Annotated in this window: 50 protein-coding genes, 1 tRNA gene and 1 pseudogene; 22 read left to right on the top strand and 30 right to left on the bottom strand. The window is 67.7% G+C overall.

The genetic code is table 11. The features are described from left to right. Nucleotides 1-675: 675 nt before the first annotated feature. Nucleotides 676-750 (bottom strand) — tRNA-Gly (locus tag PSV23_RS02265). Nucleotides 751-870: 120 nt separating this feature from the next. Then, nucleotides 871-1653 carry an SDR family NAD(P)-dependent oxidoreductase gene (locus PSV23_RS02260; protein ID WP_300465890.1) on the bottom strand — a complete coding sequence of 261 codons (783 nt, stop codon included), beginning with the start codon at nt 1651-1653 and terminating at the stop codon, nt 871-873. Nucleotides 1654-1707: 54 nt separating this feature from the next. Between PSV23_RS02260 and PSV23_RS02255 the strand changes: the two genes are divergently transcribed. Further along, nucleotides 1708-2118: a YkvA family protein gene (locus tag PSV23_RS02255; protein ID WP_300465889.1), complete on the top strand. Its 411-nt coding sequence runs from the start codon at nt 1708-1710 to the stop codon at nt 2116-2118. A gap of 40 nt (nt 2119-2158) precedes the next feature. Here the strand turns inward: PSV23_RS02255 and PSV23_RS02250 are convergent, their stop codons facing one another. After that, entirely contained in the window at nt 2159-3160 is a 1002-nt protein-coding gene (locus PSV23_RS02250; protein WP_300465888.1) for an NADPH:quinone oxidoreductase family protein, read from the bottom strand. 105 nt (nt 3161-3265) lie between these two features. On the opposite strand from PSV23_RS02250, the gene PSV23_RS02245 reads away from it, so the two are divergent. Beyond that, a complete protein-coding gene (locus PSV23_RS02245) occupies nt 3266-4135 on the top strand; it encodes an isoaspartyl peptidase/L-asparaginase (RefSeq protein WP_300465887.1) in 870 nt (289 codons plus the stop codon). A gap of 98 nt (nt 4136-4233) precedes the next feature. Next, nucleotides 4234-4758, top strand: a complete 525-nt coding sequence (locus PSV23_RS02240; protein WP_300465886.1) for a hypothetical protein — start codon at nt 4234-4236, stop codon at nt 4756-4758. A 30-nt stretch (nt 4759-4788) separates the two neighbouring features. On the opposite strand, the gene PSV23_RS02235 is transcribed toward PSV23_RS02240, so the two are convergent. Next, entirely contained in the window at nt 4789-5565 is a 777-nt protein-coding gene (locus PSV23_RS02235; protein ID WP_300465885.1) for an MBL fold metallo-hydrolase, read from the bottom strand. Nucleotides 5566-5592: 27 nt separating this feature from the next. Beyond that, on the bottom strand, nt 5593-8298 hold the full coding sequence (gene acnA, locus PSV23_RS02230) for an aconitate hydratase AcnA (RefSeq protein ID WP_300465884.1): 2706 nt from the start codon (nt 8296-8298) through the stop codon (nt 5593-5595). A 342-nt stretch (nt 8299-8640) separates the two neighbouring features. Between acnA and ccmA the strand changes: the two genes are divergently transcribed. Together ccmA and ccmB are read left to right on the top strand one after the other, a co-directional pair. Further along, nucleotides 8641-9240 (top strand): heme ABC exporter ATP-binding protein CcmA, encoded by a 600-nt coding sequence (ccmA, locus tag PSV23_RS02225; RefSeq protein WP_300465883.1) that lies wholly within the window; start codon nt 8641-8643, stop codon nt 9238-9240. Continuing rightward, nucleotides 9237-9902 carry a heme exporter protein CcmB gene (gene ccmB / locus PSV23_RS02220; RefSeq protein ID WP_300465882.1) on the top strand — a complete coding sequence of 222 codons (666 nt, stop codon included), beginning with the start codon at nt 9237-9239 and terminating at the stop codon, nt 9900-9902. Before ccmA ends, ccmB begins: the two co-directional genes overlap by 4 nt. Before the next feature lie 54 nt (nt 9903-9956). On the opposite strand, the gene PSV23_RS02215 is transcribed toward ccmB, so the two are convergent. Beyond that, nucleotides 9957-10181, bottom strand: a complete 225-nt coding sequence (locus tag PSV23_RS02215; RefSeq protein WP_055831639.1) for an alkylphosphonate utilization protein — start codon at nt 10179-10181, stop codon at nt 9957-9959. Nucleotides 10182-10343: 162 nt separating this feature from the next. Here PSV23_RS02215 and ccmC point away from each other — a divergent pair, with 162 nt between their 5' ends. From ccmC to PSV23_RS02190, 5 genes are read left to right on the top strand one after another with little or no spacing between them, the layout of a single operon-like run. Beyond that, nucleotides 10344-11063: a heme ABC transporter permease CcmC gene (gene ccmC, locus PSV23_RS02210; RefSeq protein ID WP_300465881.1), complete on the top strand. Its 720-nt coding sequence runs from the start codon at nt 10344-10346 to the stop codon at nt 11061-11063. A gap of 15 nt (nt 11064-11078) precedes the next feature. Continuing rightward, on the top strand, nt 11079-11279 hold the full coding sequence (gene ccmD / locus PSV23_RS02205; RefSeq protein ID WP_300465880.1) for a heme exporter protein CcmD: 201 nt from the start codon (nt 11079-11081) through the stop codon (nt 11277-11279). Further along, nucleotides 11276-11854: a DsbE family thiol:disulfide interchange protein gene (locus PSV23_RS02200; protein ID WP_300465879.1), complete on the top strand. Its 579-nt coding sequence runs from the start codon at nt 11276-11278 to the stop codon at nt 11852-11854. The genes ccmD and PSV23_RS02200 overlap by 4 nt, the downstream gene beginning before the upstream one ends. 34 nt (nt 11855-11888) lie before the next feature. Further along, on the top strand, nt 11889-12113 hold the full coding sequence (locus PSV23_RS02195; protein ID WP_300465878.1) for a hypothetical protein: 225 nt from the start codon (nt 11889-11891) through the stop codon (nt 12111-12113). Nucleotides 12114-12166: 53 nt separating this feature from the next. After that, a complete protein-coding gene (locus PSV23_RS02190) occupies nt 12167-12955 on the top strand; it encodes a DUF1223 domain-containing protein (protein ID WP_300465877.1) in 789 nt (262 codons plus the stop codon). Between the two features lie 4 nt (nt 12956-12959). On the opposite strand, the gene PSV23_RS02185 is transcribed toward PSV23_RS02190, so the two are convergent. Then, on the bottom strand, nt 12960-14054 hold the full coding sequence (locus PSV23_RS02185; protein ID WP_300465876.1) for a phosphotransferase family protein: 1095 nt from the start codon (nt 14052-14054) through the stop codon (nt 12960-12962). Beyond that, nucleotides 14051-15556 carry a glycerol kinase GlpK gene (gene glpK / locus PSV23_RS02180; RefSeq protein WP_300465875.1) on the bottom strand — a complete coding sequence of 502 codons (1506 nt, stop codon included), beginning with the start codon at nt 15554-15556 and terminating at the stop codon, nt 14051-14053. Before glpK ends, PSV23_RS02185 begins: the two co-directional genes overlap by 4 nt. A gap of 218 nt (nt 15557-15774) precedes the next feature. Between glpK and PSV23_RS02175 the strand changes: the two genes are divergently transcribed. Next, a complete protein-coding gene (locus tag PSV23_RS02175) occupies nt 15775-16755 on the top strand; it encodes a threonine/serine dehydratase (protein ID WP_300465874.1) in 981 nt (326 codons plus the stop codon). 14 nt (nt 16756-16769) lie between these two features. Next, nucleotides 16770-17249 carry a MaoC family dehydratase gene (locus PSV23_RS02170; protein WP_300465873.1) on the top strand — a complete coding sequence of 160 codons (480 nt, stop codon included), beginning with the start codon at nt 16770-16772 and terminating at the stop codon, nt 17247-17249. Here the strand turns inward: PSV23_RS02170 and PSV23_RS02165 are convergent. From PSV23_RS02165 to PSV23_RS02155, 3 genes are read right to left on the bottom strand one after another with little or no spacing between them, the layout of a single operon-like run. Then, the gene (locus PSV23_RS02165) at nt 17246-17425 is read right to left on the bottom strand and encodes a hypothetical protein (protein ID WP_300465871.1); all 180 of its coding nucleotides are present in this window, start codon (nt 17423-17425) and stop codon (nt 17246-17248) included. The two genes, PSV23_RS02170 and PSV23_RS02165, sit on opposite strands and share 4 nt — an antisense overlap. Before the next feature lie 31 nt (nt 17426-17456). Next, nucleotides 17457-18392, bottom strand: coding sequence for a Gfo/Idh/MocA family oxidoreductase (locus PSV23_RS02160; protein WP_300465870.1), 936 nt, complete (start codon nt 18390-18392; stop codon nt 17457-17459). A 9-nt stretch (nt 18393-18401) separates the two neighbouring features. After that, entirely contained in the window at nt 18402-19559 is a 1158-nt protein-coding gene (locus PSV23_RS02155; protein WP_300465869.1) for a DegT/DnrJ/EryC1/StrS aminotransferase family protein, read from the bottom strand. Here PSV23_RS02155 and PSV23_RS02150 point away from each other — a divergent pair. Both PSV23_RS02150 and PSV23_RS02145 read left to right on the top strand, forming a co-directional pair. After that, on the top strand, nt 19459-20235 hold the full coding sequence (locus tag PSV23_RS02150; protein ID WP_366524195.1) for an HAD family hydrolase: 777 nt from the start codon (nt 19459-19461) through the stop codon (nt 20233-20235). The genes PSV23_RS02155 and PSV23_RS02150 overlap by 101 nt on opposite strands. 70 nt (nt 20236-20305) lie before the next feature. Then, a complete protein-coding gene (locus tag PSV23_RS02145; RefSeq protein ID WP_300465867.1) occupies nt 20306-21181 on the top strand; it encodes an alpha/beta hydrolase in 876 nt (291 codons plus the stop codon). A 113-nt stretch (nt 21182-21294) separates the two neighbouring features. On the opposite strand, the gene PSV23_RS02140 is transcribed toward PSV23_RS02145, so the two are convergent. After that, entirely contained in the window at nt 21295-23352 is a 2058-nt protein-coding gene (locus PSV23_RS02140; RefSeq protein WP_300465866.1) for an NAD(+) synthase, read from the bottom strand. A 190-nt stretch (nt 23353-23542) separates the two neighbouring features. On the opposite strand from PSV23_RS02140, the gene ftsY reads away from it, so the two are divergent. From ftsY to PSV23_RS02125, 3 genes are all read left to right on the top strand, one after another. Beyond that, a complete protein-coding gene (gene ftsY, locus PSV23_RS02135; protein WP_300465865.1) occupies nt 23543-24478 on the top strand; it encodes a signal recognition particle-docking protein FtsY in 936 nt (311 codons plus the stop codon). A 1-nt stretch (nt 24479) separates the two neighbouring features. Next, complete coding sequence (locus tag PSV23_RS02130) at nt 24480-25112, top strand: inner membrane-spanning protein YciB (protein ID WP_300465864.1); 633 nt, start codon at nt 24480-24482, stop codon at nt 25110-25112. Nucleotides 25113-25202: 90 nt separating this feature from the next. Next, nucleotides 25203-25817: a MarR family winged helix-turn-helix transcriptional regulator gene (locus tag PSV23_RS02125; RefSeq protein WP_300465862.1), complete on the top strand. Its 615-nt coding sequence runs from the start codon at nt 25203-25205 to the stop codon at nt 25815-25817. 209 nt (nt 25818-26026) lie between these two features. Here PSV23_RS02125 and PSV23_RS02120 read toward each other — a convergent pair whose 3' ends face one another. The 3 genes from PSV23_RS02120 to PSV23_RS02110 all read right to left on the bottom strand — a co-directional run bounded on the left by PSV23_RS02120 (nt 26027) and on the right by PSV23_RS02110 (nt 31626). Beyond that, entirely contained in the window at nt 26027-28240 is a 2214-nt protein-coding gene (locus PSV23_RS02120) for a prolyl oligopeptidase family protein (RefSeq protein WP_300465861.1), read from the bottom strand. A gap of 148 nt (nt 28241-28388) precedes the next feature. Continuing rightward, a complete protein-coding gene (locus PSV23_RS02115) occupies nt 28389-30566 on the bottom strand; it encodes a prolyl oligopeptidase family protein (protein WP_300465860.1) in 2178 nt (725 codons plus the stop codon). 244 nt (nt 30567-30810) lie between these two features. Next, the gene (locus PSV23_RS02110) at nt 30811-31626 is read right to left on the bottom strand and encodes an ion channel (RefSeq protein ID WP_300465859.1); all 816 of its coding nucleotides are present in this window, start codon (nt 31624-31626) and stop codon (nt 30811-30813) included. A 60-nt stretch (nt 31627-31686) separates the two neighbouring features. On the opposite strand from PSV23_RS02110, the gene dapF reads away from it, so the two are divergent. Both dapF and PSV23_RS02100 read left to right on the top strand, forming a co-directional pair. After that, nucleotides 31687-32520 carry a diaminopimelate epimerase gene (dapF, locus tag PSV23_RS02105; RefSeq protein ID WP_300465858.1) on the top strand — a complete coding sequence of 278 codons (834 nt, stop codon included), beginning with the start codon at nt 31687-31689 and terminating at the stop codon, nt 32518-32520. A gap of 295 nt (nt 32521-32815) precedes the next feature. Continuing rightward, nucleotides 32816-35095, top strand: coding sequence for an NADP-dependent malic enzyme (locus tag PSV23_RS02100; protein ID WP_300465857.1), 2280 nt, complete (start codon nt 32816-32818; stop codon nt 35093-35095). Nucleotide 35096: 1 nt separating this feature from the next. Here PSV23_RS02100 and PSV23_RS02095 read toward each other — a convergent pair whose 3' ends face one another. The 3 genes and pseudogenes from PSV23_RS02095 to PSV23_RS02085 all read right to left on the bottom strand — a co-directional run. Then, nucleotides 35097-36455 (bottom strand): MFS transporter, encoded by a 1359-nt coding sequence (locus PSV23_RS02095; RefSeq protein WP_300465856.1) that lies wholly within the window; start codon nt 36453-36455, stop codon nt 35097-35099. A gap of 34 nt (nt 36456-36489) precedes the next feature. Continuing rightward, nucleotides 36490-38031, bottom strand: a complete 1542-nt coding sequence (locus PSV23_RS02090) for a response regulator (RefSeq protein WP_300465855.1) — start codon at nt 38029-38031, stop codon at nt 36490-36492. Between the two features lie 71 nt (nt 38032-38102). Then, nucleotides 38103-38663, bottom strand: a pseudogene (locus PSV23_RS02085) (ATP-binding protein); the annotation flags it as partial. A gap of 118 nt (nt 38664-38781) precedes the next feature. Here PSV23_RS02085 and PSV23_RS02080 point away from each other — a divergent pair. Continuing rightward, a complete protein-coding gene (locus PSV23_RS02080; protein ID WP_300465854.1) occupies nt 38782-39093 on the top strand; it encodes a helix-turn-helix transcriptional regulator in 312 nt (103 codons plus the stop codon). Nucleotides 39094-39128: 35 nt separating this feature from the next. Here the strand turns inward: PSV23_RS02080 and virB11 are convergent, their stop codons facing one another. From virB11 to PSV23_RS02030, 10 genes are all read right to left on the bottom strand, one after another. Next, nucleotides 39129-40127 (bottom strand): P-type DNA transfer ATPase VirB11, encoded by a 999-nt coding sequence (gene virB11 / locus PSV23_RS02075; RefSeq protein ID WP_300465853.1) that lies wholly within the window; start codon nt 40125-40127, stop codon nt 39129-39131. After that, entirely contained in the window at nt 40124-41218 is a 1095-nt protein-coding gene (locus tag PSV23_RS02070) for a TrbI/VirB10 family protein (RefSeq protein ID WP_300465852.1), read from the bottom strand. The genes virB11 and PSV23_RS02070 overlap by 4 nt, the downstream gene beginning before the upstream one ends. Next, nucleotides 41215-41916, bottom strand: coding sequence for a TrbG/VirB9 family P-type conjugative transfer protein (locus tag PSV23_RS02065; RefSeq protein ID WP_300465851.1), 702 nt, complete (start codon nt 41914-41916; stop codon nt 41215-41217). The genes PSV23_RS02070 and PSV23_RS02065 overlap by 4 nt, the downstream gene beginning before the upstream one ends. Next, nucleotides 41903-42679, bottom strand: coding sequence for a virB8 family protein (locus tag PSV23_RS02060; protein ID WP_300465850.1), 777 nt, complete (start codon nt 42677-42679; stop codon nt 41903-41905). The genes PSV23_RS02065 and PSV23_RS02060 overlap by 14 nt, the downstream gene beginning before the upstream one ends. Continuing rightward, entirely contained in the window at nt 42676-43896 is a 1221-nt protein-coding gene (locus PSV23_RS02055) for a type IV secretion system protein (RefSeq protein ID WP_300465849.1), read from the bottom strand. Before PSV23_RS02055 ends, PSV23_RS02060 begins: the two co-directional genes overlap by 4 nt. Further along, nucleotides 43896-46268, bottom strand: coding sequence for a VirB4 family type IV secretion/conjugal transfer ATPase (locus PSV23_RS02050; protein WP_370460978.1), 2373 nt, complete (start codon nt 46266-46268; stop codon nt 43896-43898). The genes PSV23_RS02055 and PSV23_RS02050 overlap by 1 nt, the downstream gene beginning before the upstream one ends. Continuing rightward, complete coding sequence (locus PSV23_RS02045; protein WP_300465847.1) at nt 46247-46531, bottom strand: type IV secretion system protein VirB3; 285 nt, start codon at nt 46529-46531, stop codon at nt 46247-46249. The genes PSV23_RS02050 and PSV23_RS02045 overlap by 22 nt, the downstream gene beginning before the upstream one ends. Before the next feature lie 4 nt (nt 46532-46535). Further along, nucleotides 46536-46859 carry a TrbC/VirB2 family protein gene (locus tag PSV23_RS02040; protein WP_300465846.1) on the bottom strand — a complete coding sequence of 108 codons (324 nt, stop codon included), beginning with the start codon at nt 46857-46859 and terminating at the stop codon, nt 46536-46538. A 954-nt stretch (nt 46860-47813) separates the two neighbouring features. Next, a complete protein-coding gene (locus PSV23_RS02035) occupies nt 47814-52034 on the bottom strand; it encodes an RHS repeat-associated core domain-containing protein (protein ID WP_300465845.1) in 4221 nt (1406 codons plus the stop codon). Next, nucleotides 52031-52345, bottom strand: a complete 315-nt coding sequence (locus PSV23_RS02030) for a hypothetical protein (protein WP_300465844.1) — start codon at nt 52343-52345, stop codon at nt 52031-52033. The genes PSV23_RS02035 and PSV23_RS02030 overlap by 4 nt, the downstream gene beginning before the upstream one ends. A 134-nt stretch (nt 52346-52479) precedes the next feature. Between PSV23_RS02030 and PSV23_RS02025 the strand changes: the two genes are divergently transcribed. Together PSV23_RS02025 and PSV23_RS02020 are read left to right on the top strand one after the other, a co-directional pair. Then, complete coding sequence (locus PSV23_RS02025; protein WP_300465843.1) at nt 52480-54165, top strand: recombinase family protein; 1686 nt, start codon at nt 52480-52482, stop codon at nt 54163-54165. A 50-nt stretch (nt 54166-54215) separates the two neighbouring features. After that, entirely contained in the window at nt 54216-54461 is a 246-nt protein-coding gene (locus PSV23_RS02020; RefSeq protein ID WP_300465842.1) for a hypothetical protein, read from the top strand. A gap of 171 nt (nt 54462-54632) precedes the next feature. Here PSV23_RS02020 and PSV23_RS02015 read toward each other — a convergent pair whose 3' ends face one another. Next, entirely contained in the window at nt 54633-55400 is a 768-nt protein-coding gene (locus tag PSV23_RS02015; protein WP_300465841.1) for a 3'-5' exonuclease, read from the bottom strand. Between the two features lie 62 nt (nt 55401-55462). Beyond that, the gene (locus PSV23_RS02010) at nt 55463-55924 is read right to left on the bottom strand and encodes a hypothetical protein (protein WP_300465840.1); all 462 of its coding nucleotides are present in this window, start codon (nt 55922-55924) and stop codon (nt 55463-55465) included. Nucleotides 55925-56162: the final 238 nt, after the last annotated feature.

Genomic DNA, 56162 nt, shown 5'->3' with positions numbered 1-56162 from the left:
ATGCTGGCGCCTGACGATCCTTCCCTAAAAGATCGGGTCGCCGAACTTTCCAGCATTCGTGACCAGGCCAGAGCCGACGCCGCGCGGGTCAGTGCATCGGTGGACCGCCTGGCGCCGACGATTACCGCCGAGTCTCTCAGTCGATTCGCGACGGCCGCGCGCCGCAAGCTCCGCGACCGCACCAGCGGCTACCGGCGAGACCACCTTCGCGCCCTGACGCAGCGCGTGGAGGTCATCAGCAAGACCGAGGCGCGCATCATCGGCTCGCGAACCCAGCTGTTGCGGGCGCTGGCGTCCAGTGATGATGGGAATTACGCCGCTGTTGGCGGAGTTCGCAGTTTTGAACCGCGATGGCGCGGGCGAAGAGATTCGAACTCTCGACCCCAACCTTGGCAAACTCACGCCGCCCGGGCGGAATTGAAAAAGGCCCGATCTGGCGACCGGGCCTCTTCAATCGACTGGAGCGGGCGAAGAGATTCGAACTCTCGACCCCAACCTTGGCAAACTCACGCCGCCCGGGCGGAATTGAAAAAGGCCCGATCTGGCGACCGGGCCTCTTCAATCGACTGGAGCGGGCGAAGAGATTCGAACTCTCGACCCCAACCTTGGCAAACTCACGCCGCCCGGGCGGAATTGAAAAAGGCCCGATCTGGCGACCGGGCCTCTTCAATCGACTGGAGCGGGCGAAGAGATTCGAACTCTCGACCCCAACCTTGGCAAGGTTGTGCTCTACCACTGAGCTACGCCCGCACTTCAGTCGGAGGCGGGCGTATAGCGGGAAGGCCCGATCCCTCGCAAGCCCCCAACGCACTTTTCCTTGCGCTCAAGCAGCGAGCGACCGCGTCGCGAGCGCTAGCGTCCTTCCTCGCGTCAGCGGGGCGCCAATCTGATGGCGCCGTCGAGCCGGATGCATTCGCCGTTGATATAGACGTTGCGGGCCAGTTCCAGCACCAGCGAGGCATAGTCCGCGGGCGTGCCCAGACGGCTGGGGAAGGGGATGGCGGCGGCGAGGGCGTCCTGGACCTTCTGGTCCATGCCCGCCATCATCGGCGTCCACATGATGCCGGGCAGGATGGTGTTGCAGCGGACGCCTTCCTGGGCCAGGTCGCGCGCGACCGGCAGGGTCATGGCGTAGACGCCGCCCTTGGACGCGGAATAGGCCGCCTGGCCGATCTGGCCGTCCTGGGCCGCCACCGAGGCGGTGTTGACGATCAGGCCCCGCTCGCCGTCCGCCATGGGCTCCAGCGTCACCATCCCGGCCGCCGACTGCGACAGGACGCGGAAGGTGCCGAACAGATTGACCCGCACGGTGCGTTCGAACTGGGCCATGTCGTGGGCGCGGATCTCGCCCGTGTCCTTCTTGCGGCTGACGGTCTTCTGGCCGGTGGCGATGCCGGCGCAGTTGACGGTCAGGCGCTCCTGCCCGTGGGCGGCGCGGGCCTTTTCGAAACCGGCGGCGACCGAGGCGTCGTCGGTCACGTCGACCAGGCAGAAGACGCCGCCGATCTCCTTCGCGATCGCTTCGCCCTTTTCCGCGTTCATGTCGAACAGGGCGACCCTGGCGCCCGTGGCCGCGATGGCCCGCGCCGTGCCTTCGCCCAGGCCCGAGGCCCCGCCCGTCACCACCGCCGCGATCGAACTGTCGAGTTTCATGGCCGCAGCCCCTATGTTGTGTGAACCTTGAGATCGCCGCGGGGTTTAGCCGCCATGTCCGCCAAAGCCAATCACGCCACCGGGCCGATCACGCCCGAGGAGGCCCTCGACCCGTCGCGCGCCCTCGTGCCCTCGATCCAGCGGGTCAACGAAGTGCGGGTGCAGAAGGGCTTCTGGCCCAAGATCCGGCGCACCGCCTCGCGCATTCCGTTCGCGGGGCAGGCCCTGTCGGTCTGGTTCGCCGCCCGCGATCCCGAGACGCCGACGGCGGCCAAGGGGATCATGGTCGGGGCGCTGGCCTATTTCGTCCTGCCGTTCGACGCCATTCCCGACATCTTCGCCGGCATCGGCTTCACCGACGACGCCGCGGTGATCGCGGCGCTGATCGCCACCCTCGGCGCCAATATCAAACGCCGGCACAAGGACCAGGCCCGGTCCGCGCTGGAGCGGCTGCGCGAGGATTGATCCAGTCCGCTCATCCCCGCGAAGGCGGGGATGAGCGGAATCAGTTTTCCACCGTCACCACCACCTTGCCCATCACCGAGCGGTCGCCCAGCGCCTTGATGGCCTCATGGGCGCGCTCCAGCGGGAAGGTCTGGCTGACGCGCGGGCGGATCCTGCCGTCCTCCCAGAAGCGCAGCAGGTCGGCCATGTTGGCGGCGTGGGCGGCGGGGTCGCGCATCACGGCGGCGCCCCAGAACACCCCGATCACCGACACCGACTTCAGCAGGGTCAGGTTCAGCGGCAGCAAGGGAATGCCGGCCGGGAAGCCGACCACCAGATAGCGGCCGTTCCAGTCCATCGAGCGGATGGCGGGCTCGCAATAGTCGCCGCCGACGGCGTCATAGACCACGTCCGGCCCGTCGCGGCCCGAGGCCAGCTTCAGCTCGCCCGACAGCTCCTTCTGGGCCGCCTTGTCCATCTCGCCCGACGGATAGATCAGGCCGTTGTCGGCCCCCGCCTCCAGCGCGAATTGCACCTTGTCGTTGGTCGAGGCGGCGGCGATCACATGCGCGCCCATGGCCTTGCCCAGTTCGACCGCCGCGACGCCCACGCCGCCGGCCGCCCCCAGCACCAGCAGGCTCTCGCCCGCCTTCAGCTGGGCCCGGTCCTTCAGGGCGTAGTACGAGGTGCCATAGGTCATCACCAGGGCGGCGGCTGTGTTGAAATCCATGGCGTCGGGGATCTTCATCACCGAAGCCGCCGGGACCGCCAGCCGCTCGACCATGCCGCCCCAGCCGGGCACGGCGATGACGCGGTCGCCCTTGCGGACGTTGGTGACGCCTTCGCCGAGGGCCTCGACCACGCCCGCCACCTCGCCGCCGGGCGAGAAGGGCCGCGTCGGCTTGAACTGGTAGCGGTCCTCGATGATCAGGGTGTCGGGGAAGTTGACCCCGATGGCCCGCACCTCGATCACGACCTCGCCCTTCATCGGCCGGGGGTCCATGACCTCCTCGACCACCAGGGTTTCGGGACCGCCGGGAGCCTTGGACAGGACAGCGCGCATGGGGAGGTCTCTCGCAAAGGCGTCCCGCCCCGGTGGCGCGCGCGTCGGCTTGAGGCTAATCAGCGCCACGCCCGTTTGAAAGAGGCGATCAGGAGACGACCCTTCATGACGGCCCTCATCCTCCACGGCGGCGCGGGCGCCCGGCGCGAACGCAACTACGACCGCGAGACCGCACATATGCGCGAGGTGGTCGAGGCCATGAAGGCGCGGCTGGACGCGGGCGCATCGGCGCTGGACGTGGCGGTCGAAACCACGGTGCTGCTGGAGGACTCCGGTCTCTACGTCGCCGGTCGCGGCGCCTCGCCCAATCTGGCCGGCGCCTATGAGCTGGACGCCAGCCTGATGGATGGGGCGACCCGCAAGGCCGGCGCCGTCGCCGCCCTGCAGGGCTTCCGCAATCCGGTCGTCGCCGCCCGCGCCGTCATGGACCGCACCCCCCACGTCATGCTGGCCGGCGAGGGCGCGGCCCTGTTCGCCCTCGACCAGGGTCTGGAAATGATCGGCGACGAGGAGGCCTGGTTCACCCGGGCCGGTCAGGGCGAGGACAATCACCCGCCGGGGACGCTCAGCCACGGCACCGTCGGCTGCTGCGTGCTGGACGATCAGGGTCGGCTGGCCGCGGCCACCTCGACAGCCGGCGTGTTCGGCAAGATGCCGGGGCGCGTCGGCGACACCCCCATCCCCGGCGCCGGCAGCTGGGCCGACGGCCGGGTCGCCGTCTCGGGCACGGGACAGGGCGAATATTTCATCCGCGTCGCCGCCTGCGCCCAGGTCAGCTGGCGCGTCGGCGCGGGCCAGACCCTGGCCGAGGCCGGCCGCGCGGTCATCGACGAGATCGGCGCCATGGGCGGCGACGGCGGCCTGATCGCCCTCGACCGCGACGGGAACATCGCCCACCCTTTCAACAGCCAGGGCATGAAACGGGCCTGGCTGACGCCCGGCGGCGACATCGGGGTCGAGGTGTTCGGCCGCTAGACCGGCGCCTTACGGCGATTTAATCTTCCGGAGAACCCGGTTCATCGGGCGTTCACCGCCCGTTACGCTAAAGCTTGCCGCGAAACCGGGAGCCCCCAATGAAGTCCGCCGCCATCCTCGCCACCGTCCTGCTCGCCACCGCGGCCTGCGCTCCCGTCATTGAGGGGGGACCGCCGATCGACCTGCCCCCGGGCCTCCAGGAAACGGCGCAGGTCGGCAGCATCACCCTGTCCACCGACTGGCTGAACGCCGAGGACGATTTCTCCGACACCTTCTCCGACGAGGTCCATGAGGAGCTGAGGCGCTGCATGTGGGGCACGGCGCCGGTCGACGTCCGCATCCACCTCGACCGGATACAGCGCGCCGGCCGGCTGGAAACCCTGCTGAACGGCGACGGCGTCCACACCCTGTCCGGCACGGTGGAGTTCGTCGATCCCTCGCATGGCGACCGCATCGTCGGCCGCTTTCCTGTCTCCGTGGCGACCAGCGCCCAGGGGCGCCTCGGCGGCCTGCTCGGCGACCGCCAGATGATGGTCTCGGAAGAGTTTGGCCGCGCCGTCTGCGACCAGGCGTTCGGCCGCAACCCCCGGGATCGCGGCCCGCACAACGCGACGGCGGGCTGAGGCGAGGAGAGGGCCGGCGGCCGTTCGGCCTCAGGTCCCGTCTTCCCCGGCGGGAAACGCCAGAATCTCCCCGTCCGCCGGTATCCGCAGCCGCCGGCGCTGCGGCTCCCCAACCTCGGCCGCCGCCGCCCGATCAAGATCGGCCCGCGAAACAGTGGCGTGATCAACCGCGTCCAGATGCGTCGCCACAACCGTCGCGGACGGCGACAGCCGCAAGGTTTCGAGGACCATGGCGGCATCCATGACCAGCGGACCTGAGCCCTGCCAGTCCGCGCCGCATGCGTGCACCACGATCCCTTCCGGCCTTTCCGACCGAATGACGTCGCGCACCTCGTCGCACAGGATGCTGTCTCCGACCCAGTAAAGCGAGGGCTCGCCCGGGGCGCGCAGGAGGAAGCCCGACACCTCGCCCATCGCCGCCAGGACGTCGTCCGGTCCGTGCCGGCCGGGCGTCAGGACGATCTCGACCGACCCTACCGCCGCCGACCCGTCCACGACGACGATATCGGCGATGCCGAGGGCCCGCAGACCTGCCACGTCACGGGCGGGCGCGAGCACGGGCGTCCCGGGACGAATCGCCTTCGCCGCGACGGCGTCGAAATGATCAGAGTGCAGATGTGACACCAGGACCGCGTCGATCCCGTCGACAACCGCTTCGACCGGCATCGGCAGGTCGACGAGGGGCGAGCGGACGTCGCCCGAATAGCTTCGCCCCTCGCCCTTCGCCGCGAGCCACGGATCGATCAGCAGGGTGACGCCCGCCATCGACACGCGGATCGTGGCGCTGCGGACGAGCTGTATCTGCAACCCGGGCTCCCTTGCGCGACCTTCTGACTACTCGGCCGTACCGCGCGCCAGGTTGCGCAGCACATAGGGCATGACCCCGCCGGCCTTGAAGTAGTCCATCTCGGTCTGGTTATCGATGCGGCAGCGGACCGGGAAGCGGGCCATCTTGCCGTCCGACGGACGGAACAGCTCGACCCACAGGTCCTGACGCGGACGCAGGCGGCCGACGTTGGCGTCCGACAGGCCGCGGATGGTGACGATCTCCTCGCCGGTCAGGCCCAGACGCAGCCAGCCCTCGGCCTTGAACTGCAGCGGCACGACGCCCATTCCGACCAGGTTCGAGCGGTGGATGCGCTCATAGCTCTCGGCGATCACCGCGCGGACGCCCAGCAGGCGGGTGCCCTTGGCCGCCCAGTCGCGCGACGAGCCGGTGCCGTATTCCTTGCCGGCGAACACGACCAGCGGGCGGCCCTCGGACTGGTAGCGCATGGCGGCGTCATAGATCGACATCGTGTCCTGCGACGGGAAGTGGCGCGTGACGCCGCCCTCGATGTCCGGGGTGATCTTGTTGCGGATGCGGATGTTGGCGAAGGTGCCGCGCATCATGACTTCGTGGTGCCCGCGGCGGGCGCCGTAGCTGTTGAAGTCCAGGGCGTCGACGCCGCGGTTGGTCAGATAGGCGCCGGCCGGCGAGGTCTTCTTGATCGAACCGGCCGGGCTGATGTGGTCGGTGGTGATCGAGTCGCCGAAGATGGCCAGTACGCGCGCCTCGACGATGTCGGCGACCGGCGCCGGCTCCATCGACAGGCCCTCGAAATACGGAGGGTTGGCGACATAGGTCGAGGCCTCGTCCCAGGCGTAGGTCTGGCCGCCCTCGACCTTGATGCCCTGCCAGTGCTTGTCGCCCTTGAAGACGTCGGCGTAGCGTTTGGCGAACATGGCCGGGGTGACGCATTTCTTCTGGATGTCGGCGATCTCCTTCGAGGTCGGCCAGACGTCCTTGAGGAAGACGTCCTTGCCCTTCTTGTCCTTGCCGATCGGATCCTTCGAGATGTCGATCCGCATCGAGCCGGCCAGGGCGTAGGCCACGACCAGCGGCGGCGAGGCCAGATAGTTGGCCTGGACGTCGGGGTTCACCCGGCCTTCAAAATTGCGGTTGCCCGAGAGCACCGAGGTGGCGACGAGGCCGTTCTCGTTGATGGCTTTCGAAATGCTGTCCGACAGCGGGCCCGAGTTGCCGATGCAGGTGGTGCAGCCGTAGCCGACCAGGTTGAAGCCCATGGCGTCCAGATCGGCCTGCAGGCCGGCGGCGGTCAGATAGTCGGTGACCACCTGCGAGCCGGGGGCCAGCGAGGTCTTGACCCACGGCTTGACCTTCAGGCCCAGCTTGTGGGCCTTGCGCGCCACCAGGCCGGCGGCGATCAGGACCGACGGGTTGGAGGTGTTGGTGCAGCTGGTGATGGCGGCGATGACGACGTCGCCGTCGCCGAGGTCGAACTTCTCACCTTCCACGGCGACGCGCGGGGCGTCGACCGGACGGTTGAAGACCTCGCCCAGGGCGGTTTCGAACGACGGGGCGGCGACGGTCAGCTCGACCTTGTCCTGCGGACGCTTGGGACCGGCCAGCGACGGCACGACCGCGCCCATGTCCAGTTCCAGCACGTCGGTGAAGATCGGGTCTTCCGAGGTTTCGTCGATCCACAGCCCCTGCGCCTTGGCGTAGGCTTCGACCAGGGCGACGCGCGCCTTGTCGCGCCCCGTGGCGGTCAGATAGTCGATGGTCGCGCGCGACACCGGGAAGAAGCCGCAGGTGGCGCCGTATTCCGGGGCCATGTTGGCGATGGTGGCCTGGTCCTCGATGGTCAGGCTGGTCACGCCGGGGCCGAAGAATTCGACGAATTTGCCGACCACGCCCTTCTTGCGCAGCATCTGGGTGACGGTCAGGACCAGGTCGGTGGCGGTCGTGCCTTCCGACATGGCGCCGGTCAGGCGGAAGCCGATGACCTCGGGGATCAGCATCGGGATCGGCTGGCCCAGCATGGCCGCCTCGGCCTCGATGCCGCCCACGCCCCAGCCCAGAACGGCCAGGCCGTTGATCATGGTGGTGTGGCTGTCGGTGCCGACGACAGTGTCAGGATAGGCGACGGTCTTCTTGCCCTCTTCCAGCGTCCAGACAGTCTGGGCCAGATTCTCCAGGTTCACCTGGTGGCAGATGCCGGTGCCGGGGGGCACGACGCGGAAATTGTTGAAGGCCGAGGACCCCCAGCGCAGGAATTTGTAGCGCTCGATGTTGCGCTCGTATTCGCGCTCGACGTTCTGGTTGAAGGCGCCGGGCGTGCCGAAATGATCGACCATGACCGAGTGGTCGATGACCAGGTCGACGGGGTTCAGCGGGTTGATCTTGGTCGGATCGGCGCCGAGCGCGCTCATGGCGTCGCGCATGGCGGCCAGGTCGACGACGGCGGGCACGCCGGTGAAGTCCTGCATCAGCACCCGGGCCGGGCGGAAGGCGATCTCGTGCTCGACCGAGCCCTTGTTCTCGGTCCAGGCGGCGATGGCGCGCAGGTCGGCTTCGGTGACGGAAACCCCGTCCTCGTTGCGCAGCAGGTTCTCCAGCAGCACCTTCATGGAGCGGGGCAGACGGGAAATCCCGGCCAGACCGGCTTCCTCGGCGGCCGGAAGGCTGTAATAGGCGTATTTCTTGCGCCCGACGGAAAGGTCCTGACGGGTCTTGAGGCTGTCGTTCGACGGCATGGAGAGGCTTCCTCTGGTCAACGCCGCCCGACAATCCGGTTGCACGAACGCGCGGCTTGCGGCGGGGCGCACAGGTCCCCGACGCGCGCGACGATCGCCTGCTGCGGCGAGCCCGGATATAGCGATGGTTCCCTGCGCCGTCCATGTACCCACGTCGGGAGCATGGGCATTGCGAAACGTTCGCACAAATCCTCTCCCTCCCCCTCCGGAGGAGGGTGGTCGCGCAGCGACCGGGTGGGGGCGGCTAGGCAAGGCGAGCGCCGGCGTCTGTCTCGCCGAGCCCCTCCCACCCCGTTGTCGCTGCGCGCCAACGACCCTCCCCCGGGGGGGGAGGGAGATGTCATGCTGACCGCCGCCGCCCTCACCGTCTCCCGCGGCGAACGGGTACTGTTCCGCGACCTGTCGTTCTCGCTCGCCTCGGGCGAGGCCCTGGCCCTGACCGGGGCCAACGGCGCGGGCAAGACCAGCCTGCTTCGCACCCTGGCCGGCTTCATCCGCCCCGATGCCGGAACCGTCGCCTTCGCCGACATCGAACCCGCCGGGGCCCGGGCGCGCCACATCCACTGGCTGGGCCATCTGGACGGGCTGAAGGGCGCGCGCACGGCGCGGGACGAGTTGAACTTTCAGGCGCAGTGGCTGGGCGCCTCCGCCGACGGCGTCGCCGCCGCCGTCGACGTGCTGGCGCTGGAGCCGCTGCTGGGCCTCGAGGTGCGCAAGCTGTCGGCCGGTCAGCGTCGGCGTCTCGCCTTCGCCCGGCTGGTCGCCGCGCCGCGCCCGATCTGGCTGCTGGACGAGCCCTTCGCCCCGCTGGACGCCCGCTGGCGCGCCGCCCTCGGCCTGTTGATGCAGGCGCACCTCGACAAGGGCGGCGGCATCATCGCCGCCGTACACGATCCCCTGCCCCTGCCGGCGCGCGCCCTCGACATCGGAGCAGGACGATGAGTGCGCTGATCATCCTGTGGCGGCGCGAACTCGCCCTGGCCTGGGCCGGCGGCGGCGGCCCCCTGCTGGCCTGCGGCTTCTTCCTCTGTCTGACGGTGCTGGTCCCGCTGGCGGCGGGCGGGGATCCGGCGGGGCTGAAGCCCGTCGCGGGCGGAATCGCCTGGCTGGCCCTGGCCCTGTCATCGATCCTGTCGCTGGAACGGTTGTTCGAGCGGGACCACGAGGATGGCGCCCTGGACCTGATCACCCTCGGTCCGGTTCCGCTGGAGCTGGTCGTGCTGGCCAAGGCCAAGGCCCAGTGGCTGGCCGTCGGCGCCCCGCTGGCGCTCACCGCCCCGCTCGCCGCCGTGACCCTCGGCCTGCCGCCGGCGCTCGCGCCGCTGGTCGGCCTGTCGGCCCTGATCGGCGCCCTCGGCTTCGCCCTGACGGGAGCGCTCGGCGCGGCCCTCGCCCTCGGCGCCAAACGCGGCGGCCTGCTGATCGCTGTCGTCGTCCTGCCGCTGTTCATTCCGCCGGTGGTGTTCGGCGCGGGCGCGCTGGAGCGGGCGGCGAACGGCCTCGACCCCACACCGGCCCTCGCCTTCCTCGCCGCCTATGTGCTGTTCGCCGGGGTGGTCACGCCCTTCGCGGCGGCGGCGGCGATCCGGAATGCGCAGGGCTGACGCGGACCGCGCTCAGGCAGCGAACCGCCGCGCGGCGGGCGGTAGCGCCCCGGATCAGGCCTTCTTGACGAACTCGGTCCGCAGCACGAGACCGCGCACCTTGTCGACATTGGCCTCGATCTCGTCGGTGTCGCCGGTCAGCCGGATATTCTTGACCAGGGTCCCGCGTTTCAGCGTCACCCCGCCCGAGCCCTTGACCTTCAGATCCTTGATCAGGGTCACGCTATCGCCATCGGCGAGGACGTTGCCGTTGGAATCCTTTGTCACATCATCAGTCATGGCGTGCCTTTCAGACTTGAGTCGCGACGCTCTAGCACAGCCTGGCCTCAAGTCGCGCGCGGCGCGACAGGCCGCGACATGCGCTCAGGTAGCGCGAAGCGCGATAGCCCACTAAGCGGCTCATGTAGCGCGAAGCGCGATAGCCCACTAAAGAACCCCGCGATGTTCCTCGCCAACCCCGACCGCTTCCTGCGCTTCACCCGCCCGCTGACGCCGGTGCTGTGGGCGCTGGCCGCCACCCTGCTGGCCGCCGGGACCTGGTTCGCGTTCGCCGCGCCCGAGGACTACCAGCAGGGCGACACGGCGCGGATCATGTTCGTGCACGTGCCGGCCGCCTCGGTCGGGCTGATGATCTATGCGGCCCTGGGCGTCTCCAGCTTCTTCGCCCTGGTGTTCCGCCATCCGCTGGCCGACGCCGCCGCGCGCGCGGCGGCGCTGCCCGGCGCAGCCTACACCCTGCTGGCCCTGATCACCGGCAGCCTGTGGGGCAGGCCGATGTGGGGCGCCTGGTGGGCGTGGGGCGACGCACGGCTGATGTCGGTGCTGATCCTGTTCCTGTTCTACCTCGGCTATATGGCCCTGCGGGCCTCGATCGACGACGAGGCGAAAGCCGCCCGCGCCGCCGCCGTGCTGGGCCTGGTCGGACTGGTCAATCTGCCGATCGTGAAATTCTCGGTCGACTGGTGGAACACCCTGCACCAGCCCGCCTCGCTGCTGAGGGCCGACGGTCCGGCCATGCCCGCGGTCTTCCTCGCTCCGCTGCTGACCATGATGGCGGCCTTCGGCGTCTTCTTTCTCGCCGTCTGGATCACCTCGATCCGCACCGAGATCGTCCGCCGCCGGGTCCTCACCCTGCGCGCCCGGCGCGCCCATGAAGCCTAGAACGGGAGGCCTGAAATGATCGACCTCGACATGGGCGCCTACGCTGCCTTCGTCTGGCCCGCCTGGGGTCTCAGCGCCGCCGTGCTGGCCGCCCTCGCCGCCCGCGCCCTGACCGCGTCGCGGCGCTGGAACGCGGAACTGAAGCGCCTCGACAGTGAGACGGGCGCCCCCGCGCGCGCTCAAGCAGGGCAAAGCCCGATAGCGCAAACAAAATGAGCCGCTGGCTTTCCGTCATTCCGCTGGTGGTTCTGGCCGCCCTCGCGGTCCTGTTCATCGGCTGGTCGCTGAAGCGTGATCCGGCGATCAAGCCCGACGCCCTGGTCGGCCAGTCGATCCCCGAGACCGTCCTGCCGATCCTGACCGGCGCCACCCCCGGGCCAGGTCATGTCGACATCAGGACGGCCGGAGTCGGCAAGCCGATGCTGGTCAATGTCTTCGCCAGCTGGTGCCTGCCCTGCCGCGCCGAGCATCCGAAGCTGATGACGCTGAAGGCGCGCGGCGTCGCCGTCGTCGGCGTGGCCTGGAAGGACGACCCCGCCGACACCCGCGCCTTCCTCGACGAACTGGGCGATCCCTATTCGATGGTGCTGGTCGACCGCGAGGGCCGCGCCGGACTGGATCTGGGCATTACCGGCGCGCCAGAAACCTTCGCCGTCAACGCCATGGGCCAGGTCGTCGCCAAATCATCCGGCCCCCTTGTCGACGACGCCGAGATCGAGCGGATGGTCGACGCCATCCAGGCCCCGCCTCGCCCGCTGCCGACGGCGACATCCCGTGGCGGGGGCCGTTAACCCATTTCCGACGGTTTTGATTAACCCTGTCGGCATGAGCGCGATTCGTCCCAACCTGCCCTCGACCCTGTTCCCGACGCACCCCGCCGGCCAGACGCCCGTGCGCGCCTCGCGCTCGGACTTCTTCAAGGCCGCCCTGGACGCCGTTCAGGGCCCGCCGGCCGAGCCCGACCTGCGCGCCGCCGCGCCGCAACCGACCGCCGCGGCCTTCGAGGATCGCCCGATCCGTCCGGGCGCCCTGCTGGACATCCGCGTCTAGGCGCGTCCAGGACTGTCCACGATCCGTTCGGCCTTCACGCGAAAATGAGCGGCGTGTTTTCGCCCGCCGTGATTAACCTCGCCGCCATGCGCACGAGGGGCTGGATCATCCCTGCGGCGGCCCTCGCGGCCGCATTGCTGGCGGCGGGGGCGGGAGCCCAGCCGTCGCCCACCCGCGTGGCCAGCCGCGACGCGCCCCCGCCCGAGCCGGTCGTCGTCGAGCTGTTCACCGCCCAGGGCTGCGCCGGCTGCCCCGAGGCCAACGCCCGGATCGAAGCCGTGGCCGACGAGCCCGGCGTCATCGCCCTGACCTGGGCCGTCGACTACTGGGACTATCTGGGCTGGCAGGACACCTTCGCCCGGCCCGAGTTCGCCCAGCGCCAGCGCGCCTACCGCCGGCCGCTGCGCCTGCGCGACGTCTCGACCCCCCAGGTCGTGATCGACGGCCGCCGTCAGGTGGTGGGGGCCGGCGGCGCGGCCCTGCAATCCGCCATCGACGAGGAGGCCGCGCGCCGCATCTTCCCGCCCGAGATCGAGTTCCGGGACACCGGCGACGAGGTCGGCGTCGGCTCCGGTTCGGCCCCCGCCGGCGGGGCCGAGGTGGTGGCGGTGATGTACATGCCCGGTCCGCAGACGGTGGAGATCGCCCGCGGCGACAACCGCGGCCGCAGCGTTCGCCACACCAATGTCGTCCGCTCGGTCCGGACCCTGGGCGACTGGACCGGCCAGCCGCGTCTCTACGCCCTGCCCGCCGCGCGCGATCCCGGTCAGGCGGTCGCCATCCTCGTTCAGGGCAAGGGCGACCGGCGCATCCTCAACGCCGCCGTCCTGCCGCCGGGCTAGAGACTCAGGCCCCCGCCTTTTTCGCGAAGCTCAAGGCTCCCGCGGCCAGCATCGGAACCTGTTCGGCCATGGTGCGGGCGTGGACGCTGGCGGCGGTGCCGTCGCGCACCCGCCCGGCGATGCCCTGACAGATGGCCGCCAGCCGGAACAGATTATAGGCGAACAGCCAGTCCAGATTGCCCGGCGCCGCCCCCGTCAGCCGGGCGTAGCGCTCGACCGTCTGCTCGACGGACGGGATTCCCAGCGCCTCGATATCCGCGCCGGCCAGGCCGTTGCGCGCGCTGGCCGGAATCACCCAGGCGATCAGCAGATAGGAAAAGTCCGCCATCGGATCGCCGAGCGTCGACAGCTCCCAGTCCAGCACCGCCCGCACCTCGGCCGCATCCGGCGCGAGGATCAGGTTGTCGAGACGGAAGTCGCCGTGGACGATCCGCGTCGGCCCTTCCGGCGGCAGGGTGGCGGGCAGGAATTCGATCAGCCGGTCCATGGCCGGGATCGGCTCGATCTCGGACGCCCGGTACTGTTTGGTCCAGCGCCCGACCTGCCGCTCGAAATAGTTGCCGGGCCGGCCGTAGTCGCCCAGGCCGATGGCGGCGGGGTCGTAGGCGTGCAGGGCCGCCAGCGTATCCACCTGGACGTCATAGATCGCCCGCCGCTGCGCCGGCTCCATGCCGGGCAGTTTGAGGTCCCACAGCACCCGCCCCTCGACCTTGTCCATGACATAGAACATCGAGCCGATGACGGCATCGTCCGTACACAGAGCATAGGGCCGCGCGACCGGATATCCCTGCGCGTGCAGGGCCGAGATGACGGTGAATTCGCGGTCCACCGCATGGGCGCTGGCCAGCAGCGTGCCCGGCGGCTTGCGGCGCAGCACATAGGTTCGCCCCGGCGTGGCCAGTTCATAGGTGGGGTTCGACTGCCCGCCCTTGAACTGGCGCATCGTCAGCGGCCCGGCGTAGTCCTCGACATTCGCCGACAACCAGCGCTCCAGCGCCGCCGCGTCGAGCGCGTGGCGGGGATCGACCTCGCGCGTGCCGGAGAAGGTCGCCTGGGCGTCTTCGGAAAGGGTGGGGGCGGCGGTGTCAGGTGTGGTCATGTCTGGTCCGGATTCGCGGCGATGATGGCGGCCCGCACCGCCCCGCGCCAGCCCCTCAGCAGCCGTTCCCGCTCGCCGGCCTCCATGCGGGGCGTCCAGCGGGCCGGCGCCTCGACCGGATGATCCTCCAGATCGCCGATCAGACCGACGCCCAGCGCCGCCAGCTTGGCCGCCCCCAGCGCTGTCATCTCCTGAAACGCCGGCCGCTCGACCACCACCTCGCAGATGTCGGCCACGAACTGCATGGCGAAGGCGTTGGCGGTGACCCCGCCGTCGACCTTCAGCACCTTCAGCCCCGGCGCCCCGTCCTTCGCCAGGGCGTCCAGCAGGTCGCGCGTCTGATAGGCCAGGCTCTCCAGCGCCGCCCGCACCATGTGCGCCGGCCCGCTGTCGCGCGTCAGGCCGGTGATCGTCCCCCGCGCCTCCGGCTCCCACCACGGCGCGCCCAGTCCGGTGAAGCCGGAGACCAGATAGACGCCGCCGTTGTCCTTCAGCGTCTGCGCCAGCGCCTCGGACTGGCGCGAGTCGCTGATGACCTTCAGCCCGTCGCGCAGCCACTGGATCGCCGACCCGGCCGAGAAGATCGATCCCTCCAGCGCATACGCGACGTCGTCGTCGACGGCGTAGCCCAACGTGCCCAGCAACCGGCTGGTCGAAGCCACGGGCGCGGCGCCGACATTGGCGACCAGAAACGCCCCGGTGCCGTAGGTGATCTTGGCGTCCCCGGCCTTGAGCGCGCCGTGGCCGACCAGCGCCGCCTGCTGGTCCCCGGCCGACCCGTGGATGGGCAGGGCCGCGCCGAACAGCGACGGCTCGCAGTCGCCCAGATGATCGGCGCACCCCCGGATCTCCGGCAGCACCGCCATGGGCACATCGAACAGCTCGGCCAGATCGGCGCGCCACTCACGCGTCGCCAGATCCATCAGCGAGGTGCGGCTGGCGTTGGTGGCGTCGGTGACGTGGCTGGTCCCGCCGGTGAGCTTCCAGATCAGCCAGGTCTCGATGGTCCCGACCTTGACCTCGCCCCTCGCCGCCCGGTCCCGCGCGCCCGGAACCGCGTCCAGCAGCCAGGCGAATTTCGAGGCCGAGAAATAGGGATCGAGGATCAGACCCGTCGCCGCCTGCACCATGGGTTCATGCCCCGCGGCGGCCAGCTTGCCCGTGGCCGCCGCCGTGCGCCGGTCCTGCCAGACGATGGCGCGGTGCAGCGGCTCGCCCGTCGCCGCGTCCCACAACACCGAGGTCTCGCGCTGGTTGGTGATGCCGATCGCTGCGAACCGCCCGACCCCGCCCGCCTTGCGGATCACCTCGCGGCAGGTCTGCAGCGTCGCGGTCCAGATCCCGGCGGCGTCATGCTCGACCCAACCGGACTGCGGAAAATGCTGCTCCAGCTCGATCTGGCTGACCGCGACGGGCCGCAGCCCGCCCTCGGGCGCGCATTCGAAGGCGATGGCGCGAGTGGACGTCGTGCCCTGGTCGATGGCGAGGATGAGACTCTTCATCGTCGGACGTTAGCCCGCCGTCACTCGTACAAAAACCCGCTCATCCCGGCGAAAGCCGGGACCCGGTGCTTTGGGCGATGCGGCCGAGCCGACGGCCCACGCGCGCCAATCCCCAAACGCCTGCGTCAAGCTGGACAGGACTGGGTCCCGGCTTTCGCCGGGATGATCGGAGAAAGAGGAGGCTTACGCGGACGAAAGCGATGCGGTTAAGTGGGCGAATGCACACCGCCTCCTTCGCCGGCGTCGAGGACGCCGCCCGCCAGTTGCTCGGCCACGCCGTCCGCACCCCCCTGATCGAAAGCCCCGCGCTGAACGAGCGCGTCGGCGGCCGCGTCCTGCTGAAGGCCGAGACCCTTCAGCGCGCCGGGGCCTTCAAATTCCGCGGCGCCTGGAACCGCATCAGCCGCCTGACTCCCGACGAGCTGAAGCGCGGCGTCGTGGCGTATTCGTCGGGCAACCACGCCCAGGCCGTCGCCTGCGCCGGGCGGATGATGGGGACCCATGCCATCATCATCATGCCCGCCGACAGCCCCCGGGTGAAGGTCGACGGCGTCATCGGCTTCGGCGGCGAGGTTCGGATGTACGACCGCTACACCGAGAGCCGCGAGGCCATCGGCGAGGAGATCGCCCGCACGCGCGGCTCCATCCTGGTCCGCCCGTTCGACGACCCCTTCGTCATCGAGGGCCAGGGCACGATCGGGCTGGAGATCATGGAACAGGCGGACTCTCCGCTGGACCAGCTGGTCTGCGGCGCCTCGGGCGGCGGCATGATCGCCGGCATCAATCTGGCCATGGCGGCCCTGTCGCCCGACACGCCGGTGATCGCGGTCGAGCCGCGCGACTACAACGACATGCAGCTGTCGATCGCGGCGGGCGAACGGCTGACCCACGCCCCGGCGAAGGGCACCATCTGCGACGCCCTGATGACCGACCGACCGGGCGAGCTGACCTTCCCCGTCAATCGCCGCGTCGACCGGGTCGAGACCGTCTCCGACGCCGAGGTGGCCGAGGCCGTCCGCTATGCCTTCCACACGTTGAAACTGGTGGTCGAACCGGGCGGCGCGGTGTCGCTGGCGGCCGTTCTGGCCGGCAAGGTCGAGGCCCGGGACCGGACCACCGCCGTCATCCTGTCGGGCGGCAATGTCGACCCCGCCCTGTTCGCCGCCATCATCGAAGACCGTTTCATCCCGATCGCCTGAGGAGCCTGACGCCCATGAGCCGCACCGAACGCAAGGGTCAGCCGACCCCCGTCGCCGCCCTGCCCGGCCTGATCGGCCAGGAAATCGGCGTCAGCCGCTGGATCCGCGTGGACCAGGCCCGCATCAACGCCTTCGCCGAGATCACCGAGGACCGGCAGTTCATCCACGTCGATCCCGTGGCGGCGGCGAAAACCCCCTTCGGCGGAACCATCGCCCACGGCTTCCTGACCCTCAGCCTGCTGTCGGCCATGACCTATGACGCCGTCCCGCCGCTGGAAGGGGTGGTGATGGGGGTCAACTACGGCTTCGACAAACTGCGCTTCCTCGCCCCGGTGCCGACGGGATCCAACGTCCGCGGACGGTTCAAACTGCTGTCCGCCGAGGACAAGGGCGGCGGCCGCTGGCTGCTCAAGCACGAGGTCACGGTCGAGATCGAGGGAGCGGACAAACCGGCCCTGATCGCGGAATGGCTGGGGATGCAGATGGTCGGCTAGGGCTCGCCCGGCGTGCCGCTCCCCCCGACGACCCGTCCGGAACCCTCGCAGGTCGGACAGGGCTGGTCGCCGATGAGGCCGGTGCCGTTACAGCCCGGGCAGATGGCCTCGCCGCTCCGCGGGGTGTCGGACTCCGCCTCGTCGCCGGCGGCGGGCGTGATGGGAACCTCGGTCATGGACCGGTAACGCATCGGCCGGGTCGAGGGTTCACCCCTCCCCCAGACACCTCAACGCCACTTCCAGGTTCCGCAACCCGTCCTCGCCCGTCACCGCCGGCGGTTCGCCGGTGCGGATCGCGTGGGCGAAGGCCTCCAGCTCCTTCTTCAGCGGCTCGGCGGGCCAACTGTTGACCGCGCGGGTCTGGTAGGAGCCGTCTGGCTGCTGGCCGAAATACTCCGTGACCTGACGGGTGATCAGATCGGCGACGACGAATTTGTTCATCGTCGCGACCTGCAGGGTGCGGACCTTGTAGGGCGTGACCCAGTTGGTGGTGATGTGGGCGATGGTGCCGTTCTCCAGCCGGAACTGCAGCAGGGCCGTATCCTCGCGCTCGGCGCGGGTGCGGGCCAGCTGGGGCTGGACCTCGACGATCTCGGAATCCGTCAGGTGACGGATGATGTCGATGTCATGCACCGCCAGATCGATGACCACCCCCACCTCGCCCATTCGCGGCGGGAAGGGGCCGACGCGGGTGATCTGGATCGAGATGACGTCGTCGCCGTCGATGGCGCGCTTGACCGCCTCGACCGCCGGATTGAAGCGCTCGACCTGGCCGACCATCAGCACCCGGTCATTCGCCTTCGCCGCATCGATCATGCGCCGGGCGTCGGCCACGGTGGCGGCGATCGGCTTTTCGACCAGCACATGGACCCCGGCCTCCAGCAGGGCGACGCCCAGGTCGGCGTGGTGCCGGTTCGGCGTGGCGACCACGGCGGCGTCCAGACCGGCGGCGACGAACGCCTCCGCCGTGGTGAAGGCCGCGGCGTCATACAGGGCGGCGATCCCGTCGGCCGTGGCGGCGTCGGGATCGAAAACGGCGGTCAGGTCGAAGTCGCGGATGTCCGACAGCACGCGGGCGTGGTTGCGCCCCATGACGCCGACGCCGGCGACGCCGACCTTGAGCGGGGGAAGATGTTGGGTCATGCGCGAACCTTAGCGGAAGCTGGCGACCGCCGCGATGATCCTGTCCTGCGTCGCCTCGTCGAGGTCGGCGTGCATCGGCAGGCTGATGACCCGCTGCATCAGCCGTTCGGTCACCGGCAGGCCCTGCGGTCCGCGCGGGTACATGTCATAGGCGGGCTGCAGATGCAGCGGGATCGGATAGTAGACCGCCGTCGGCACCCCCTGTTCCTTGAGATGCGCCGCCAGACCGTCCCGGTCCCCGTGCTCGATGGTGTATTGCGCCCAGTTGGAGACATTCCCCGCCGGGACGTCCGGCACGGCGGCGACATGGGCGCGCAGGCCTGCGTTGTAGCGGGCGGCGATGCGGTTGCGCCATTCGATCTCCTGACCGAACACCTTCAGCTTCTCGATCAGGACGGCGGCCTGAATGGTGTCCAGACGGCTGTTCAGGCCGATGCGCATGTTCAGATATTTGGGGTCGTGATCGAAGGTCTTGCCCTCCAGATCGCGCGCCACAGCCTTGCCGTGCACGCGGAGGGAATCGATCAGCTGGGCCAGGTCGTCGTCATTGGTCAGCACCGCCCCGCCGTCGCCGTAGCAGCCCAGCGGCTTGGCCGGGAAGAAGCTGGTGGTGGTGATGTCGGCCCATTTCAGGGGGTGTTCGCCATCGATGGTGCAGCCGAAGCCCTGGGCCGAATCCGAGATCAGTTTCAGCCCGTGCCGGTCGCAGATCGCCTTGATGGCCGGATAGTCGGCGGGCTGGCCGAACAGGTCGACGGCGATGACCACGCGCGGCTTCAGCCGGCCTTCCTTGATCGTCGCCTCGATGGCCGCCTCGAGATGGCCGGGGTCCATGTTGTAGGTCGTGGCGTCGACGTCGACGAAGACCGGCTCGGCGTCGAACCACGGCACGATCTCGGCGGTGGCCGCGAAGGTGAAGCTGGGCACGAAGACAGCGTCCCCCCGGCCGATCCCCCAGGCCATAAGCGGCAGGGCCAGGGCGTCCGTGCCATTGGCGCAGCCCAGCGCGTGTTTCGCCTGACCGAACGCCGCCAGATCGGCCTCGAACTGCCGCACCTGCGGGCCCATGACCCAGGCGCCGCCGACCACGGCCTCCTGCACGGCGGCCTCGATCTTGCCGTTCAGGCGAAGGCGCTGGGCCTGCAGGTCGATGAAGGGAATGGTCATGTCGGAACAGTCTCCGGTCGCGCGCGGCGCAAGCGGCGTCAGCCCCGGAGGGAGACGCGGTGTGGCGCCTCCTACCAAATCGGACGCAGCCACGCCAAACCGCCGCCCGTCACTTCACGTGACGGGTTGCAACGATAGCGTACGGCGCCGTATGCGCAACGCCATGACGACCGGCGTTCCCGCCGTGTTCCTCGATCGCGACGGCGTGCTGATCGAGGACACCGGCTACCCCCATCTGGAAGAGCATCTGCGCCTGACGCCCGGCGCGGCCGAGGCCGTGCGGCGGCTGAACCAGCTGGGCTATCTGTGCGTCATCGTCACCAACCAGTCGGGCGTGGCGCGCGGCCTGTTCACCGAAGACCAGATGAAGGCGTTCAACGCCCTGATCGTGCGCCGGCTGGCGGCCAGGGGCGCGATCATCGGCGCCGTCTACGCCTGCCCCTTCCATGCCGAGGGCCGGGTCGAGGCCTTCATCCATCCCGACCATCCGGAACGGAAGCCCAACCCCGGCATGATCCTGCGCGCCATCGCCGACCACAATATCGATCCGGCGAAGAGCTTCATGATTGGCGACCAGCCCTCCGACATGGAGGCTGCCCGGCGGGCGGGCGTGCCCGGCTTCCTGTTCGAGGGCGGCGATCTCGATGCGTTCCTTCGGGAGCTGCTCGGACACTAGGGCGCAGCCTTGGCTGTGGGATTTCCCTTCCTGATGAAATAGGCTGGGGTTCGATCCCCCGGAGCCTTGCATGACCCAGACCTTCGCCGACCGCCGCTGGACCAGCGCCGACGGCCTCAGCCTCTACGCCCGCGACTATGCGGCCGGACCGGGCCCGGCGAAGCTGCCGGTCATCGCCATCCACGGCCTGACCCGCAACTCGGCCGATTTCGACGCCATCGCCCCCCTGATCGCCCAGAGCGGGCGCCGGGTCCTGGCCGTCGACATCCGGGGCCGGGGACGGTCCGACCGCGCCCCCGACCCCATGACCTATCAGCCGGCGACCTACGCCCGGGACGTGCTGGCGCTGCTCAACCAGTCGGGCATCGAGCGCGCCGTCTTTCTCGGCACCTCGATGGGCGGCCTGATCACCATGGCCCTGGCCGCCATCCGCTCGAAGGTCATCGCCGGAGCCATCCTGAACGACATCGGCCCCGAGGTGGCGAAGGAGGGGCTGATGCGCATCGCCGCCTATTCCGGCCAGCCCGTCGACACCCCCGGATGGGCCGAGGCCGCGGCCTATGTGAAGACGCACAATGCCATCGCCTTCCCCCACTATACGGACGCTGACTGGGACGCCTTCGCCCGCCGCACCTTCAGGATCGGGACCGAGGGCGCCCCGGTGCTGGACTACGATCCCGACATCGCCGTGCCCATCCGCGCCGCGGGCGCCAAGGCGCTGGTCCCCAACCTGTGGCCGATGTTCAGCCGGCTGACGAAGGGCCGACCCGTCCTGCTGGTGCGAGGCCAGAACTCGGACCTGCTGAGCCCCGCGATCGCGGCGAAGATGCGCAAGCGCGCCCCGAAGATGGACTATGTCGAGGCCCCCGGCATCGGCCACGCCCCCATGCTGGACGAGCCCGAGGTCAAGGCCGCGATCTTCCCGTTCCTGAACGAGCTGCCGTAGTGGCGAGTGGCTAGTGGCTAGTGACTGACGGTTCGCCGCCAGTGAGCAACGGCCGCCCACAGCGAGCCGCCTTAAATCACTAGTCACTAGCCACTAGCCACTAGCCACTCCCCTCAATCCGGAACATTCGCCTCCAGCTCGTCCAGCCAGACCCGGGCCGTGGCGTCCGACGGCGCGCGCCAGTCGCCGCGCGGCGACAGCGAGCCGCCCGTGACCACCTTGGGCCCGTTCGGCAGGGCCGAGCGCTTGAACTGGCTGGTCTGGAAGAAGCGGAACAGGAATTTCCGCAGCCACGCCTTGATCACCGGCAGGTCATAGGCGACCCGCTCGGCCTCCGGCGTGTCCGCCGGCCAGTGGCCGGTCGCCGCATCCTTCCACGCCTGATGCGCCAGCCAGGCCACCTTCGACGGCTTCAGCCCGAAGCGGGTGATGTAGAACAGGAAGAAGTCGTTCAGCGCATAGGGGCCGACGGTCTCTTCCGTGGACTGGATCTTTCCGTCCGCGGCCGCAGGCACCAGTTCGGGCGAGATTTCCGTGTCGAGGATGGCGCGCAGCGTCGGGCTGGCGTCCGCGCCGATCAGTTCCTTCGCCGCCACCCAGCGGATCAGGTGCCGGATCAGGGTCTTCGCCACCCCGCCGTTGACGTTGTAGTGGCTCATGTGGTCGCCGACGCCGTAGGTAGCCCAGCCCAGCGCCAGCTCCGACAGATCGCCGGTGCCCAGCACGAAGGCCTGGTGCCGGTTGGCCAGACGGAACAGATAGTCCGTCCTCAGACCGGCCTGCACATTCTCGAAGGTGATGTCATGCACCGGGTCGCCCATGGCGAACGGATGGCCGATGTCGTTCAGCATCCGGGTCGCCGCCGGACGGATGTCGATCTCGGACCCGGTGATCCCCAGCGCCTTCATCAGCGTCCAGGCGTTGGACTTCGTCCCTTCCGAGGTCGCGAACCCGGGCAGGGTGAAGCCGAGAATGTTCGAGCGCGGCAGCTTCAGCCGGTCGAACGCCCGGCACGCCACCAGCAGGGCCTGGGTCGAATCCAGCCCGCCTGACACGCCGATCACGACGCGCTCGCCATTGGTCGCCTTCATCCGGCGCATCAGGCCCTGGACCTGGATGTTGAAGGCCTCGTAGCAGTCCTGGTCCAGCCGCGCCGGGTCGTCGGGCACGAAGGGGAAGCGGTCCAGCGGACGGATCAGGTCGCCGGCCCCAACCTCGCCCATCCCGTCCTCGCGCGCCTCGAACGGCACGACGGTCGCGGCCTCCCCCTCGATCCGCGCGCAGTCGGAGAAGGTGCCGTTGCGCAACCGGTCCAGGCCGATCCGCTCGACGTCGATGTCGGCGACGGTCAGATGGCTCTCCAGCGCGAACCGCTCGCCCTCCGCCAGTTTCGCGCCCAGTTCGTGGATCGTCGCCTGACCGTCCCACGCCAGATCGGTGGTGCTCTCGCCCCAGCCCGAGGCGGCGAAGACATAGGCGCCTTGCGTCCGCGTCGACTGGCTGGCGCACAGCACCGCCCGCTCGTCCGCCTTGCCGATCACGATATTGGACGCCGACAGGTTCAGCAGGATGCGCGCCCCGGCCAGGGCCGCCCGCGTCGACGGCGGCAGCGGGGCCCAGAAGTCCTCGCAGATCTCGGCGGCGAAGACGAAGCCCGGACGATTGACGGCCTCGAAGATCAGGCCCGGCGCGAAATCGACCACCTCGCCGTTCAGGACCACGGAGTCCTCGGACCGGCTGGCGGCCGGCGCGAACCAGCGCTTCTCATAGTATTCGCGATAATTCGGCAGATAGGTCTTGGGCACGACGCCCAGCACCGCGCCCGCGCCCAGCACCACTGCGCAGTTGTACAGGGCGTCGCCATTGCGGATGGGCGCGCCGATCACGGCCACGACCCCCGCCTCGTCCGCGACCCCGGCCAGTTCCGCGATCCGCCGCTCGACCTCGGCCAGCAGGGCGTCCTGCATCAGCAGATCGTCGATGGCGTAGCCGCTCAGGCTCAGTTCGGGGAAGACCAGCAGGTCCACGCCCTGCTCGCCGGCCTGACGGATCAGGACGGCGTGTTCTTCCGCATTGGCGGCGGGATCGGCGATGTGCACGACCGGCGTCGCGGCGGCCACGCGGACGAAGCCGTGAGTGCGGGGCGAGTGGAACGGGTGGGACTTGGGCATCAAACCTTCCGTGCATCCCCGCGAAGGCGGGGACCCAGTGCTTTCGTAAGGCAAAGTGGGTGGGATCGCCATTGGCGGCAACTCCAACCGTTTGATCATCCAAAGGTCCGGGTCCCCGCCTTCGCGGGGATGCACGGAGTATTTTGCAGGTTCGCGTGACGCGCCCGGATTGCCCCGCTAAAGCCAAGGCATGAACGACACGCCGAAAAAGGGCTGGCTCTCGCGGCTGAGCGAGGGCCTCTCCCGCTCCTCGAAACAGATGACCGAGCAGGTCGTCGCCGCCTTCGTCAAGGAGCCCCTCAGCGACGCCGCGCTGGACCAGCTGGAAGAGCATCTGCTGGAAAGCGATCTCGGCCCCGCCGCGACCGACCGCATCGTCGCCCGCTTCCGCGAGCTGCGCTTCGGGACCGGCGCCAACGAGCGCGAGGTCAAGGAGGCCCTGGCCGAGGCCGTCGCCGCCGAACTGGTCAACCACGAGGCCCGCTACGAGCCGTTGAACGGCCCTCGCCCCTTCGTCACCCTGTTCGTCGGCGTCAACGGCTCGGGCAAGACCACCACCCTGGGCAAGATCGCCTCCGACCTGACCGGACAGGGCGCCAGGGTCATGATCGTGGCCTGCGACACCTTCCGCGCCGCCGCCCGCGAGCAGCTGAAGGTCTGGTCCGAGCGCGCCGGGGCGACCTTCGAAAGCCGCCGCGACGGCGCCGACCCCGCCGGCCTCGCCTTCGATGCCTACACCCGGGCGAAGGCGGAAGGGTATGACGTCGTCCTGATCGACACCGCCGGCCGGCTGCAGAACAAGTCCGCCCTGATGGACGAACTGCTCAAGATCGTGCGCGTGCTGAAGAAGATCGATCCGGAGGCCCCGCATGAGACCCTGCTCGTCCTCGACGCCACCGTCGGCCGCAACGCCCTGGCCCAGGAACAGATCTTCGGCCGCACCGCCTATGTCTCCGGACTGGTCATGACCAAGCTGGACGGCACGGCGCGCGGCGGGGTCCTGGTGCCCGTGGCCCAGGCCTCGGACGCCCCGATCAAGCTGATCGGCGTCGGCGAAGGCGTCGACGACCTGCAACCCTTCGACGCGCGAGCCTTTTCACGATCACTGGTGGGGCTTGAGGACTGACATGACCGATACGCCCCCCTCCGAACCGTCGAAGAACCGCCAGTGGATCCGGCAGGCCGTCGATTTCGGCGCCCTGGTCGCCTTCGCCGGCGCCTATGTCTTCCTGCGCGCCCGCGGTCTCGACGGCCGCGAGGCCATGGTCCAGGCCACCTGGGTTCTGGTCGGCGCCTCGGCCCTCGCCCTGATCGTCGGCTACGCCGTCGAGCGGCGGCTGGCGCCCCTGCCCCTGCTGGCCGGCGGTTTCGCCCTGATCTTCGGCGGCCTGACCCTGTTCTTCCATGATCCGTCGCTGCTGAAGATCAAGCTCAGCATACAGAACGGCCTGCTGGCCGTCGTGCTTCTGGGCTCCCTGCCGCTGGGCAAATACCCGTTCAAATATCTGCTGGGCGACTCGATCAAGGTGACGGACCACGCCTGGCGCGGGCTGACGCTGCGCTATGGCCTGTATTTCGCGACCATCGCCACCGCCAACGAGATCGTCTGGCGCACACAGACGGATGACACATGGGTCGCCTTCCGCGGCTTCATCTGGGTCGCCGCCGCCGTTTTCGGCCTGCTGCAGATTCCCTACATCCTGAAACATCTGATCAAGGACGAGGAGCCCGGCCCGATCTCGCCGGACCCCGGCCTCTAGACCGGTTGCGGGGCCGGACGCTTATCGTCCGTCGTCAAACCGTAAAACACGCCTGCTAGCACTGTCGCTGCGATCGAGGGGATACGGTTCATGGTCAAGTCCGGAAACAAGGCGAAACGCGGCGGCGGACTGGGCGCGTCGCCCAGCCATCTGATGCATCGCGTGCTGCAGCTGGCCCTCGACATCTATTCCGAAGAGACGGGGGCGGACGGTCTGACCCAGCGTCAGTTCGCCGTGCTCGAAGCGGTCAGCCACAAATCCGGCCTGACCCAGACCGATCTGGTTCGGGCCACCGGCATCGACCGTTCGACCCTGGCCGATCTGGTCTCGCGCATGACGGCCAAGGGTCTGCTGGATCGCGAAAAGTCCGTCGTCGACGCCCGGGCCAAGGCCGTGCGCCTGTCCGTCGCCGGTCAGGCGGCGCTGGACGCGGCCCGTCCGAAAGTCGAGGCGGCCGACAAGCGGATCATGGCCCTTCTGCCCAAGGGCAAGCGCGACGGCTTCCTCGACCTGCTGGCCGAACTGGCCGGCGAGGCCGACGCCGTGCCCGCCAAGGCCAAGGCCGACGCCCGCGCCGCCAAGAAGGCCGCGCGCGAGGCGAAGAAGGCCGAAAAACTGGCGAAGAAGGCGGACAAGCCCGCCAAACTCTCCAAGGCCGAAAAGCCGGCCAAGGTGAAGAAGGCCAAGGCGCTGGAATCGGCCTGAGGGTCGGTCTCAGCAACCCCGCCCCCCGTCATCCTCGGGCTTGTCCCGAGGACCCATTTCTCCGCCGCACCGGCGTGGAGAACGTGTTGCACAGCGCCGACTGTTGATCCGGAGATCGAGGGCCCTTGACCATGGGTCCTCGGGACAAGCCCGAGGATGACGGATCGTTTGGCGGCCCGCGCTCTTCTCACTCAATGGGCAGCCACCCCTCAATCCATCAGCTGCTGGCTCAGATAGACGTAGTGCCGGGCCCACCGTCGCGCGTTGGCGACCGGGTCGGCGTCGTTGGAATGCCCGCCTGACGTCTCTTCGTAATACAGATGGTCGTGCCCCTGCTCGCCCAGTCGCGCCGCGAATTTGCGCGCGTGGCCCGGATGCACCCGGTCGTCCCGCGTATTGGTGGTGATGTAGACGCGCGGATACTCCGCATCCGGACGAAGCTGCTGATAGGCCGAATAGCGGGCGATATACGCCGCCTCTTCCGGGATGCGCGGGTCGCCGTATTCGCCGATCCACGAGGCCCCGGCGGGCAGTTCGTGATAGCGCAGCATGTCGATCAGCGGGCTTTCGATCACCGCCGCGTTGAGCAGCTCCGGGTGCTGCGTCACGGCGACGGAGGTCAGCACCCCGCCGTTCGACCGGCCGTAGATGCCGGTGCGGCGCGGGCTGGTGACGCCGCGCTGATGCAGGTCGCGGGCGACCGCCGCATAGTCGTCGAAGGCCAGCTGCCGGTTCTCCTTGAGCACCGACTGGTGCCAGGCTGGTCCGAACTCGCCGCCGCCGCGGATGTTGGCGTTGACGTAGACGCCGCCGTTCTCGAGCCAGAGCCTGCCCATCTCCGGAATGTAAGCCGGCGGCTTGGACACCTGGAACCCGCCATAGCCATAGATGATCGTCGGCGCATGCCCATCCATGACCAGGTCTTTCGGTCGGACCACGAAATAGGGAATCCTGGTCCCGTCCGACGACGTCGCCTCGAACTGCTCGACCACATGGGTCGAGGCGTCGAAGCGGGCGGGGGCCTGGCGCACCGTCCCGGCGGTCCCCGCCCGTGCGTCGGCCAGAGCCAGGGTCGAAGGCGTCAGGAAGCCCTCATAGGAATAGAAGATGCGGCCGGATTCGCGGCTTGAAGACCCCAGGTGAACGGCGGCGTTTTCCGGCGCCGGCAGGGCGGTCTCGGGCCAGCCCCATTCCCCCCGGTTCTGGAACACGGCGGTGCGGCCGCGGACGTTGTCGTAGATGGTGGCGACGATGCGGTCGTCCATGACGGCGACATCCTCGACCGACTGACGGGCCGTTGGAGTGAAGACCGTCTCGTCGGCGTTGGAGACGATCACCTGATCGGGCCCCAATGGCCGAAGCTTCATCATGACGACCGCGAGTAACGAACCCGCGGGAACGACCCGGTCCTCCCGGTTCCAGGGCTGGTCAAGGGTGAGGACCAGCTGCCCCCCCATCATGCCGCGAATGGTGACGCGTTCCGGCAGATTCAGCTTCACCGGAGCCCCGTCGATGATCTCCCATGTCTCGCTGCGGAAGGTGTCGAGCGGCCGGCTGATCAATACGCCCAGCACCTCGCCCGCGCCATTCCGATACACCGACGGGCTGACGCCATAACCCCCGTCGCCGATCTCGCCGCGATAGATCTCGGTCGCCTGCGCCAGCGTCTGGCCCCGCTTCAGCGACTTGACGATGAAGGGATAGCCGCTCTCGGTCAGGGTATCCGGCCCGAAATCGGTCGCGACCAGCAGCGTGTCGCGGTCCAGCCATTCCAGCCGGTGCTTGCCCTCGGGCAGGATGAAGCCGTCCTCGACCCACAGGCCGGTCGAGGTGTCGAACTCGCGCACCACCACCGCGTCCTTGCCGCCGTCCGACAGGCTGACCAGGCAGCGCGTCTCATCAGGCGCCAGACAGTCGGCCCCCTTCCACACCCAGTCCTTTTCCTCGGCCTTCGCCAAGGCGTCGATGTCGAGCATCGTCTCCCAGCGCGGCGCGGCCGAGCGGTAGCTGTCCAGCGTCGTGCGCCGCCACAGCCCCTTGGGATTGGCCGCGTCCTGCCAGAAGTTTCCGATCCCCTCGCCGAGGAAGCTCGGTCCCGGAATCCGGTCGGTGGCCGACAGGATGTCGAACGCCTGCTGCCGGAAGGTCTCGTAGCGCGGATCACCCGTCAGGGCGGCCAACGACCGTTCGTTCTCCCCCGCCACGAAGGCCATGGCCTCGGTCCCGTTGACCTCCTCCAGCGCCAGATGATCGTCGGCGGCGCGTACCCCGACGGGGGTCAGGTCGGCGGGCATGTGCGGCGGCGGGGTTCTGCTTTGCGCGTCCATGATGACGTCGCCCGGCGGGACGTCCTGCCGGGCCAGCGCCGGCAACGCGCCCAGCATCAGGGCCGAGATCGCGGCGGACAACATCAGTCGGTTCATATCAAAACTCCGTTCATCCCGGCGAAAGCCGGGACCCAGTTCCTTGGGCGATCGGCGCCGCCGGTGTGACTGCCTGTCGATCCCAGCCGCCGATGCCTCACGAAAGCACTGGGTCCCGGCTTTCGCCGGGATGAACGGATATCTGAACCTATTCCGCCGCCGGCTGATCCATCAGCCGCCGCGTCAGATAGGTGTATTCCAGCGCGATCCGCCGCGCCGTCTCGCGCAGATTGGCCCCCGCCGCGTGGCCGCCGTCGGTGTTCTCGTAGAACAGCACCGGATAGCCCAGATCCTCCAGCCGCGCCGCCGCCTTGCGGGCGTGGCCCGGGTGAACGCGGTCGTCCTTGGTCGAGGTGTGGATGAAGACCTCGGGATAGGGCCGGCCCGCCTCCAGCCGCTGATAGGGCGAATAGGCCTCGATCCACGCCCGCTCCTCCGGAACGTCCGGATTGCCGTACTCGGCCATCCACGAGGCCCCGGCCAGCAGCTTGTGGAAGCGCAGCATGTCGAACAGGGGCACCTGGATGACGGCGGCATTGATCAGGTCTGGCCGCTGCGTCAGCATCGCCCCCATGAACAGCCCGCCCTGCGAGCCGCCCATGATCCCCAGCCTGGGTTGGCTGGTGACATTGCGCGCGATCAGATCCAGCGCCACGGCCTGATAGTCCTCGTGCGCCCGCTGCCGGTTCTCCTGCAGCGCCGCCTGGTGCCAGCGCGGTCCGAACTCGCCGCCGCCGCGCGTATTGGCGACGACATAGACCCCGCCGCGCTCCAGCCACAGCTTGCCCACCGTGGCCGAATAGCCGGGCAGCAGTGACGACTGGAAGCCGCCATAGCCGTACAGCAGGGTCGGGTTCGACCCGTCCATGGCCATGTCGCCGCGATGGACGACGAAATAGGGGATCATCGTTCCGTCGGACGATCGGGCCTCGAACTGCTCGACCGTCATGCCCGTGGCGTCGAACTTGGCCGGCAGGGATTTGGTCAGGTCCGACACGCCCGTCGCGGCGTCGGCCAGATACAGGCTGGACGGGTTCAGATAGCCGGTCACGCTGATGAACACCGCGTCGTCACGCTCGCTGGCCGAGCCCAGGTTGACGCTCACGTTCTGCGGCAGGTCCAGCCGCGTGCGGGTCCATTCGCCCGACGGATCGGGCTCATAGACATCGACCCCGCCGCGCACGTTCTCGTACAGGGCCACGACCAGCTTGTTGCGGGTGTTGGTGATGCCCTCGATGGCCTCGCGCCCGGTCGGGCGGATGACCAGCCGGGCCGGGGTCGCCGGATCGGCCAGCCAGCGGTCCAGGTCCCAGGCGATGACGTCGCCGGTTTTGAATTCCTGCCCCGACGGGGCGGTCCAGTCCTGATCGGTCGTCACCACCAGCTGGCCGCGCACCAGGGCGTTGATGTTCGACTTGGCCGGCAGCTCCAGCCTCGTCGTCGTGCCGTCGGCGTTCAGCCGGTGCGTCTCGCCCTCGTAGAAGCTGACGCCGCGGTTGATCAGGGTCGCCTGCACCACCCCATCGGCGTCGCGCAGCGTATAGCCCGACACCGAGACATCGGTCGGCTGGCCGGTGAAGACCGTGGTGGCCTGGTCGATGGTCTGGCCGCGCCTCAGCACCTTGACGATCATCGGATAGCCGGAGCTGGTCAGGGTGCCCGGGCCGAAATCGCGCGCGATCAGCAGGGTGTTCCCGTCCACCCACGACGCCCCGCCCTTGGACTCCTCGAGCACGAAGCCGTCCTTGACGAAGGTGCGGGTCGCGCGGTCGAACTCGCGCACGGTCACCGCGTCCTTGCCGCCGTCCGACAGGGAGACGAGGCAGCGCGCCTCCCCGGGCGGCAGGCAGCTGTGGCCCTTGTAGACCCAATTCCTGCCCTCGGCCGCGGCCAGGGCGTCGATGTCGAGGATCGTCTCCCACTGCGGCGCCTCGGTGCGATAGCTGTCCAGCGACGTCGTGCGCCAGACGCCGCGCACATGCTCGGCGTCCTGCCAGAAATTATCGATCGTGCCGTCGCGGTTGAAGCCGGGCGAGGGGATCCGGTCGCGGGACTGGACGATCTCCAGCGCCTGCTGGTGCAGGGTCTCGAAGCGCGGGTCGCCGCGCAGCACGCCCAGCGAACGCGCGTTGTGTTCCTCGACCCAGGCCATGGCCCGCTCGCCGTCGACCTCTTCCAGCCACAGATATGGATCGGTCGCGTCCGAGGACGCGAAGCCGCTGGAGGCCTCGGCCGGGGCCGGCGCGGGAACGGGGATCTGGGCCATGGCGGCGCTCGAAAGGGCGGTGGAAGCGAGAAGCGCGGCGAGCGCGGCGGTGCGGATCATGCGGTTGTCCCCGACTGAAGTCGGGCGGCACCTTACCGGGCGACCGATCGGCCACAAGCGTGAGCAGGCCGACGTTACGGCTTTGTCATCTTCGGGAGGAGGAGTGGCTAGTGGCTAGTGGCTAGTGGCTAGTGGAAGAATGATGGAGGTTCCGTCACACGCGAAACAACGGACGAGTTCACTGCCGCCGCCGCCGTACCCCACTTAATCACTAGCCACTAGCCACTAGCCACTAGCCACTCCTTCACGCCCCCTCGTCCGGAATGCACAGAATCTCCCCGCACGCCTTGCAATGCACCGCGTCCGGATCGTGTTTCTGCAGGCCGCAGGTCGGGCAGGAGAATTTGATCTTGTGCGGCTTGAAGATGGTCTGGGCCAGACGCAGGAACAGGGTGATGCCGGTCAGCATGACCACGATCGACAGCACCCGCCCCCAGTTGCCCGGCAGGGTGATGTCGCCGAACCCGGTCGTCGTCAGGGTCGCGACGGTGAAATACAGGGCGTCCAGATAGCCGCTGATCCCCGCGTGACTGCCGCGAAATGTGGCGTAGACGAAACCGGTCACGACGAAGATGAAGGTCACCAGCGAGGCCAGCGCCCGGGTGATCTCCTCCACCCGCGTGTCGTCGTACTTTCGGCCGACGGTGCGCCAGAAGAAGTCCGAGTTCAGCAGGGTCCACAGCCGCAGCAGGCGCAGGAAGCCGAAATTGAACAGCCAGGCGGGGAACAACAGGGTCGCCAGGACGAACAGATCGACCCAGACCACCGGCTTTTTCAGCCAGTCCCTCAGGCTGGTGTGGGCATAGGCCCGGGCGGCGAGATCGAGGCCCAGCACCGCCGCGATCAGATAGTCGATCACATAGAAGACCAGCCCCGCCTCATGCAGGATCGGCGCGACCAGAAAGAAGCCGATGATGGCGAAATCGATGGCGATGACCGCCAGCCGGAACCGCACCGCCAGCGGCGAGGAGCCGTGGTAGAGATAGCGCAGCCGGGCCCGCAGGCGCAGACCCTCGGCCTTGGGTGGAACGGACTCCGGCGCGGGACTGGCTCGACTCATGGCCCAGCTTAACGCCGTTCCCTCGCCTAAGGTCCAGTCCGTCTCTATATCTCGCGGATCATGACCCGCCCCTTCGTCAAGATGAACGGCGCCGGCAACGACTTCGTCGTCGTCAATGCGCTGGAGACGCCGTTCACGCCGACGGCCGACCAGGCGCGCGCCATCGCCGACCGTGAGACCGGCGAGGGTTGCGACCAGCTGATCGCCATAGAGCCGTCCCCGACCGGCGACGCCTTCATGCGCGTCTGGAACGCCGACGGCGGCCAGGTCGAGACCTGCGGCAACGCCCTGCGCTGCGTCGGCTGGATGCTGCTGCAGTCGACGGACAAGGATCAGGTGACCATCGACACCCTCGGCGGGCCGGCCACGGCGCGGCGCGCGGCGGACGGCCGGATCACGGTTGATATGGGCGCCCCGCGGCTGGACTGGTCGCAGATCCCGCTCGACGAGGAGATGGACACCCGCGGCATCGAGCTTCAGGTCGGCCCCATCGACGACCCGGTCCTGCACACCCCGGGCGCGGTCTCGATGGGCAATCCGCACGTCGTCTTCTTCATGGACCATGCGCCGAACGACGGCTTCGTGCGCGGCACGGGGTCGCTGATCGAACATCACCCGCGCTTCCCCGAAGGCGTCAACGTCGGCTTCGCCCATGTCACGGCCCCCGATCACATCCGCCTGCGCGTCTGGGAACGCGGCGCGGGCCTGACGAAGGCGTGCGGGACCGGCGCCTGCGCCGCCCTCGTCGCCGCAGCCCGCCGCGGCCTGACCGGCCGGTCGGCGACGGTGGAGGTCGACGGCGGTGACCTGTTCATCGTCTGGGACGAGGCCACGGACCATGTGCTGATGACGGGCCCGGTGGTGGTGGAACGGACAGGGATGCTGTCGACCTGATCCCGTTCCCGTTGGGAGGGGGCTTGAGCGCACAACGCCCCCCTGTCGTCATCCCGGCGAAGGCCGGGACCCAGCGGCGCCGAAGGCGATCTGTTCACGCACGCTGTATCGGTCAGCCCTGTTCCCGACAGGTTCGCGCTCTCGCGCGCCGCCGGATCCCGGCCTTCGCCGGGATGACGACAGGGGGGGCGCCGGGATGAGCGGGATCGGGAATCCGCGCCGACATCCCTCCCCAAGCGGGAGGGAGACGCCCCCGGCGGTTGTCCCCGTCCGTCCCCCGCTCTAGGAACAGTCCATGGCCGACCTGAACGACAAACAGACCTTCTCCGACGAAGACGCGCTGGAGTTCCACCGCAGCCCGACCCCGGGCAAGATCTCCATGGCGCCGACCAAGCCGATGGCGACCCAGCGCGACCTGTCGCTGGCCTATTCGCCCGGCGTCGCCATTCCGGTCCTGGCCATCGCCGCCGATGTCGACAAGGCCTATGACTATACGTCCAAGGGCAATCTGGTCGCCGTCATCTCCAACGGCACGGCCATCCTCGGTCTCGGCAACCTCGGCCACATGGCGTCCAAGCCGGTGATGGAGGGCAAATGCGTGCTCTTCAAACGCTTCGCCGACGTCGACAGCTTCGACGTCGAGGTCAAGACCACCGACCCGGACGAATTCGTCACCGTGGTCAAGAACATCGGCGACACCTGGGGCGGCGTCAATCTGGAGGACATCAAGTCCCCCGAATGTTTCGAGATCGAGGCCCGGCTGCAGGACCTGCTGGACATTCCGGTCTTCCATGACGACCAGCATGGCACCGCCATCATCTCGACCGCCGCCCTGATCAACGCCGCCCATGTCGCCGGCAAGCGGCTGGAGGACCTCAGGGTCGTGCTGTCGGGCGCCGGCGCCGCCGGCCTCAGCTCGATCGCCCTCATGAAGGCGGCCGGCGTCAAGCTGGAGCACACCATCATCTGCGACCGCCAGGGCGTCATCTACCAGGGCCGGGACAATGTCTCCCAGTGGCAGGCCGCCCACGCCGTCGACACGCCGCTGCGCACCCTGGCCGAGGCCATGGTCGGCGCCGACGTCGTCCTCGGCCTGTCGGCCAAGGGCGCGATCACCAGGGACATGGTCGCCTCCATGGCGCCCAATCCGATCATCTTCGCCATGGCCAATCCGGACCCGGAGATCACCCCGGAAGACGTGCTCGCCGTCCGTTCGGACGCCATCATGGCCACGGGCCGGTCCGACTATGTCAACCAGGTCAACAACGTCCTGGCCTTCCCCTATCTGTTCCGCGGCGCGCTCGATGTCCGCGCCCGTCGGGTCAATCACGAGATGAAGGTGGCCTGCGCCAAGGCCCTGGCCGCCCTTGCCCGCGAGGACGTGCCGGATGAGGTCGCCGCCGCCTATCGCGGCCGCAAGCTGCGCTTCGGCCGCGACTACATCATCCCGACGCCGTTCGACCCGCGCCTGATCTGGTACATCCCGCCCTTCGTCGCCCAGGCCGCCATGGACACCGGCGTGGCGCGCACGCCGATCCAGGACATGGACGCCTACCGGACCCAGCTGCGCTCGCGCCTCGATCCGTCGGCCGCCCTGATGCAGAATATCTCGGGCGCCGTGCGCGCCGCCCCCAACAAGCGGGTGGTGTTCGCCGAGGGCGAGGAGACCGCCGTCATCCGCGCCGCCTGGGGCTTCAAACAGGCCGAGCTCGGCACCCCCATCCTGCTGGGCCGCGAGGAGCTGATCCGCAAGAACGCCGCCGAAGCCGGGCTGAATTTCGACGAAATGGCCATCGAGATCGTCAACGCCCGGGTCTCCGAGCACAACGCCGACTACGTCGACTGGCTGTACGAGCGCCTGCAGCGCCGCGGCTATCTGAAGCGCGACGTGCAGCGGATGATCAACCAGGACCGCAACTATTTCGGCGCCGCCATGTGCGCGCGCGGCCAGGCCGACGCCATGGTCACCGGCGTGACCCGCAATTTCAACATGGTGCTCAAGGAGGTCCGGCGCGTCCTCGACGTCAAGGAGCGGATGATCGGCCTGTCGATCCTGCTGGCCAGGGGGCGCACCCTGTTCGTCGCCGACACCTCGATCCACGAACTGCCCAACGCCGAGGAACTGGCCGAGATCGCCATCCAGGCCGCCGCCACGGTGCGCAAGCTGGGCAAGACCCCGCGCGTGGCCTTCCTCAGCTATTCGACCTTCGGCAACCCTCCCGGCGACCGGGGCGAGAAGGTGCGCGAGGCCATCCGCATCCTCGACCAGCGCGGCGTCGATTTCGAATATGAGGGCGAGATGCCGCCCGAGCTGGCCCTCGATCCGGAGGCGCGGGCCGCCTACCCCTTCATGCGCCTGTCCAGCCACGCCAATGTCCTGGTCATGCCGGCCATTCATTCGGCGGTCATCTCGACCCGGCTGGTGCAACAGCTCGGCGGCGCGACGGTGATCGGCCCGCTGCTGGTCGGGCTGGAGAAGTCGGTCCAGATCGTCAGCCTCGGCGCGTCGGTCTCCGAGATCATCACCGCCGCCACCTTCGCCGCCTATGACGAAGGAGCCGTGGCCGAGGCCTGACCTAGAGGAGGCCCGCCGCCGCCTTCAGCCGGCGATTCCGGCGGTCCAGCAGCCAGCACAGGATCACGGCGGGGATGCCGACCGCCGCCGTGCCGGCGAAGAACAGGGCGTAGGCCATCATCAGCTCGTGCCCCTGCTGCAGCCCCTCGACCACCACGCCCGAGAAGCCCTTCAGGAACTTGCCCAGCAGGGCGTAGAACGAACTCAGCAGGGCGTACTGGGTCGCCGTATAGCCGATGCCGGTGAGGCTCGACATGTAGGCGACGAGGGCGGCGCCGGCCAATCCCTCGCTGAAATTCTCGACGAACAGGACACCGGCGAACATCGGCGTCGACAGGCCCGCCAGCGCCATCAGGGTGTAACCCAGGTTCGACATCGGACCGATCAGGGCGCCCAGCAGCAGGGTCCGGCCAAAGCCGAACCGAAGGGCGAAAAGGCCGCCGGCGGCGATGCCCGTGATCGAGCCGGCCAGACCGGCGCTGAGGCGCATCGCCCCGATGGCGTCCTTGGTCAGACCCAGATCGATGTAGAACGGTCCGACCATCGGTCCCATGACAAAGTCCGGCAGCCGGTAGAGGCTGATCGCCGCCAGCATCAGCAGGGCGGCGGTCTTGTGGGTTTTCAGGAAGTTGAGGAACGGGCCGACGACCGCGTCGAACATGCCGCGGGCGGTCCAGGGCGCCGCGCCGCCGGTCGCCCTGGCGATGGCCGACCGGTCCACCGGCTCCTTGGCGAACAGGGTGGCGATGATGGCGATCGACATCGCCGCGCCCCAGATCGCATAGGCCGCGTTCCACCCCAGCCGGGTGGCGAAGAACAGGATCAGGGCGTTGCCCGCCAGGATCGCGAACCGGTAGCCCAGCTGATAGGCCGAGGTCAGCAGGCCCAGGTCCTCGTCGTTCTCGGCGCTCTCGATCCGCCAGGCGTCGACGACGATGTCCTGGGTCGCGGATGCGAAGGCGGTCACAAGGGCCGCGGCCCCAAGGACGGTCAGTCCGCCTTCCGGGCCGACGATGGCCATGGTGATCAGGGCGGCGCCGACCAGGGTCTGGGACAGCAGCATCCAGCCGCGCCGCCGCCCGAACCGGCCGAGAACGGGAACGTCGAACCGGTCGACGAGCGGCGCCCAGAGAAACTTGAAGGAATAGGCCAGGCCGACCCATGAAATGAACCCGATGGTCGAAAGGGCGACATCGCCCTCCGCCAGCCAGATGCTGAGGGTCGCGCCCGTCAGCAGGAACGGCAGGCCGGAGCCGAAGCCCAGCAGCAGGGTGATCAGGACGCGGCCACGACCCAGCGCCTTGAACACGTCTTTCGCACCCGCCTTGCGTGGCGCGGCCTCCGTGGCGTTGTCGGTCATCTGGCGTCCCTTGGAAGCGACGCCCCCGCGTCCCTTATGCGACGGCGACCTTGGCGCGCTCCGCGCGGTTCGTCCAGCGGGCGAGTGAGGCGCGCAGCGTCTCGAGCTCCAGCGGCTTGACCAGATGATCGTCCATCCCCGCCTCAAGGCAGGTCCGGCGGTCCTCGGCGAAGGCGTGGGCGGTCAGGGCCACGATCGGCGTGTTGTCGCCGCCGGCGCGGATGGCGCGCGCGGCGCTGGGCCCGTCCATGCCGGGCATCCGCATGTCCATGAACACCAGATCGTAGCGTGCCCGCTTCATCGCAGCCACAGCCTCATGGCCGCTGGCTGCGGTCTCGACGGCGCAGCCCTCGCGCCGCAACAGGGTCGCGGCCAGCAGGGCCCCGACCGGATTGTCCTCCACCAGCAGGACGCGCGTGCCCGAGAACCGCGTCAGTCCCACGCGGTCGTCCTCGGGCGGCGGCGGCGGCGGCAGGCCGGGTTGCAGCGCGGACCCGGCCCCCGCGGCGGCCAGCACACGCTCGGCCACCGAGGCGCGACGCAACGGCTTGATCAGATAGCCGTGGAAACCGGCGCCCTTGTAGCGGGCGATCAGATCGCGCTCCGACGGCTTCAGCAGAATGATGCCCCGACCCTGGGCCGGACGGGCGGCCAGTCCCGATCCCGCGGCGCGGGCGGTGTGATCGATCAGGACCACAGGTGCATCGGCGCTGTGGCGGCCGCCGGACGCTTCGATCTGGGCGACGGTCGCCGCCCGCACAAACGGGTCCGGGCTGACCACCTTGACCGTGCGGCCTTCAAGCGTTCGGCCGCGTACCGCACCGTTCACGGCAGGGAAGGCAGCCTCGAAACGGAAGCGCGCGCCGGGGCCATCCGGCCGACCGGCGACCGTGACGGTTCCCTTCATCGCCGCCGCCAGTTTCGAGACCACCGCCAACCCCAGGCCAGCGCCGCCGAACCGGCTGGCGTCCGAGGCGTCGACGTGGCCGAACTCCTCGAAAATCCGCTTGCGCGCCTCGGCCGGCACCCCGGGTCCGGTGTCATCGATGATGAAGGCCAGTTTGGGCCGGGACGCCACGCCGTTGATCCGCTCGACGGTGATGCGCACCCCGCCCGTCTCGGTGAATTTCACGGCATTGCCGGCCAGGTTGAACAGCACCTGACGCAGACGCCCCTCATCGCCGATGATGTCGACCGCATCGGCGGCGACCGACCAGACGATCTCAAGCCCCTTCTCGTGGGCCCGGGGGCTCAGCAACTCGGCCACGCCGCGAACCAGCGCCTCCAGATCGACCGGGGCGGCGTCGAATTCCAGCTTGCCGGCTTCCAGCCGGGCGTAGTCCAGCAGATCGTTGACCAGGCCCAGCAGGTGCTCGGCCGAGGACCGCGCCGCCTCGGCGTATGCGCGCTGTGCGCCGTCCAGCCGGGTGCGTTGCAGAAGGCCCAGCATGCCAATCACGCCGTTCAGAGGCGTCCGCATCTCATGGCTCATCAGGCGCAGGAACTGCTGTTCGGGCGCCTCTCCCTTGGCCGGTTCCGTGCCTGCCGGTTCGGTCGTCTTCCCACGTCGCGCCATTCTGGCCTCGCGTCCCTCACGTTACGCGAGAAACATGCGGCCACAGATATTAACGCCCGCTCAAAAGTCCTTCAGAAAACAGGCGTGTCCGCATGATGCGAGGTCTGGCGCTCGAAATCGCCCTGCGCTCCGACGGTCGAGCGGCGATAGACGAGGGCTTCGGCGATGTGCCGACGCAGCACCCCCTCGCATCCGTCCAGATCGGCGATGGTGCGGGCCAGACGCAGTGTGCGGGTCCAGCCCCGGGCGGTCAGCCCGCCCGCCTCTCCCGCCCGCATCAGCAGGGCCCGGCCCGCTTCGTCGGGGGTGGCGAACCGGTCCAGCGTCTCGCCGGAGGCCCGGGCGTTGACGGCCTGGTCGCGGGCGATAGCCGGATCGATGCCGGCGGCGCGCAGCCGGTCCTCCTGCATGGCGCGGGCCGCGGCGACACGGGCCGCGGCCTCGGCCGTGCCCTCGGCCGGAGGCGGCAGGGCCATGTCCGAAGCGGTGACCGGAGGCGTCTCCACGGTCAGGTCGATGCGATCGAACATGGGACCCGAGATGCGGTTCTGATAGTCGCGCTGACAGCGGGGAGCCTTGCCGCACGCCCCGCGTCCGGCCCCGCCGACCCCGCACCGGCATACTCGTGTTGCCCTTTTGCTGTCCGGCATTTCGCTTCGGCGCACAGTGCCACGGCCCAAACCGGTTCTGCGGCGAGATGCGAGCTTTGGCGCGCAGCTAGGTTTCCGCCGTCACGGACTAGGGCATCGAATGATTGACGCCGCTCGGATCGTCGGTGTCGATCCGAAGACCTGGACGTGGTGGGAGGGCGATGAGCGCGCGCCCTACGTGCACCAGTATCCGGCGATCATCCAATATCTTGGCTATGAGCCGTGGCCGGAACCTCAGTCCCTAGCCGAAAAGCTCTTGGCTCAACGAAGGCGGCGAGGTCTTTCGATCAAGCGCGCGGGCGAGCTCACTGGCGTTGACGAAGGTACATTCGGACGGTGGGAGAGCGGCGAATGGCAACCCCAGCCGCGATCTTTGCGGCTGATCGGCCGGTTTCTTGGCTCTTTGGATTGAACGCCAATCAGCTTCACCCGCAGAGCAGCGGCAGGTTATGGCCCGGTTCGCAAAGCAATCTCCGAAACGCTGCGCCGGCCCGCGGAACGGGAGAGCTGCACGAACACGTCTATGGTCGAGCGGATATAGTGCACGACGTCCTCTCGTCGCAGCGTCGTGCCGCCTTGCAAGACAAGCAGCGCGATTTGTTCGATCGCCCGGTCCGGACTGTCGGCATGCACGGTCGTCATCGACCCTGGGTGACCCGTGTTGACCGCGCGCAGGAAGGTGTAGGCCTCGGGGCCGCGCAGCTCTCCCAAGATGATCCTGTCGGGCCGCATGCGGAGCGAGGCGTTCAACAGATCCTCCGCGGTAACGAGGGCTTCGCCTAGTGCGCTGCGCGGGGCGATCAGGCCGACCGCATTGGGATGATGCAGGTGGAGTTCGGGCGTGTCCTCGATGAAGATCAGCCGTTCCTCCTGCGGAACCTCCTGGATAAGGGCATTGAGGAATGTCGTTTTGCCGGTGGAGGTGCCCCCAGAGATCAGGATGTTACGACGACCTGTTACAGCGATGCTCAGCAAGCCGGCGACGTCTCCCGTTTTCAACCGTTCGCGCAACTGAGCATCCAGTTCGGTCTCGCGCCGCGGCCCGTCCAGATGTGCGGTCTCGAACGCGCCGGAGGCGACGTAGTCCTCCAGCCTGAGGTCCGAGGAGACGTGTTTGCGGATCGCCAGCACGATGCCGCCCCGCGTCGCGGGAGGGATGATGATCTGCACCCGCTCGCCGCCCGGAAGCGCCGCTGACAGGATAGGGTGTTCACGACTGATGCCTTGGTGTGCATAGGCGGCGATCTGGCGGGCCAGGCGGGCCAGGGCGGTTTCATCCAAGCCGGGGATCCTGTGACACTCGATCCCGCCGCCAAGGGTTTCGGCCCAGCACTCGTCCGGCGCGTTGACATAGATGTCCGTGACATCGGCGCGGGCGAGGATGCCGGCGAACGGCGCCAGGTAGCTCTGCAGATAGACCTGTCCTTCGCGAAGGACATCGGTCATCGCCGTGTCTCGCCGGACGAGAATTCCAGATCGCGCGCGACCAGAACCCCGACCCGGGCGCCGGCGTCCACGTGAAGCGTGGCTTGCCCGTGAGATCCGGCGGTCGGGGCCGCCGCCGTCGCCATCGAGGCTACGACCACGGGGGTGTCTCCCGCTACGCTCCCGGTTATCAGGGCGCTGCCGATATTCATGGTCGACTGCAACAGCGCAGCGCCGAACCGCTCCAGGAAATGACTGTCCACGCGGCCCTGGACGCCCGCCCGTCCCTGCATGTCCGCGGACGGCGAGGCGAGAGCGATGGAGACGCCGTCGGGCCGCACCAGACGCGTCCACTGGATCAGGGCCCGGTTCTGTCCGGGCGCCATGTCCGACTGGTAGTCGCCGAACAGTCGGGTTCCGCGAGGGATGAGGATCTGACTGCCGTCGAACCCGGTGATGTCGCGAGACACGATCGCCCTGACGTGGCCCGGCCGGGTGGAGTCGAGCGCGGTCTCCAGGACGGCGGGGATCAGCGTGCCCTGGGGCACCGTCATCGCCCGGCGGCGCAGCCGGGTCGTACGGACGGGATCCTGGTCCCCCGCCGCCGCGGCGCCCTCGCCCCTCGCGCCCGCGGGCGGCGCCGTTGTGTCGATCACAAGGACGGCCCCGGTCCCGCCGCCCTGAGCCACAACCTGGGTCGGCGCAGGCGACGGCCCGGGGGAAGCGAAGGCTGGCGCCGGAAAATTGGGAAGAGCCGGCGCCGGCGGCGCGGGCGTCCTCGGAGCCTGTGCGACGACCGGTTGGGGCGAGGGCGTCACAACCACAAGCTCGGACCCTGACGGGAGGGGCGGCGGCGGCGGTGGTTCCGCCGGCAGGTAGAGCGGCGGCAGGGCCGCGGGCAGGTTCACGCGGTCGACGGTCCGGATCTGGGTCGACGGAGCCGTGGCCCCGCGCCGCTGGCTGTCGAGGACACCGAACAGCAGGACGCCGCCTAGGATGACGCCGCCGAACAGCAGCCACGCCGGCGCCGGGCCGCGATGCCGGGCGACGACCGGGCGGATGTCCGCGGCGTTCGTCCCCGGGGAGGGCGGGCTGTGGGAATCGACCGTCACGGGGAAGGCCTTGTGCTCGAGCGGCTGGCGCGTGCGGTCTGCCCGTCCACCCGGAACAGGAGCGTCCGGTGCACCGCGTCGATCACATACAGTCCATTGCGCATGTGGCCCTCCACGAGCAGTTCGTCGCCGGCGTCATCGATGGCGAAGACGGCCGGTATCGCTTGCTGATCGCGCCATTCGATAGAGGTGCGCACCCCGTCGTCGCTGACCGCGACCGGACGAACGCTCCGGGCGCCGCTCAGGCGGTATCGTCCGACGCTGAGCTGAGCGCCGGGCTCCGGCTCCGGCGCGGTGGACGCGTCGGGATAGGCGAAGCGCACGGTGAAGGGGGTATCGGCGCCCGGGGCGTAGGCCGACGACAGTTCGAAATTATAGACGCGGGCGTCGGTGATCACCGTCATGTTGGTGGCGCTGTTCTGCCGGATCGGCTTGACGAACAGGGCGTCGCCGCGTCCATTGACCGTCACCTGCCAGCTGTCGCTGTCGCCGATCCCAACATTCTCCACCCGTTCCTCGGGGCTGAACAGGACCGTCGACTGGTAGCCGGTCGCCACCCGCAGGCGGAAGACCTGGCCGGCGTCGTACGGGATGGTCCGGAGCCGGGCGTCGCCCGGGTTGGGCGCAGGCGGCGTCTGTGCCTCCGCCGGGCCGCGAGCAGAAGGACGAGAAGCAGGAGGCGCTTCATGGCGTATCACCGGTCGCGGGTCCGACCTGGACAGTTTCGGCCTCGAGCGGGACCGCACCGTAGGGATCGGGCGAGACGGACATCTCAGGCGCCGGCAGGGCTTCAGGATCGCGTCGGTAGTCGAGGACCTGGAAGCCCAGTGGGTTGAGGAAACGGTCCTCGGCCGACATGGGTTCGCCGGAGAACCGATACCGGACGATGCCGACCCACGGCATCGCCGGCTGATACTGCCCGCCCTCGTCCCGCCGCACGGTTTCGAACCGCACGAGCGCCGACTGGGCGTCCAGCCGCGACACGCTCTTGACCCGGGCCTCGACGATCGAACTGCGCGGATAGAGATTGAGCGGCCCGTCGATGTTCGAGGCCTGCATGAAGGTCAGATAGTCGCTGCGCGCCCGCTCCGCCGACCAAAGGCCGACCTTCTCGTAGTTGGTCTGGAGGGTGGCGATGTCGAAGCTTTCGCGCGCGATGACATACTGGACCAGCATAGACTGGACCAAGGCCCGATCCGGCGTGATCTGGCCCGGATCCAGGGGCTTGAGCGCCTGGACGAAGCCCGTGGTCCGATCGACCATCAGCGTATAGGGCACGACCGTCTTGAGCGGCATGAGCACGACCAGCGCGATCGCTTCCGACACGGCCACGACCACCGCGGCGGCGGCGACGCTCCAGGCGATCCGGCGCGACTTGCGCAGCGCTTCGATCTGGTCCGTGGCCCAGCTCCCCGCCTCGCGATAGTAGGCGTTCAATGCTTCCCGGCTGGTTTTTTTCATGAACGGCGGTCCCGAAGAGCGGCCCCAAGGGATGCCCGCGGCCGGGTCCGGCGGAGGGTCTGACCCGAGGCCGGTATGGTGAAGTCGTCCGCGGTCGCGGCCGCGCCCGCGCGGGCCAGCGGCGCGGCGGCGGATGCCCGGGAGGACGTCTGCGCATGGGACATCTGCTCGCGACGCTGGGAGGCGAAGAGGGCGTCGGCGACCGCGTGGGCGCGCGGCGCGGGCCGGTCGGCCCCGGGCTGCGGAGACGGGGCCGGGACCCGTTCGGAAGGAGTCGGGAGCGGCGCCGGTGCAGCGATGCCGCGCCAATGGACCATCGGCAGGTCGACCGTGAAGGCGAGCCGCAGAATCACGGCGAGCGATCCCGCCATGGCGAGGGCGAAGCCGAGGCACAGGATCAGCAGTTCGACCGGCGCGGACGCGGTGACGGTTCTGGCCTGGCGCAGCCCGGTCACCTCCGCCAGCCAGGGTTCGAGCAGCGCCAGTTCGACGCCGAGCAGTATCGTCACGGCAGTCGAGGCCAGCAGGGCGAAGACCAGGGCCCGGGCCCAGCCGACAACGACCCCGCGCGATACTCCGAACAGCAGCAGACCGGCGAACAACGGCGCCAGCGCCAGGAGAAGTCCCGCCGTCAGCCGGACGACGGCGAATGCCGCCACCGTGCTCGACAGGAACAGGACGCGCGCCGTTCCGAAGGCGGGATCGTCCGGGATCGGCGTGCGCCTCGGCGGTTGGCCCGGGAGGGTGTCGCCGGGCGGCGTCAGGGCGGTGACGTCGCTGCGCCCCGTCCCAAGATTGATCAGGCGGTTGATGGTCACGTCGGCGGCCTGCAGGCGGCCGATCAGATCGTCCCGGGCGCCGGGCAGTCTGGCGGACCCGCCGACGGCCGCGCCCAGCTGCGCCGGGCCGTCGACGACGACGTCGTAGACGACGGTGCGATAGGCCGGCCAGCTAGTCGCGAACGTCAGCACCACCCCGATCTTGACCACCGCCATCACCCCGTCGCGCAAGGTCGGGGTCTCGCCGAGCATCATGCGCAGGCCGAACAGGGCGACGAAGATCGTCAGCAAGGCCGTCAGTACGAGGGCCAGCGGCGAGCCGGGGTCGGCCAGAAGCTGATAGCCCGCCGCACCGATCGTCCGCCCCTGGCAATCGATATGACTCAGCAGCGCCGACAGGAAGGCGTCGCCGGTGGAAAGCGCCGGGCAGGTCGCCATCACGCGCGCTCCAGCAAGGGGGCCATCCAGTCGGCCGGATCATCGCCGACCGCGGCGCGAATCTCGTCGAGCAGACGGACCGTCCGCTCACGGCCGGACAGGATAACCAGGACATCGGTCTCGCCCGACAGGTCCAGACGCGCGACCACGCTTTCTCCCCCGCGCTTGATGAGGAAGCAGTGGGCGCTGTCCGGCAGGGTTCGGATCAGGTCGAACTCGTGCGGCGTGAGCCCGAAGCCCTCGACATAGTCCTCGGCCCGCGCCTTGGCGTTGACCATGAAGATCTGGGTGGCGGCCTGTTCGATGATGGCGCTGGCGATGCGGCTCTCAAGCGCATCCTGGGCGCTTTGGGTCGCGAAACCGACGATGCCGTTGCGCTTGCGGATGGTCTTTTCCCAGTCCTTGATGCGGCGGACGAAGACATCGTCGTCCAGCGCCTTCCATCCTTCATCGACGACGATGATCGCCGGGGACCCGTCGAGACGCTCCTCGACCCGATGGAAGAGGTACATCATCGCCGGGGTTCGGACGGCGGGGTCGTCCAGCAGCACCGTCATGTCGAACCCGACGGTCTGCACTGACAGGTCGGTCAGGTCCTCGGGATTGTCGAACATCCACGCCCGCTCGCCCTTGCCCCACCACGGGCGCAGCCGCGACCAGAGATCCTCGGCGTGGGGGCGCTGGTCGCCACGGAACAGCTCGACCAGATGCCTCAGCCGGCGATGCTCGACCGGCTGATCGAAATTGGCCTCGATCGCATCGCGGATCCGGGCCAGGTCGTTCACGTCGGCGCCGCCGGCCAGCTGGCTCAGCCAGTCGACCAGGAAGCCGCGGTTGGCCGGCGTGTCCTCGAGCTGAAGGGGGTTGAGCCCCGAGGCTTCGCCCGGACGAAGCACATCGTAGCGACCGCCGATCGCGCGGATGAACAGTTCCGCGCCACGATCCTTGTCGAAAAAGATGATGCGCGGGTTCAGCTTGCGCGCCTGGGCGAGCAGGAAGTTGAGCACGACCGTCTTGCCGGACCCCGACGGGCCGATCACCGTGAAATTGCCGAGGTCGCCCTGGTGGAAGTTGAAGAAATACGGCCCCGCGGCCGTGGTCTCCAGCAGGGTGATCGCGTCCCCCCAATGCGACCCGGTCGCCGCCCCGAGCGGGAAATTGTGTGCGCTCGCGAGGCCGGCGAAATTGTTCGTCGACACCAGTCCACGACGGGCGATGTATTTGAAGTTGGCCGGAAACTGGGCCCAGAAGGCCGGTTCCAGGGCGATGTCCTCGCGGACCGCCACGATGCCCATGTCCGCAAGACTGGCGGTCACCTCCGCGACCGCCGCATCGACGGAGCCGGGCGTGTTCCCGCGCACGGCGATGGTCATATGGTGCTCGCCATAGCCCGCGCGCCCGGCGGCGACATCGTCCTTGGCCTGGGCCAGTTCTCCGCGAAGGGAGATCGCCTCATCCTCCGCCGAACGCATGCGGCGCAGGGCCAGGTTCATACGCTCCAGCGCGGCTTGCCGCTCCACGAAGGCGAACGACTGGGTGATCGTCAGTTCGAACGGCAGACGCAGCAGCTCGTCGAACATGCCTGGAGCGCTGTACGCTGGATAGTCCTTGATCGAAACCAGGCCCAGGAAACTCCGGGGAACATGTCCGGCCGCCGACAGCTCCACCGCCTCCTGGCCGAAACTGACCCGGCGATACGGCAGATAGGCACCCAGGTCCTGATGCGGCAACAGCACCGGCCGCTGCTCGCCATTGTAGAGCTCCGACAGGAATTCCAACGGTTCGGAGCACACGCCATCGGGCGTCTCGTAAACGCCCATAAGGCGAGGCGCATAGTCGCCGAGGGCCGCGATCAGGGCGTCGCGGCCCGCATCCAGCTGCGACAGTTCGTAGGCCTGGGCGACGCCCGCTTCTTCGCCGGCGCGAGCGAACCAGTTCCGCACCGTGTCAGCGACGCCGATCCGGCCCTGCAGCGGCCGGCGGATGAGCGTCAGATAAAGGTCGTTGACGTACAGCTCTTTCCGGGCGAGCCGGTCGGCCCAGCGGTCCCCGAGCGTCTGCGAAAACGCGTCCGGGTACGCCGCGTGGAGATCGATCTCCGCCCGCCGCCGGATGACGTGATGGTAGAGGGCGAACCGTGAGGAGCCGACGGCGCGAAGCATCGCGTCGCGCAGGGTCTTGCGATAGTTGAGCTCGCCCGTGTCCGCGGTTTCGAACAGCAGGCCCCGCAGACGGATCGTCTGCATCAGCAGGCCGTCCCGCGTCTCGAGCGTGCAGTCGTTGACGTGCCGGGCGTAGGGCAGATGCGTGCCCGCAGCCTGCTCACGTATCACCGTGCGAGCTCCCTGGCTCAGGGACGGTAGGAGTTGCATCGCCAGATGTGGTGGTTGCGCACGCGCGGGCACTGGCCGATTCGCATCAGCCACAGGTCGATCGTTCGCGGTTCACGCAGACAAAGCAGAATGCCGACGCCGTGGATGACCAGGGCGATCGGCAGCACCCAGACCGAGCGGACGATCAGGAACAGTTCCGCAGCGATCACGGCGTTGATCACGAAGTAGTTGTAGGTGACGCCCGCGAACATCTGCGGTCGGGTCAGGGCGGTGAAGAGAGGGGTGCGTTCCAGGTGATCCAAGGCGCTAGCCCGCGAACCCGGCGGTCGACCGGATGCCGGCGACGATGCTCACCGCGCCGAACAGGATGAAGCAACCCAAGATCACGACGGCGCCGTAGCGCCAGTTGATCCGGCCGGTCAGCATCAGCAGACCGACGCAGGCGACGGCGATGACCGCGACGACCGTGGCGACGGTGCCGAGGAGGGTGCCTTGAAGCCATTGAACAGCGGAGACGATAGGGCCGGAGCCTTGCGGATCTGCCAGACCGATTTGCGCGTGAGCTGTTAGCGGCTGCGCGGCGATCCAAGCCGCCACGGCGGCAGCTAGGGGAGCCTTTGTCCGCTTCATGATGTACGCCCCACACAATCCTTACGGGTCACCATAGAGCGAAGATATTCGCGCCTGCCAAGCGGATTCATCGAATTCGCACGGCAGGCGCAAAGTCGTTTTGAAGCCCCAATTTCGCCCGTGAAACGGTCGCCACAATCGGCCAAAGAATTTACGCTCCCCTACAGCTAACGATTTGCAAGATCACCGCGAAAACATATCCTGCTTGCACACTGGGCAACGATCAATGATCGAAGTGTCGTAGAATTTGAATACTTTTAGTTGATTATATATTCTTCTATCTTGGAAAGAGGTTCCGCATTTACCGCACCGAAGGAACATAAGCACCGCAATAGCAATCATTGACTGAACCACTACCCAGCCAGTTCGAAAAAGAAGGTAACCAATACCAATTGTAAAGGCGGCAGACTGCCGCCAAGACCAATATTAGTTTTGCCGCAAATCTATTCATTACCCAATCTTTACATGCTGGAGCGACTTGGCCGCCGTAACTGACCCTTACACCCACATTGGCGTTAACGCTGGCCCCCGTGCCGGGCCTTAAACCCAACGATGCGCCGTTGAACCCTCCCTCTGGAACCCAAGAGCGTCATTCCGGTGCCAGCAGCTACGGGCCCGAAGCAACCGTTTGCATTCACCCTAACACCCGGCAGCTTACAGTGGTGAAGTTACTCACGAAAACTTGTGCCCACACTTCGAGCAAACCGATTCCAAAATCGGAGTTGAGTAGGATTTAGGCATGCCGGGCGATGATCCGGGCACCAGTCGAACGAAGGGCGACTTCGTACAAACAGGACACACAATAGCTATATAGTATGTGACAAATAAAATAAATCCAATCGACATCGTCGATATTGCGGCCGGCAGCGACACTCTGGACAGAGCAAGTCCTGCAAGGAAGAGTAACGGCGGTATTAGGCCGAACAGTTTCGAAAACCGTATTCTAAACATAACCTACCTCGAACAAGCCGGTAAATCTGATCTGGTGATTGTCGTGGTGCTTCGAGTCGCCGTTGCTTGCGGCGTCCGGAAGCCGGCGCTTACGCTATGCCCCCAACCACCGCTCGTTGATTGGTGGCCACCTGCACCAAACACAGGGCCAGCGCCTGTCAAGTTGTACGAGGTTCCCGAGAAAGAACTAAGGTCGGAAAAATTGGTGACTGTCGCCGCCACACCACCACCCGGAGTCATTAGTCCAAATTGCGTGGAATCATACGTTCCAAACCCGGAATCCCAATCAAAATAAACTCCGGTGGAGCCACCGCCGCCGACCCCGAACCCGCCGAATGCCCCTCCATCAATCGCCCACACGTTGCCCAGGAATGGAATGTCTGATCCCCGAGCACCGCCAGATACGGTACCGTCAGCATTGAGACATTGATCGGAATCGTTGCCTCCAAGATGGGCGAGACTGGCGCCCAAGAGATCTGACAGATTTGAACCAAGCTGAGGCCAGTCACACGGTATGGAAAGTGTGACTGGTAGAAAGAACGCAGTGTCACCTTTGTGCCATTCACCGTGTGGGTTATCAGGACCGGAGTCGTTTGCGTAAATCCAGCGCTGCATATACGAAAACTCGCCGCAAGTGCCGGAAGGATCAATGAGATTCACCGGATCGCCGGCGACATAAGCACTCAGGTTCGCGCCCGCCGCATACCCAATCGGATCCGGCTGCAGGAACCTGCCCAGGTCCGGCGCATAAACCCGCGCCCGGTAGTTGTAGAGCCCCGGCGCCATCCAGGCCTGGCCGGTGTACTGGAAGCGGTTGGCGGCGCTGGGCACGCCATATTCGTCGTAGCGATTGGCGTTCACCGTCCCGCTGGCGTCCTGCACACCCAGAACGGAACCGCGCTCGTCGGCGATCTGCTGCACCCGAGCTCCGCTGAAATAGCTCGCCACCGGCTGGTCAAGGCCGGGGCCCGGGATATGGCGCGTAGTCATCACACCGGAACTGTTGTATTCGCTGGCGAGCTGGTCCCCGACGTACTGGAAGTTTCCGCCGACGCCGGAATAAAGTCGCCCGCCGGGGTCGTATCCGAACGCATACCCCGTCCCGCCGATCGTCGCCGAGGTCAGCCGGTTCGCCGCGTCATAGACATAGGCGCCGCCCATGTTGATGTTCTGGTTGGCGTCGTAGGTCATGGCTGAACCGCCGACCGACGTCACCCGGTTCAAGCCGTCATTGGCGTAGCTGGTAGAGCCCGTCGCCGGCGCATAGACATAGACCCCGTTCGAAACCGTCCGGCTGGCGATCTGCCCGGCCGGATTGTAGCCGTAACCGAACGTCACGTCGTAGCTCGAGCCCGCCATGTCATGGCTCAAGCTCGTCAGTCGCCCGGCGACGTCGTAGCCATAAGCCGTGGTCGTCCCGTTGCCGCGCGTGATCCCCGTGGGTTGACCCAGATTGTTGTAAGCGTAGGTCGCCAGCACCCCGGCGCCCGAGCTCGCTCCGTTTTCACGGATGGCCGTGACGGCTCCGGACACGTCGCGGTCGTACTGGGCGTAGAAAGCGTCCGGCCAGGTGATCCGGGTCATACGGCCGGCCGGGTCGTTCTGGTAGCTCATGACCCCCAGTGGTCCAGTTTCCGAGGTTAGGCGCGACAGCGGGTCCCAGACCTTGGTCAGGGTCTGGCTGTTCCCCGTCGAGGTCAGCACCCGGCCCAGATTGTCATAGGTCAGCGCCACATCCATCGTGCCGGACGGCGCGTCCACGATCGTGACCCGGCCGAGGTTGTCCAGCGTGAGCGTCGTGGTCTGGCCCGCCCGGCTGCGACTAGCGACCATCCGCCCGTAGGCGTCGTAGGCGACCTGCTCATAGTCGGTAGTAGAGGTTCCGCCACCCGTAGGGTTCGGATAACGCAGCGTGGTGGGGCGATCAAAGCCGTCATACTGCCGGATCGAGACGTTGCCGTTCCCGTCGGTCAGCGAGGCGGTCTGGCCGTTGGCGGTGTAGGTCACGCTGGTGGTGGCGGCGACTCCGCTCACGCCGTAGGCGGTGGTGGCGGACAGCGGACGACCAACAGCGTCATAGGTAGCCAGCGTGATGCGGTCGGGGCCATCGCTCCCGGTCGTCGTCGCTGTGCATGCCGAGGTCGGCAGGGAGCCCCAAGCCGCCGGGTTCATGCGTACGGTCTTACATTCCGCCCGGCCGGCGGCGTCGTAGGAAACCTGCTGCACCCCGACCGTGGTGCCCGCCCCGCTTTGTTGGCTGGTCAGCACCGGGCGGCCCAGGGCGTCATAAACGGTGGCGCTGCGCACAAGCGGGCTGAAACTGGCCCAATTCGAGTCTGTGTAGCCGGGGGTGGTACCCGCTTCGCTCAAGGTCGCCTGCCCCCTCGCGTTATAGGTCAACCGCTGAGCCCGGTTCAGTCCGGCGCCGCCGCCGTCCGGATCCGGCCCGATGGCGCCGATGAGCTGCCGGGCGGTGTCGTAACGATAGCTGGTGGTGTCGGCAGCTCCCGCCAAGGGACCGTCTACAGTCTCAACATCGCCTTTGGCGGTGTAGGTCACAGTGGTCACCGCCATCGAGGGATTGGCACCGGATCCTTGGCTGACGGCCGTCGGCGCCAGGTTGTTCGCCACGCCGGTCGAGCCGTAGGCGATCGTCGTCCGAACCTCGTTGGATGCGTTGGCGCAACTGGTTCCGGTGGCGCAGGCTGAAGCCTGGGTTGGCAGAATCACCGGGGACGGCCAGGCGGCGATGCCGCCGTAACCGTTCTTCATATAGGCATAGAACGAGCCGTAGCTGACTCGGGTCTGGGGCCGATCCGCGCCTCCGGTGGGGGCCGGCGACGTCATCGTCAGCAGACCACCGTGCGTGGAGTCCCAAGTATAGTCCGTGACGCCGCCGCGGGCGTCGGTGGTCGTGAGAGGACGGTTGCAAGTCACCGGGTTGGCGCAGGTCGACGAGTAGGTGGCGCTGGTGACGATGTTGGAAAGGCCTGAGCCGGATTTCGGCACATGGGTCGTCTGGGTGACGTTCCCCCGCGCATCGTAGGCGACCTGGGTGTAGTCGCCTTCCGGGTTTGTCGCACGCTGCAGCCGTTGCCCCGCGTCGTACTGATAGCTCCAGGTGTGGCTCAGAGCGTCGGTTACTGAGGTGGCGCGTCCGATCGTCAGGTCCGACACAACGGTCAGGCCCTGGCCCAGGGGTCCGGCGACGGTCGTGGTTCGTGTCGTGCCGCTGTCGGTGAACGTGTAATCCCACTGCCCCGTCGGCCCGACCACCCGGCTGACCTTGTGTTGATATAGTCCGAGATCCCACGTGAGTTCGACCTGAGGCGTCGACATCCCGGGAAGCGTCACGGATTGAAGGCGGGGGGCAGCGCCACCCGAGACGAACTCGTACTGCGTGGCTCGACCGCTCTGGTCGGTCACGGTATCAATCTGACCTCCGCCCGTCGCGGTCCAAGAGTAGGTTACGCTCGGCCATGTCTGGGTTAGCCCCGCGCACGAGGTCGCGCCGGCGTAGCAGTAATCCACCGCCAGATTGATGCCCGTGACCTTGGAAACGACGTAATAGGCCCCGTCCGTCGGATCGCCGTCGGTCAGATATTCATAGTGGATCTGGTATCCGGTGCTGGTTTGGTACGACCGGATCTTGCTGACCGTCTCCCAGTAAGAGCAATTCTCCTCAGGATCATAGCCGGCGCAGTAGACATCCGTCGTATAGACGTACTCGGTCACCAGCCCGCTGGGCTCGCTCTTGCTGTTGACGCCGAGGTCGAACCCATATCGGCCCACCCCTGCCTTGGAGATCACCCAGACCGTCCCGCCGGCCCGGGTATAGGTGTAGGCCCCCCCGGAGAAGGTGAGCGTCGAGCCTGTATCTTGCGACGACGTCCAGACGCCAGGCGATGTTTCGTCGAACACCTCGCTCACGCTGTCGACCGCCACGGTGCACGAGGTTCCCGAACAGGTCAGTCCGCCGACCGTGACATCCCGCCACTGATTGCCGAGCAGGAAGCGTCCGTAACTCAATCCCTTGCCGGGCTGCCCGATGGAAACTTCCTCGACGGCCAGGGGAAAGTCCCCGCTGACCAGATCCACGCCTTGCGGATCCATGGTGTAGTGCTCCGGTGGCAGCGGAGCGGTTTGCGCCTGGGCTACGCCGGCGATAAGGGCGATGCCGGAGCTCGCGGCGAACAGGACGGTCTTGAGATGGGAGCGGCTCATTGGCCCCCCTCCGGGTTGGCCGCATCGCCGGAGCGCCAGAGCTCCTCGCCGGCCTCGCCGAGCAGGGCCAGCTGGCCGTCGTCGCGCAGCGATACCCAGGCGCCGGAGGGCGCGAGCGGATCGGGAAGCGAGGGCAGGAACTGCGCCTCGCCGTCGTCGGTCAGGCGGAAGGCGGCGACAAGGGCGCGGGCGTCGGCGGCGGCGAGTGCGTCGCCGGCCCACAGTTCCATCCGGCCGGACGGACGCATCGCGAAGCTGTAGAGGCCATCCGGCGAGACCAGAGCCTCGTCGGGCTGGAGGAACCGGTTCACGGGGAGCCGGGGGATCGCGGCCCAGGCTGTCGTGCCGGTCTGGCTGCGCGAGGTCCGGTTGTTCGCGCCGTCATAGGCATAGGCTGAGCCGTTTATTGTTTTGACATACCAACAAGCCCGCTTAGAGTTTTGGCATGCAAGCAATCGGTTATGCCCGCTGGAGTTCGCTGGAGCAGGGACGCGGTTCGTCGCTCGAACGGCAAGTCGGCCTGATACGCAGCTTCTGCGAAGCCAAGGGCTGGAGCCTCATTGACCAAGTCGTTGATGAAGGCACCAGCGCCTACACGGGAGCCAACGTCCAGACCGGCAATCTAGCCGCCCTCATTCGACGCATAGAAAATGGCGAGGTGCCTCGGGATGTAGTGGTGGTGGTTGAGCAGCTGGACCGCATTAGCCGCTTGCCTCCCAGCCAGGTTGTTAGCTGGATACAGCGCGTCGTGGGCATGGGCGTCAGCATCGCCACGGTGAACGATGGCTTGGTCATCAACGCGGAGATGATCGACGCCAACCCGATGAACTTCATGTCCCTCGTGTTCAACGCCTTTCGCGCCTACCAAGAGAGTAAGCACAAGAGCGAGCGGCTGAGCTCGTCATGGGCCATCAAGCGCCAGAAGCTGGAGGCCGGTGAGCGGCGGCCGATTACGGGCAATGGACCCGCGTGGCTCAGCTTCGACAAGGAAACCGGCAGCTTTGAAACAATCCCCGACAGGGTGGCGGTGGTGCAGGAAATTTTCGACCGCACGCTAGCCGGCGAAGGCAAGGCCAGTATCGCAGCAACCCTGAACGCTCGTCCGGTGGAAACGTGGGGCCGGGGCAAGAGCAAAGCCGATGGCTGGCATCCCAGCTATATCCAAAAAATCCTCTCCAACCCGGCAGTGATCGGGGAGTTTCAGCCGCACACGAAAGGCCGTGGGGACGCTCGCAGGACGCCCGCAGGTGAACCAATCCAAGGCTACTTCGAAGCGGTGGTCAGCGAGGCGCAGTGGGCCGGGGTCCGGGCAATTAAGCCCCTCAAGCGTGGTGGTGGCAACGGGTTTAAAGGTGAAGTTCGAAACCTTTTCGCTGGGCTGTGTCGGTGTGCCCATTGCGGTGGCACGATGACCTATCAGTTCAAAAACGATGACGGGGTACGCGTCCGCAAAGGTGTCGAAAGACCGACGAAACGCAGCAGCTACCTACTCTGCGGCAGACGGGCTCGCGGTCTCGGATGCGATAACGACAGCCACTATCGCTACGAGGCGTTGGAGCCAGGGCTCCTCGGAGGGGTGCTCCGCTACGCGCTCAAGAACAGTTTCTTTTCCAGCAGCGAGGGCGTGGGCAGCCTGTCGGACGACCATTACCGGCTGGCGCGCGAACTTGATGCTCAGCAGGCCCGAGTGGGCCGGATGCTCACCCTTTATGAGGACACGGGAGACGCGGAAGTACGAGAGCGTTGGCTGCTGGCAAAGACCAAGCTGGAGACGTTACGAGGCCAGTTGGACGGCGCGAAAATGGGGCTGGATCGTGCGAGGGGAGCGGCAACACCTGACCAACATGCAGCGCGGGTGGAAGCCGTGCACGCCGACTTGGAACACGAGGATTTTGAAACCCGCCGCAACGCTCGTCAGAGAGTTATGGGGAGCCTGCGCGAAATCATCGACTATGTGACGTTCGACGGAGCCGGGCGCGTCATCATGGTGCTCACCGGGGGCGCGACGGCAATCCGCTTCGACCGCGAAGGTGAAATCTTGGGCGACGCGAGCACGGGAATTCAAAGCCGCATTAGCGATCCCAAAGGGCAAGCTGCTTCGATTGCTGCACTGTACGATCTGTGTGGATGACACCCGCACGGGCGCCGGATGGGCGCTAGGAGGCGCTACGGACCCTCAGAATGCCCCTCGACGGCATGCAGGGCCACAACGCTGCCCCCGAGGAGTTTTGGCCCTGTACGGGGCGCACTGGCGGTTTCGAGATCCCGTCTGAGATGGCGGAGATAAGCAGGGCCAAGGACCTCATCATCACGTCCATGGGATCGGGCCAGCAACTCCAGCACGGCGTATCGTCGCCAGACCCTGTGGCGGTCATCGATCAACTGAAAGAGCTGCCGGATCAGGTGCAGCTTCGCGTCCTCGAATGAGATGGCGTCGGATGCCACCCCCGCCGATAGCTCATCCTCATCCTCGCTGTCGTTGAGCATCGCGTTGACCCAGACTTCGGCCCGCAGCTTGCCTCGGGGGGTGTGCCGGATTTCAGCCCGCACGTGATCGAACGCCAAGTCCCAGGCGGCGCTGCTGAACCGGGGCTGGATCTATGGCTCCCCGGCCGCAAAATCGACCGCAGCCGACATCCCCGCAAATGGCGCGAGGTGGGGTTTCTCGATGGACCGAACGTTGATGAAATCCGTGAGGTTCCGTTCGCTCTGCTCGAACGCTGTGGGGGTCAGTGCCCCGCGCATGAGTTCGTAGCGCAGCCAGACCCGATACGTATTCACCACGTCGGTCTCGCAGTAGTCCGCGATTTCCTGAAGGCGACCCGTGGCCACGTATTCGGCCACCTTGGACCCGTCCACGCCGTCTGGTTTTCCGGGCAGGCCAAGGATGCGGGAAAGTTCGTCCAGCTTACATTTGCCCTGGGTGGTGAAGCTGGCCAGCACGTCGCAAAGGTCCACCGCGTCGTCGGAGTACCGCTTGAAATAGCCCCTCGCGTACAGGCCCGGCGCCGACAGCTGGTTGACCATGGCCCGGTAGCGCAGCACCGGCAGATCAAAGCCGCTTCCATTGAACGATACGAGGCAGGGCCGCAGATCGTTCAGGCGATCCGCGAAACTGGCGATGAGGTCGGCTTCACTGCGGTCGCCGATGTGCGGGGCACCAAGGGACCGGACGATCCAGCCATGGTCGCTGCTCTCCGCGATCAAGGCGCCGATGCAGGCGATCCGGTGCAGGGGAAGCTTGCAGAACTTCTCGCCGACGATCTCTTGAGCCTGATCTTCGTCGTGCGGCTCGATTGCGTGGATGCGAGAGACCGCTTCCAGATCGGGAATAGTCTCAAGATCGAAAACGACGACGTGGGCCATGAAGCCTCCCTGCCTGCAAAAGGGTGATGAGCGGCGGCGCCGCCCATCTGTTCTGGCGCAGGTTAGCCCGCCTTCTTGGCCTTCGCCGTCTTCATTGTTGCGGCGCGTGCCTGAGCAGCCGAGGCCACAGCGGCGTCAAACTCGCCCGCTTGGACGGCCTGATCCAGCGTGTCGATGATGGCCGCGAGACCCGCGAGGTTCTCGGCCTCGACCGCGCTCATACCCTTGGCCAGTTCCAGGGGCCGGCCGCCGTAACGGAGCTGGAAGAAGACCTTGCCACCGTCGCCGGTGAACCAGCCCTTGCGGACGGTGCGAGGGACTTCGACCCGCGAGCGGTTTCCGGCCTCGTCCGTCTTGGTGACGGTGCGGACGGCCGCATAGGGCTTGCCGGCGACCGTGGCTGCGATCAGGGCGCGTTGTTCCGCGAGATAGCCGCGCAGCTTCTCGCGGTTGCGGTCTTGGGGGTTGGCCGGCTGCGTCTGCGGCTTCGCGGCGGACAGTTTCAGGGATTTCAGAAGGGACATGAACACCTCGGTCTGGTTGTTGATGTCGCCGCTTTAATGCCGTCGTCCCAATATGCGACCACAGACCTGACCCGAAAATAATTCAGGCGTCAGAACCATAGTTTTAGGGGACGATAGTTGGTCTGGAGATGCCGAGTTTCTTCCTCGGATTTCGGCATTTTGACCGGCTACGCCCCCTGCCTGAATGTCCGTGTGTGGACGCCCCGTTCGATGCAAGAGGGTTTTTCGAGAATCTGAC

Source organism: Brevundimonas sp. (genome assembly GCF_029946145.1).
Lineage (GTDB): Bacteria > Pseudomonadota > Alphaproteobacteria > Caulobacterales > Caulobacteraceae > Brevundimonas.
Note: the sequence above shows the minus strand (reverse complement) of the source record. Positions and strands in the feature narration are given on the sequence as shown.

What these genes read in the sequence shown, in the direction of transcription:
- PSV23_RS02055 (WP_300465849.1), bottom strand. Translation starts at nt 43,896, where the DNA reads ATGGCGACCTGCCCGGCGCTTTCCACCGGCGACGCCTTCCTGTCGGCG.
- PSV23_RS02185 (WP_300465876.1), bottom strand. Translation starts at nt 14,054, where the DNA reads ATGACCACACCTGACACCGCCGCCCCCACCCTTTCCGAAGACGCCCAG.
- PSV23_RS02130 (WP_300465864.1), top strand. Translation starts at nt 24,480, where the DNA reads ATGACCGATACGCCCCCCTCCGAACCGTCGAAGAACCGCCAGTGGATC.
- ccmD (WP_300465880.1), top strand. Translation starts at nt 11,079, where the DNA reads ATGATCGACCTCGACATGGGCGCCTACGCTGCCTTCGTCTGGCCCGCC.
- PSV23_RS02175 (WP_300465874.1), top strand. Translation starts at nt 15,775, where the DNA reads ATGCACACCGCCTCCTTCGCCGGCGTCGAGGACGCCGCCCGCCAGTTG.
- PSV23_RS02015 (WP_300465841.1), bottom strand. Translation starts at nt 55,400, where the DNA reads ATGGCCCACGTCGTCGTTTTCGATCTTGAGACTATTCCCGATCTGGAA.
- PSV23_RS02165 (WP_300465871.1), bottom strand. Translation starts at nt 17,425, where the DNA reads ATGACCGAGGTTCCCATCACGCCCGCCGCCGGCGACGAGGCGGAGTCC.
- PSV23_RS02255 (WP_300465889.1), top strand. Translation starts at nt 1,708, where the DNA reads ATGTCCGCCAAAGCCAATCACGCCACCGGGCCGATCACGCCCGAGGAG.
- PSV23_RS02155 (WP_300465869.1), bottom strand. Translation starts at nt 19,559, where the DNA reads ATGACCATTCCCTTCATCGACCTGCAGGCCCAGCGCCTTCGCCTGAAC.
- PSV23_RS02120 (WP_300465861.1), bottom strand. Translation starts at nt 28,240, where the DNA reads ATGAACCGACTGATGTTGTCCGCCGCGATCTCGGCCCTGATGCTGGGC.
- PSV23_RS02245 (WP_300465887.1), top strand. Translation starts at nt 3,266, where the DNA reads ATGACGGCCCTCATCCTCCACGGCGGCGCGGGCGCCCGGCGCGAACGC.
- glpK (WP_300465875.1), bottom strand. Translation starts at nt 15,556, where the DNA reads ATGAAGAGTCTCATCCTCGCCATCGACCAGGGCACGACGTCCACTCGC.
- PSV23_RS02095 (WP_300465856.1), bottom strand. Translation starts at nt 36,455, where the DNA reads ATGACCGACAACGCCACGGAGGCCGCGCCACGCAAGGCGGGTGCGAAA.
- ccmC (WP_300465881.1), top strand. Translation starts at nt 10,344, where the DNA reads ATGTTCCTCGCCAACCCCGACCGCTTCCTGCGCTTCACCCGCCCGCTG.
- PSV23_RS02115 (WP_300465860.1), bottom strand. Translation starts at nt 30,566, where the DNA reads ATGATCCGCACCGCCGCGCTCGCCGCGCTTCTCGCTTCCACCGCCCTT.
- PSV23_RS02040 (WP_300465846.1), bottom strand. Translation starts at nt 46,859, where the DNA reads ATGAAGCGGACAAAGGCTCCCCTAGCTGCCGCCGTGGCGGCTTGGATC.
- PSV23_RS02090 (WP_300465855.1), bottom strand. Translation starts at nt 38,031, where the DNA reads ATGGCGCGACGTGGGAAGACGACCGAACCGGCAGGCACGGAACCGGCC.
- virB11 (WP_300465853.1), bottom strand. Translation starts at nt 40,127, where the DNA reads ATGACCGATGTCCTTCGCGAAGGACAGGTCTATCTGCAGAGCTACCTG.
- PSV23_RS02025 (WP_300465843.1), top strand. Translation starts at nt 52,480, where the DNA reads ATGCAAGCAATCGGTTATGCCCGCTGGAGTTCGCTGGAGCAGGGACGC.
- PSV23_RS02060 (WP_300465850.1), bottom strand. Translation starts at nt 42,679, where the DNA reads ATGAAAAAAACCAGCCGGGAAGCATTGAACGCCTACTATCGCGAGGCG.
- PSV23_RS02250 (WP_300465888.1), bottom strand. Translation starts at nt 3,160, where the DNA reads ATGCGCGCTGTCCTGTCCAAGGCTCCCGGCGGTCCCGAAACCCTGGTG.
- PSV23_RS02150 (WP_366524195.1), top strand. Translation starts at nt 19,459, where the DNA reads ATGACCCAGGCGCCGCCGACCACGGCCTCCTGCACGGCGGCCTCGATC.
- PSV23_RS02195 (WP_300465878.1), top strand. Translation starts at nt 11,889, where the DNA reads ATGAGCGCGATTCGTCCCAACCTGCCCTCGACCCTGTTCCCGACGCAC.
- PSV23_RS02020 (WP_300465842.1), top strand. Translation starts at nt 54,216, where the DNA reads ATGCCCCTCGACGGCATGCAGGGCCACAACGCTGCCCCCGAGGAGTTT.
- PSV23_RS02170 (WP_300465873.1), top strand. Translation starts at nt 16,770, where the DNA reads ATGAGCCGCACCGAACGCAAGGGTCAGCCGACCCCCGTCGCCGCCCTG.
- PSV23_RS02140 (WP_300465866.1), bottom strand. Translation starts at nt 23,352, where the DNA reads ATGCCCAAGTCCCACCCGTTCCACTCGCCCCGCACTCACGGCTTCGTC.
- acnA (WP_300465884.1), bottom strand. Translation starts at nt 8,298, where the DNA reads ATGCCGTCGAACGACAGCCTCAAGACCCGTCAGGACCTTTCCGTCGGG.
- PSV23_RS02160 (WP_300465870.1), bottom strand. Translation starts at nt 18,392, where the DNA reads ATGACCCAACATCTTCCCCCGCTCAAGGTCGGCGTCGCCGGCGTCGGC.
- ftsY (WP_300465865.1), top strand. Translation starts at nt 23,543, where the DNA reads ATGAACGACACGCCGAAAAAGGGCTGGCTCTCGCGGCTGAGCGAGGGC.
- PSV23_RS02110 (WP_300465859.1), bottom strand. Translation starts at nt 31,626, where the DNA reads ATGAGTCGAGCCAGTCCCGCGCCGGAGTCCGTTCCACCCAAGGCCGAG.
- PSV23_RS02260 (WP_300465890.1), bottom strand. Translation starts at nt 1,653, where the DNA reads ATGAAACTCGACAGTTCGATCGCGGCGGTGGTGACGGGCGGGGCCTCG.
- PSV23_RS02200 (WP_300465879.1), top strand. Translation starts at nt 11,276, where the DNA reads ATGAGCCGCTGGCTTTCCGTCATTCCGCTGGTGGTTCTGGCCGCCCTC.
- PSV23_RS02050 (WP_370460978.1), bottom strand. Translation starts at nt 46,268, where the DNA reads ATGCAACTCCTACCGTCCCTGAGCCAGGGAGCTCGCACGGTGATACGT.
- ccmB (WP_300465882.1), top strand. Translation starts at nt 9,237, where the DNA reads ATGAGTGCGCTGATCATCCTGTGGCGGCGCGAACTCGCCCTGGCCTGG.
- PSV23_RS02035 (WP_300465845.1), bottom strand. Translation starts at nt 52,034, where the DNA reads ATGAGCCGCTCCCATCTCAAGACCGTCCTGTTCGCCGCGAGCTCCGGC.
- PSV23_RS02010 (WP_300465840.1), bottom strand. Translation starts at nt 55,924, where the DNA reads ATGTCCCTTCTGAAATCCCTGAAACTGTCCGCCGCGAAGCCGCAGACG.
- PSV23_RS02100 (WP_300465857.1), top strand. Translation starts at nt 32,816, where the DNA reads ATGGCCGACCTGAACGACAAACAGACCTTCTCCGACGAAGACGCGCTG.
- PSV23_RS02240 (WP_300465886.1), top strand. Translation starts at nt 4,234, where the DNA reads ATGAAGTCCGCCGCCATCCTCGCCACCGTCCTGCTCGCCACCGCGGCC.
- ccmA (WP_300465883.1), top strand. Translation starts at nt 8,641, where the DNA reads ATGCTGACCGCCGCCGCCCTCACCGTCTCCCGCGGCGAACGGGTACTG.
- PSV23_RS02125 (WP_300465862.1), top strand. Translation starts at nt 25,203, where the DNA reads ATGGTCAAGTCCGGAAACAAGGCGAAACGCGGCGGCGGACTGGGCGCG.
- PSV23_RS02215 (WP_055831639.1), bottom strand. Translation starts at nt 10,181, where the DNA reads ATGACTGATGATGTGACAAAGGATTCCAACGGCAACGTCCTCGCCGAT.
- dapF (WP_300465858.1), top strand. Translation starts at nt 31,687, where the DNA reads ATGACCCGCCCCTTCGTCAAGATGAACGGCGCCGGCAACGACTTCGTC.
- PSV23_RS02145 (WP_300465867.1), top strand. Translation starts at nt 20,306, where the DNA reads ATGACCCAGACCTTCGCCGACCGCCGCTGGACCAGCGCCGACGGCCTC.
- PSV23_RS02080 (WP_300465854.1), top strand. Translation starts at nt 38,782, where the DNA reads ATGATTGACGCCGCTCGGATCGTCGGTGTCGATCCGAAGACCTGGACG.